Source organism: Georgenia sp. EYE_87, from assembly GCF_023148685.1.
Lineage (GTDB): Bacteria > Actinomycetota > Actinomycetes > Actinomycetales > Actinomycetaceae > Georgenia.
The window spans coordinates 115,343-164,368 of sequence record NZ_JAHXNL010000003.1 but is presented as its reverse complement, the minus strand read 5'-3'; the positions used below and the strand labels follow the sequence as shown (position 1 = coordinate 164,368).

Here is a 49,026-nt window from a genome sequence, read left to right as displayed (position 1 = left end):
GGGGGGGGGGCCGCGCGCCGCGCCCGCCCCCGCCCGCCCGGCGCGGCCGGGCGGGGGGGGGGGGGGGGGGGGGGGGGGGGGGATCCCCGTTCCGGGCCGTGCAGGTGTCACTGGTCGTTGACATGCAAGTCCTGACTTACCTATTGTCGGCTCATGGAGGACGTCTACCGGGCGCTCGCGGACCCCACACGGCGACTGATCCTCGACGAGCTGCTGCTCCGTGACGGGCAGACGCTCTTCGAGATCTGCGGGCGCCTCGCCATGCGGCACGGCAGCACCTCGACGCGGCAGGCGATCTCCCAGCACCTCGCGGTGCTCGAAGAGGCCGGACTGGTGCGCTCGCACCGGGACGGCCGCACCAAGGTCCACCACCTCGACACGGAGCCGCTGCGCGCGATCACCCGGCGCTGGCCCCTCGACCCTCCAGGAGATTGACGTGCCCAGGATCCACGTGACGAGCGTCTTCGTCGACGACCAGCAGAAGGCGCTCGAGTTCTACACCGACAAGCTCGGCTTCGTCGCCAAGACCGACGTCCCCGCCGGCGCCTTCCGCTGGCTCACGGTCGTCGGCGCCGACGAGCCCGACGGCGTCGAGCTGCTCCTCGAGCCCGACGACCACCCGGCGGCCAAGGCGTACAAAAGCGCGCTGATGGCGGACGGGATCCCGGCGGCTTCCTTCGCCGTCGACGACCTGAACGCCACGTACAAGGAGCTGACAGCCAAAGGGGTCGCCTTCACCCAGGAGCCGACCGCGATGGGCCCGGACCTGCTCACCGCGGTCCTCGACGACACCTGCGGCAACCTCATCATGCTCTCGAGCCCCGCGTGAGCCCGGCACGGAAGGGCGCCGACGGCGGGCAGGCGGAGAGCGAGGGCACCGCGCCGCCGGAGAGCCCGAACGCTGTGGACGGGCAGGGCCGCAAGGTCGGTGCGTGGACCGAGCCCGACGCCCACGGCGGCGTGATGGTCGGCGAGTACGTCGACGGTGAGCGGCACGGGACGTGGCGGCACCTCGCCGCGGACGGCCGGCTGCGGTCCGAGGGTGGCTACGCGGCCGGCGAGCTGGACGGGGCGTGGGTCTGGTACCGGGCGTCCGGGGCGCTGATGCAGCGAGGCGGGTTCTCCCGCGGGGAGAAGCACGGCCGGTGGGAGCGGTGGAACGCGGCGGGCGAGCCGCTCGACGCCGGCGACTTCGACCGCGGCCGGAAGGTGGGGGAGTGGACCACCTACAACCCCGACGGAAGCGTCAGGAGGACGACGAACCACCGGCCGCGGGGGTAGCCGGCGCGAGACGCCGGAGGCCGGGGGATCAGCCCTCGGTCGCGCGGCGGACCTGGTCCTGCACCATCTCGGCCATCAGCCGTGACTGGGCGAGCGCGAGGGCGTCGAGGCGACTCTCGGGCGGCAGGCGGCGCAGGAGCAGTCCGACGTCGTCGGCCACGGTCTCCAGATCGCCGGGGGTGCTGCGGCCGCGCGGCGCGGGGGTGTCGTGGGCGGGCGCCCCGGCGGTCGCGGCGGCCCCGACGTGCGGGGCACCGCCCATCGCAGCGGCCATCGAGTGCACACCGGTCTGCATAATGCTGGCGGGATAGGCCGGGTTGCGGAACTGCGTGCCGACCGCCAGCCGTGCACCGGCCGGGGGCGGCGTGCGCGACGCGGGCAGGTCGCCGCCCGCGGCTCGCACGATGTCCTCGACCTGGAGGTGGAGCGCGTCGGCCAGCTTGCGGGCGGAGCTCAGCGACGGCGCCCGGTAGCCGCCCTCGAGCTGCGAGACGTAAGGGTAGGAGAGCTGGGTGCGCGCCACGACGTCCCGGCGCGACAGGCCGAGCTCGGTGCGCCGCCCGCGGAGCAGGCGGGCGAGCCCGGCGTACCGGTCCTTCTCGCTCGCAGAATCTCGACCTATGCCCATGGCATTGACTCTCCTATGCAGTGGCTCTATGCTGACAGCATCATAGGTCGGTCGAACCCGATCCGACCAGGGCACGAAGGAGTTCCCCATGCACCTCACCACCCACCTCGACGTGGACGTCGTCGCCGTCGAGACGGACTCCACCCTTTCCATGCTCCTCGAGATCGACGCACCCGCCCCTGCCGCCGACGCCGAGCGGGCCGACGCCACCCTCGAGGTGGTCCTCGACCGCAGCGGCTCCATGCACGGGGCGCCGCTCGAGGGTGCCAAGCGCGCCCTGCTCGAGCTGGTCGACCGGCTCGACCCCCGCGACCGCTTCGGGCTGGTGGCCTTCGACGACGAGGCCCGCGTCGTCGTCCCGGCGGGTCCGCTCACCGACAAGGCGGCGGTCAAGCAGGCGATCGCGGCCGTCCACACCGGCGGGTCCACGGATCTCGCGGCGGGCTACCTGCGCGGCCTGAAGGAGGCGCGTCGGGCCGCCACCCCGGCCGGGGCCACGCTGGTGCTCATCAGCGACGGGCACGCCAATCACGGCGAGACGCGTCCTGACGTGCTCGGCGGCGTCGCCGCCAAGGCCCGCACCCAGGGCGTGACCACCTCGAGCCTCGGCTACGGCCTCGGCTACGACGAGCGGCTCCTCTCCGCCGTCGCACGATCCGGCGGTGGCAACGAGGCCTTCGCCGAGGACCCCGACGCCGCCGCCCAGGCGATCGCCGCCGAGGTCGACGGGCTGCTCAGCCAGGCCGCGCAGGCCGCCACGCTGCTTGTGGCGATGTCCCCGCAGGTGCGCGGGCTGCGCGTGGTCAACGACCTGCCGGCGAACCTCGTCGAGCAGGGCGTGCAGGTGGAGATCGGCGGCCTGTACGCGGGGGAGACCCGCAAGATCGTGCTGACCCTCGACGTCCCGGGCCTGCCCTCGCTCGGGCTGCTGCAGGTGGCCGAGCTGACCTGAGCTGGATCGAGCTGCCGAGCCTGGAGGAGCACACGGTCACGGTTCCGGTGCACGTCAACGTCGTGCCGGGCGACCAGGCCGCCGGCCGGGTCCCCGACCCGGTGGTCCGCACCGAGCTCGCCTACCTGGAGACGCAGCGCGCCAAGCGCGAGGCGTCCACCCTCCTCAGCGACGGCGACGTCGCCGGCGCGCTGCGGCACCTGCGCACCGCCGGCGGGACCGTCGCGGCGGCGATGGCCTACGCCCCGGCGTCGTTGCGGGCCGACCTGGGTGAGGAGTCGGCGGTGCTGGCCGACATGATCGGCGACGTCGAGAGCGGCGCCCACGCCCGCGCTGCCAAGCTGACGTCCGCGGATGCGACGCTGAAGTCCCGCACGCGCGGCCGCCGCCGGTCCTGACGGCTCGGTGCCGTGGCGGCCCCGATCCTCCCTTTCTCGAACCTGTGCACTTCGCTTGCGGTGCCGCAAGAGAAGTGCACAGGTAGCGGAGACCAGGAGTTGGAGGTGCTGAACGCCCGATCGCCAGCCCACCCCCCGCTGGCTCGCTGGGGGTTGAGTGCTCCTGGGCGGGTTAAGTCGGCCCAGGAGCACTTAACCGGCTCAGATACACTTGTTCATCCAGTCCCGGGGCCGTCCGTCCCGCAGCGGCCCGCCGGTCGCCAACGCCCCGGTGGTCGCCGCAGCGCCCCACCGGTCAGCGCAGGGTGAAACCGGTCCCCACCTCGTCGTCGTCCCGCAGGACGAATCGGTGCTCCCCGGTCATCGAGGCGCGCCCTTTGACCTCGGGGACGACGGCGGCCCGGCCACCGACGTCGAAATGCTCGCGGACGCGGGCCGTGAACCGGGTCCCGACGATCGAGTCGTGGGTGAGGGTCTCGCCGTCGGCGAGCAGGCCGTCCGCGACCAGCAGCGGCAGCCGCGCGGAGGTCCCGGACCCGCACGGCGACCGGTCCACCTCGCCGTCGGCGAAGACCGTGACGTTGCGCTGGTGCGGACCGTCGGCGTCGCGGCCGAGGTCGTCGTAGAGGATCGTCCCGTAGATGCCGGACAGGCGCGGGTCCTCCGGGTGCTGCGCCGCGGGGGAGTCGTTCAGCGCCGACTTCACCGCCCGGCCCGCGGCGATCAGCGCCGGGTAGTGCTCGGGCGTGACCTCGAGCCCGAACGCCGACGCCGGCACCGAGGCGTAGATCGCGCCGCCGTAGCTGACGTCCGCGTCCACCGTGCCCAGCTCCGTCTCGACCCGCAGCGCGCGGGCGACCACGTAGGAGGGCACGTTGACGAACGTGGCACCGGTGACGGCGCCGCCCCGCAGGTGGACCGACGCGCGCACCCGCCCGGACGGGACGTCGATGACCACGTCCGTCACGCCGTCGGGCCCGGACGGCACCACCCCGTGCTCCACCGCCCACACCCCCAGCGCGATGGTGCCGTGCCCGCAGGCGGTGGAGTAACCGTCCTTGTGCCAGAAGAGCACTCCGAAGTGGGCGCCGTCGTCGTCCGGGGGCACCACGAAACCGCCGTACATGTCGGCGTGCCCGCGCGGCTCCTGGACGAGCAGCTGCCGGTAGCGGTCGACCTCGGCGCTGCCCTGGGCGAAGACCCGGCGGTCGGCGACGGTCGCGCCCGGGATCTCCGGCAGGCCGTCGGCGACGATCCGGAACGGTTCGCCGGCGGTGTGGTAGTCGATCGTCGAGACGGTGGCGCCCACGCCGCGCTCCCCTGCTGCGGTGGCCATCAGCGCTCGAGCGTCCCGTCCATGCGGCGCGGGATGCCGAGCGGGTTGTCCTCACGCAGCGCCTCCGGGAGGAACTGCTCCGGCATGTTCTGGTAGGCCACCGGGCGGAGGAACCGGGTGACGGCGGCGGTGCCCACCGAGGTGGTGGTCGGGGCGGTGGTGGCGGGGTAGGGACCGCCGTGCTGCTGCGCGTGGGTGACGGAGACGCCGGTGGGCCACTCGTTCCACAGCACCCGGCCGGCCCGGCCGGCGAGCGTGCCGACCAGGTCGGCGACGTCGTCGCCCTCGGTGCCCTGGACCGTCGCGGTCAGCTGCCCCTCGAGAGAGGCCGCGAGACCGGGGAGGTCGGCGGCGTCGTCGTACTCGACCACCAGGGCGGTGGGGCCGAAGCACTCGCCCGCCAGCTCCGCCGTCGCCGCGCGGAAGTCCTCGGCCGACGTCGCCAGGACGGTCGGGCCCGGACGGTCTCCCAGCGGGTCGTCGCCCTCGGCCAGCACCCGCACGGACGGGTGGGAGCGCAGCTCCCCGAGACGCTCGACGTAGCCCGCGCGCAGGCGCTCGTTGAGCATCTGTCCGCCGGCGGGGAGCTCGGCCGCCGCGAGCCGCTCGGCGAGGCCGGAGCCGCGAGGGACGAACAGGATGCCGGGCTTGGTGCAGAACTGGCCCACGCCCAGGGTGAAGGAGGCGACGAACCCGCCGGCGATCTCCTCGGCGCGCTCGCGGGCGGCGGCGGGGGTGACGAAGGTCGGGTTGACGCTGCCGAGCTCGCCGTAGAACGGGATCGGCTCGGGGCGGGAGGCGGCGATGTCGAAGAGCGCCCGCCCGGCGTGCTGCGAGCCGGTGAACGCGGCGGCCTTCACCGCCGGGTGGCGCAGCGCGGCGGTCCCGGCGTCGACGCCGTGGAGCACCGCGAAGGTGCCGTCCGGGGCGCCGGCGGCGCGCAGCGCCTCGACGACGATCTCGCCGGTGCGCCCCGAGAGGAGGGGGTGGCCCGGGTGGGCCTTGAGCAGCACGGGGCAGCCGGCCGCCAGTGCCGAGGCGGTATCGCCCCCGGCCACCGAGAACGCGAACGGAAAGTTCGACGCCGCGAACACCAGCACCGGGCCGAGCGGCTCGTTGACGCGGCGCAGGTCGGGGCGTGCGGCACCCATGGGCCAGTCCGGGTCGGCGTGGTCGATGCGGGCGTCGAGGTGGGCGCCTTCCGTGACGACGTCGGCGAACAGGCGCAGCTGGAACGTGGTCCGCCGCAGCTCGCCCGTCAGGCGCCCCTCCGGCAGGTGCGTCTCCTCCTGGGCGAGGGGCACCAGCTCGTCCCGGGCGGCGTCGAGCGCGTCGGCGACGGCGGTGAGCGCGGCGGCCCGGGCGGTCGGGGCGAGCGCGGCCCACGCGGGTGCGGCGGCTGCCGCGGCGCGGGCGAGCTCGTCGACCTCGGTCTCGGTGGTGTCGGCGGGTGCGGTCCGGGTGCTCATGCGGTGGGTACCTCCTCGTCGTCGGCCGCGCCGTCGAGCGCGGCGAGGGTGCCGAGCGTGACGGGGGCGGCCAGGGGACGCCGGCCGGTGGCCAGCAGGTCTTCTTCCGTGACGCCGCGGCCGGTGAGCCCGGCCAGGACGCCCGCCGTGGCGTAGCCGCAGACGCGGCCCTGGCACCGACCCATACCGGCGCGGGTGGTGGAGCGGGCCTCGCGCGGATCCTCGGCGGCGAGGTCGTGGCACGCGCGCCGCAGGTCGCCGGCGGTGACCTCCTCGCAGCGGCACACCAGCGTGCGCGGGGTGATCCAGCCGGTCCAGGCGGCGGGCACCGGGTAGACGTCGTGCATCGCGCGGGCGAAGGCGCGGTGGGCGAGCACCTGGCGGCGGTGGCGGGCGGCCGGGCGTGCGCCCGCGGCCGCCGCGCCGGCGACCAGGCCCTCCGCGACGGCCAGGCTCGCCCCGCCCACCCCGGTGGCCTCGCCGGCGACGTACACCCCGGACACCGAGGAGCGCTGCTCGGGGTCCACGCGTACCACCAGGCTCCCGTCGGCGCCAAGCGCGGTCTCGGTCCCGAGCATCAGGGGCAGCTCGAGCTGCGGGGTGAAGCCCCAGCCCAGGGCTACGGCGTCGGCCGGGACCACCGGTCCCTCGCCCACCACCCGGCCGCGGGCGTCCACCGTGGCGAGCCGGGCGGCGGTGACACGGTCCTCGCCGAGGATCTCGGTGACCACCGTCCGGGTGCGGAGCCGCACGCGGTGGCGGGCCAGGCGGGCGGCGTACTCGCCGGCCTGCAGCAGCTTGGCACCCTGGCGGGCCGCGGCCGGGAGGTGACGGGCCCAGCGGGAGGGGTCGGCCGCCTCGCACAGCGCGACCACCCGGGCGCCGGCGTCGGCCAGGCCGGCGGCGACCGGCAGCAGGAACGGGCCCGTCCCGGCGACGACGACGCGGCGGCCGGCGAGCACGCCGTGCCCCTTGAGGAGGGCCTGGGCGCCGCCGGCGGCGAGCACGCCCGGCAGGTCCCAGCCGGGCACGGGGAGCTGGCGGTCGTAGGCGCCCGGGCACAGGACCAGGCGCCGGGCGAGGTGGGTCGCCGGGGCGGCACCGCCGGTCAGCGGGCCCGTGGCGATGACCTCGCGGCCAACGGTCGGCGTGGTGCGCAGCCGGAACCCCTCGCCCGCACGCTCGAGCAGCCACACCGACGTCCACGTCCGGTGCTCGACGAGCCCGGCGTCCGCGGCGGCCCGCAGCCGCGCGCGCAGGTCGGCGAAGACCGCCCAGTCGTGGTGCCCGCGGGGGTCGTCCGCGTGCGCGGCCTCGTCGCGGTGGCGCCAGTACTGCCCGCCGTTCTGGCCCGCGGCGTCGAGCAGCAGCACCCGGCTGCCCGCCTCGGCGGCGGTGACGGCGGCGGCGAGCCCGGCGGGGCCGGCGCCGACCACGGCGACGTCGTGGACCCCGGCGGACCGGCCGTCGCCGGACCCGGCCCGACCGCCCGGTCCGGTGCGCTCAGCCACGGCCGTCCCCCGTCTCCAGGACCATCCCCGGCGCCAGGGGGACGAGGCACGCGCGCTGGTTGGGGACGCCGTCGACCGTGAGGAGGCAGTCGTGGCAGACCCCGATGCCGCAGAAGATCCCGCGCGGGCGGCCGCCCCGGCGGGTGGTGCGCCAGGAAGTGATGCCGGCGGCGACGAGGGCGGCGGCCACCGACTGGCCGGGCTCGCCGGCCAGGGGCGCGCCGTCGAAGGTCGCGGGAAGGGGGCTCATCCGAACCTCTCCGGGGCGAACGGGGCCAGCGGCAGGGCGGTCTCCTGGCCGGTGAGGGCCTGGACCAGCAGCGCGCCGGTGCCGGCGGACAGCCCGATGCCGGCACCCTCGTGCCCGCTGGCGTGCCAGAGGCCTGGGGCGCGCGGGTCCGGCCCGATGACGGGCAGGTGGTCCGGGCAGTAGGGGCGGAAGCCGTGGTAGTGCCGCATCGCCTGCGCGCCCGCCAGCACGGGGAAGAGCCGCACGGCGGCGGCCGCCATCCGGGCGAGCGCGGGGACGGAGACGGTGCGGTCGAACCCGACACGCTCGCGCGTGGCCCCGATGAGCACCGTGCCGCCCGGCGTGCCCTCGACCACGGGGGAGGACTGCAGCGCCGAGTCCGAGCTGGCCACGTCGCTGACGTACTCCGCGGCGTAGACCTTGTGGCGGATCGTCATCGGCGGCAGTGGCTCGGTGACCAGGACGAACCCCCGGCGCGGCGCCACCGGCAGGGAGACCCCGGCGAGGGCGGCGACGTCCGCCGCCCAGGGGCCCGCGGCGTTGAGGACGGCGCCCGCGGGCAGCTCCTCGTCGGCGCTGCGCACGCCGGTGACGCGGTCGCCGTCGCGCAGGATCCCGGTGACCGGCGTGCGGGGGAGCACCCGGGCCCCGAGCTCGCGGGCCAGCCGGAGCAGGTGGGCCACCGCGAGCATGGGCATCAGCTGGGCGTCCTGGGGGTAGAGCACGCCGCCCGCGAGGCCCGGGGCCAGGTGCGGCTCGAGGTCCGCGAGACCCGCTGCGTCGACGGGCTCGGCCGTGATGCCGGCGGAGCGCTGGTGCTCGGCCAGCCGGAGCAGCGCCCGGAGGCTCTCCTCGGTCGAGGCGACGACGACGCCGCCCTTGGGCTCGAGCTCCCACAGGTGCCCGCCCTCGAGGAGCTCGGTGCGCCAGACCGCGTTGGAGTACAGGGCGAGGTCGAGCTCGGGGCCGAGCTCCTTGTCGGAGACGAGGATGTTGCCCTCCCCGTGGGAGGACGTCCCGCCGCCGGGCACCCCGCGGTCGACCACCGTGACGGCCAGCCCGGCGCGGGCGGCGAGGTACGCCGTGGCCGCGCCCACGATGCCTGCGCCGACCACGAGGAGGTCCGGGTGCCGGCTCACCGTGCGCTCCCCTCGCGGGGCAGGCTCCGCCGTCGTCCGCCGGTCACAGGAGGAAACCGGCGGGGAACGGGTCGGTGGGGTCGAGGAAGTACTGCGCGGTGCCGGTCACCCAGGCGCGGCCGGTGATCGTGGGGACGACGGCGCGGCGGCCGCCGACCTGGGTCTCCTCGACGAGGCGGCCGACGAAGCGGGTGCCGATGTAGGACTCGTTGACGAAGTCCTCGCCGAGGCCCAGCTCGCCGCGCGCGTGGAGCTGCGCCATGCGGGCGCTCGTGCCGGTGCCGCAGGGCGAGCGGTCGAACCAGCCCGGGTGGATGGCCATGGCGTGCCGGGAGTGCCGCGCGGTGGAGCCGGGCGCCTTGAGGTAGACGTGGTGGCAGCCGCGGATGTCCTCGCGCTCCGGGTGGACGGGCTCCGCGTCGGCGTTGATGGCGTCCATGATCGACAGGCCGGCGGCGAGCAGCCGGTCCTTGGCGGCGCGCTCGAACGGCAGGCCGAGCGCCTCCAGGTCGACGACGGCGTAGAAGTTGCCGCCGAAGGCCAGGTCGTAGTCCACCGTGCCCAGGCCGGGGACCTCGACCAGCCCGTCGAGGGTGTGCGCGAAGGACGGCACGTTGCGGATCGTGACGGCCTTCGCCGCGCCGTCCCGCACCTCGACGTCGGCGACGATCAGCCCGGCCGGGGTGTCCAGCCGCACCGTGGTCACGGGCTCCGTGACGGGCACCATGCCGGTCTCCACCAGGACGGTGGCGACGCCGATCGTGCCGTGGCCGCACATCGGCAGCAGGCCCGAGACCTCGATGTACAGGACGCCGAAGTCGGCGTCGGGCCGGGTCGGGGGCTGGAGGATCGCGCCGCTCATGGACGCGTGCCCGCGGGGCTCGTACATGAGCAGGGTGCGGATCTCGTCCGCGTTCTCGGCGAACCACACGCGTCGCTCGGCCATCGTGGCGCCCGGCACCACACCCACGCCCCCGGTGATCACCCGGGTGGGCATGCCCTCGGTGTGGGAGTCGACGGCGTGGAAGACCTTGCTCGTGCGCATCGTTGCCTCTCAGCGAGCGTTCCTGCATAAGTCGGGGCGAGAACCTCCCGCCGACGATACAGTGTGACATGTTACAGATCTCGGGCATCGACGCACCGAGCACCCCACCATCCTCGGAGGTCGACATGTCGACGCCGTTCGCCCCGGTCGTCCACGCGGCCAGCCTGCGCAGCCATGTCGAGGACTCGGTCGCGGCCGCGATCGTCTCCGGTCAGCTGCCCCCCGGGGAGCTGGTCTCGGTGCCCGGCCTCGCGCTGAAGTTCGACGTCTCCGCCACCCCGGTGCGGGAGGCGATGATCAACCTCCAGCAGCGCGGCTTCGTCGAGCCCGTCCGCAACAAGGGCTTCCGGGTCACGGACGTCTCCCGCAAGGACCTCGAGGAGCTGGTCCAGCTCCGCCAGCTCATCGAGGTCCCCGTCGTGCGGGACCTGGCCGCCGACTTTCCCGAGGCGCCGCGCGAGCGGCTGCGCGCCCAGGCGCGCGGCATCGTCGAGGCCGCCGGCGAGGGCGACCTTGCCACCTACCTGGCGGCCGACATCGACTTCCACCGCAACCTGCTCGCGCTTACCGGCAACAGCCGCCTCGTGTCCCTGGTGACCGACCTGCGCCGCCAGACCCGCCTCACCGGGCTGTCCGGCATGCTGCACACCGAGATGCTGCGTGAGTCGGCCGAGGAGCACGAGCGGCTGCTCGACCTCCTCGAGGCCGGTGACGCCCCGGGGGTCGAGGCGCTCATGCACCGCCACATCGGCCACGTGCTCGGCTGGTGGTCGGGCAACCCCGAGCCGGCCTCGGAGTGACCTCGCTGCCCGCCGTCGCGACGGCGGGGGACGAGCGAGGGGCGACGTCTGGCGGACGAGGCGAAGGCGGGCGGAGGACGGCGAGGCTCTGGGGGCGGCGACGCCGGGCGGACGAGGGCGGCTGGCGGGTTACGGCGGCGATCAGGGGAGAAGGGCGGGCGGCCGTATTTCGGACGAATGTCGCCCGAGTCACAAGTCTGTCTCGGTCGGAGAAACGGTAGGCGGACCCCACAGCGGTATGTAATGTGTGACACCCCATCGTCCGCCGGTCCAGGCGGTAAGACACAGGCGTCTTCGGAAGGACTCGACATGACCAACCACTCCCGGCGGCGTCGACCGCAGCTTCGCATCCTGGCTCTGGGCGCCGTCTCGGCGCTCGCGCTGAGCGCCTGCTCCGGCGGCGTCACGGGAGGCGGGGACGAGGGCACGGAGGAGGGCCCCATCGTCCTCGGCATGCTCGCCCCGTTCTCCGGCTCGGAGGCCGCCTTCGGCCCGTACATGGAGAACGGCGCCCAGATGGCGATCGACGAGATCAACGAGGCCGGCGGCGTCCTGGGCCGCGACCTCGAGCTCGTCACGGAGGACGACGCGTGCGACGCCACCAGCGCCACCGCCGCCGCCAACAAGCTCATCACCTCCGGCATCGTCGCCTCGGTCGGCGGGTACTGCTCCGGCGCGACGCTGCCGACCCTCCCGATCTTCGTCGACGCCGGCGTCCCGATGGTCATCCCGGCGGCGAACTCCAACCAGCTCGTCGAGGCCGACCAGGAGGGCGTCTTCCTCATCAACGGCACCGGCGACCAGCAGGCCCAGGCCGCCCTGGCCTGGGCGGAGAAGCAGGGCGTGACACGCCTCGCCCTCGTCGACGACAACACCGACTACTCCGCCGACCTCGCCGACGCCGTCGCCGAGCAGGCCGACGGCACGGGCATCGAGATCGTCCTGCAGGAGTCCGTGACCGCCGGGGAGTCGGACTACTCCGCCAACGTCAACTCGATCCTGTCCGCCGACCCCGACATGGTCTACTGGACCGGCTACTACCAGGAGGGCGGCCTGATCGCCTCCCAGCTGGCCGCCGCCGGCTACGACGGCGAGCTGCTCGTGGCCGACGGGACCGTCGACGCGAAGTTCTCCGAGATCGCCGGCGAGGCCGCCCAGGGGGTCGAGGGCACCTTCACGCAGACGCCCGACATGCTCGAGGGCGCCGACGAGTGGATCACCAAGTACGAGGAGGCCTACGGCGAGGGCCCCGGGCCGTACTCGACCCAGGCCTACGACGCCGTCCGCGTCGTCGCCGAGGGGATCGAGCAGGCGGGCAGCACGGACAGCGAGGCGCTCATCGAGGCCATCCAGAACATCAACGGGCTCGAGCTGTTCTCCGGGCCGCTGGAGTTCACCGAGGAGGGCACCCTCGCCGAGGGCGGCTTCGCCATCGTCGAGGTCGGGCCGGAGGGCGAGTTCGTCCTCAAGGACGACCTGCAGGGCTGACCGTCACCGCCCGGGCGGGCCGCCGGCCCGCCCGGGCGCCGTTCCCTCCTCACCCTCCGAGAGGACCACGCGCGTGCTCCAGCTCGTCGTCGACGGACTCTTCGTCGGCTCCTTCTACGCCCTCGTCGCGCTCGGCTACTCCATGGTCTACGGGATCATCAAGCTGCTGAACTTCGCCCACGGCGACGTGTACATGGTCGGCGCCTTCGCCGGCTTCCTGCTCTTCTCCACGGTCACGGGCCTCGTCGCGAGCGGCGGCCTCATGTCGCTGCTGCTCGTCCTGCTCGTCGCCATGGTCCTCACGGGCCTGCTGGGCGTGTTCGTCGAGCGGGTCGCCTACCGCCCGCTGCGCGGCAGCCCCCGCCTCGCGGTGCTCATCACCGCCGTCGGCGTCTCCTTCATCCTCGAGTACGGCGTCCGCCAGATCATGGGCCCCAACCCCCGGGTCTACCCGGTGCGGCTGACCGGGGAGACGTTCAACCTCCTGGGCGCGCGCATCACGCTGCCGCAGCTCATCCTCTTCGCCGTCGCAGGCCTCCTCATGGTGGCGCTGAACTTCCTCGTCATGCGCTCCCGCGACGGCCGCGCCATGCGCGCGATCGCGCTCGACCCGCAGGCCGCGAAGCTCATGGGCGTCAACGTCGACCGCGTCATCTCCCGCACGTTCTTCATCGGCTCCGCGCTCGCGGGCGCCGCGGGCGTGATGGCGGGCGCCTACTACGGGACCGTCGACTTCCTCATGGGGTTCGTCATCGGCCTGAAGGCTTTCACGGCCGCCGTCATCGGCGGCATCGGTAATCTCTACGGCGCCATGCTCGGCGGGATCCTGCTCGGCCTGCTGGAGTCGTTCGGCACCTCCTTCCTCGGCGGCGAGTGGCGCGACGTCTTCTCCTTCGCCTGCCTGATCCTCTTCCTCTCCCTCCGACCCACGGGCATCCTCGGCGCCCGCGTCGTGGAACGGATGTGACCGCCATGACCACCCGAGCTCCAGAGACCCGGTCGGTCCACGGCCTGACCTACCGCATCGAGCCACCCGCCCCCACCCGCGTCCGGCCGGCCCCCGCCCGTGGTCTGCGCGAGCCGCGGCGGTTCATGTCGCTCGTCGGCGGGGTCCTGCTCCTCCTCGCCCTCGCGCTGCCGTTCATCAACGCCTCGCCGTACATCATCTCCATCGGCACCTCGGCGTTCATCTACATCATGCTGGCGATGGGCCTGAACATCGTCGTCGGCTACGCCGGCCTGCTCGACCTGGGCTACTACGCCTTCTTCGCGGTGGGCGCCTACACCTCCGGCGTCCTGGCCACGAACGAGATGCCGCTCGTGCTCACCGTCCCGTTCGTCATCGTCGCCTGCATCGGCGCGGGACTCATCATCGGCGGGCCGACGCTCCGGCTGCGCAGCGACTACCTCGCCATCGTGACCCTCGGCTTCGGCGAGATCATCCGGCTCACGGCCAACAACCTCGACCTCACCGGCGGCCCGTCCGGGATCAGCGGCATCCCCACGTTCGAGTTCCTCGGCTGGTCGTTCCGCGACGGTCTCGACCTGTTCGGTATCCACTTCAACGGCAAGATCCTCCTGTACTACACGGCCGTGCTGGCCGGCGGCGCCTTCACCGTGCTCGCCGTCTCCCGGCTGGGCCGCGGCCGGCTCGGCCGCGCCTGGCGGGCGATCAAGGACGACGAGGACGCCGCCGAGGCGATGGGCATCAACACCTACCTGGCCAAGCTGGCCGCCTACGTCATGGGCGCGATCTTCGGCGGTCTGGCAGGCATCCTCATGGCGGCCCACCAGACCGCGATCAGCCCGACGTCGTTCGTCTTCCTCAACTCGGCGTTGCTGCTCATGGCCGTCGTCCTCGGCGGGATGGGCTCCACGCCGGGCGTGATCATCGGCGCGCTCGTCATCTCGCTGGCGCCCGAGCTGCTGCGCGACTTCTCGAGCTGGCGGTACCTGCTCTTCGGGGTGCTCCTCGTGCTGATGATGCTCTTCCGGCCGCAGGGCCTGTGGCCCTCGACGGCGGTGCTGCCGTTCCTGCGGTTCCGGGCCAGGGGCCGCTCCCCCCGGGAGGGTTTCACCGACCACGGTGAGCCCTCCGAGAACGTCGACAGGTCGGAGGAGCTGGCATGAGCGTAGACGGGCAGGAGAGTGCGGTGGCCGCGGTCGACGCCGTCACGACGGCGCCCGAGCACCGGGCGCAGCGGGACGGTCGGACGCCGCTGCTGTCCGTCCGGGACCTCAGGCTCCGGTTCGGCGGGGTCAAGGCGGTCGACGGGCTGACCTTCGACGCCTACCCCGGCGAGATCATCTCCGTGATCGGGCCCAACGGTGCCGGGAAGACCAGTGCGTTCAACTGCATCACCGGCTTCTACCGACCGACGTCGGGCGACATCCTCTTCGACGGCGAGAGCATCATCCGCCGGCTGCCGTCCTCGATCGTCAAGCTCGGCCTGGGCCGGACCTTCCAGAACGTCCGCATGTTCAGGGAGATGACCGTCGTCGACAACGTCAAGACGGCGATGCACGCGCGGATCTCGCAGAACGTCTTCGACGCCATCCTCCACACCCCGCGCTACCGGCGCGTCGAGCGCCAGTGCCTCGAGGACGCGCGCGGCTGGCTCGACTTCGTCGGCTACTCCCTCGACGAGGACCTGCTCGCCTCGCAGCTGCCCTACGGCGAGCAGCGACGCGTGGAGATCGCCCGGGCGCTGGCGTCGCAGCCGAAGATGCTGCTGCTCGACGAGCCGGCGGCGGGCCTGAACCACAGCGAGAAGCAGGACCTCATCGCCCTGATCCGCCGGATCCGGGACATGGGCATCGGGGTGGTCCTGATCGAGCACGACATGGGGCTGGTCATGAACATCTCCGAACGCATCGTCGTGCTGAACTTCGGTCGCGAGATCGCGGAGGGCACGCCCGACGAGGTCAGGAGAAACCCCCAGGTCATCGAGGCGTACCTCGGTGCGGACGAGGGCGAGGAGTCATGACGACGGCGGAGCTCGAGCTGCGGGACGTGGACCTGTTCTACGGCCGCGTCAAGGCGCTGCGGCAGCTGACCCTGGAGGTCAGGGAGAAGGAGATCGTCGCGCTGCTCGGCAACAACGGGGCCGGGAAGACGTCGACGCTGTCGATGGTCTCCGGCCTGTTCCGGGCGCACAGCGGCACCGTGACCTGGCGCGGGCGGGACATCACCCGCGCCAAGCCGTGGGACCTCGTGCGCGACGGCCTCATCCAGGTGCCCGAGGGGCGCCGGATCTTCTCCACGATGACCGTGCACGAGAACCTCCAGCTGGGCGGCTACCAGACCGGTGACCAGCGCGCCCTCGCCGCCCGGATCGACGACGTCTACCAGCTGCTGCCGCGCCTGGCCGAGCGGCGGTCGCAGCAGGGCGGCACCCTCTCCGGCGGTGAGCAGCAGATGCTCGCGATCGGCCGCGCCTACGTCGGCAAGCCGCAGCTGCTCCTCCTCGACGAGCCGTCGATGGGGCTGGCGCCTCTCGTGGTCAAGCAGGTCATGGAGCTGATCAAGCAGATCAACGACGGCGGCACGACCGTCCTCCTCGTCGAGCAGAACGCCCGGGCCGCGCTGCGGATCGCCGACCGCGCCTACGTCATCGAGACCGGACGCGTGTCCCTCTCCGGCCCGGCGGCCGAGCTGGCGAAAGACAAGGCGATCATCGAGGCCTACATGGGCTGACCCCGCCCGGCGGGGGGTGGGCAACCACCGCAAGTACCGGTACAGTGTCACATATTACTGCTGAGCACCGTGGCTCGGCGGCAGGAGAAAGGTGTTGGCATGGCTCGAGAGCTCAACCTCGGCGGCGTCGTCGTCGCGACCGCGCTGCCGTACAAGGAGAACCCGTCGGCCCCGGCCGGCCTCGAGGTCGACCACGACCGGTTCGCCGCCCACTGCGAGTGGCTCATCGACAACGGCTGCCGCGGCGTCGGGCCCAACGGCTCGCTCGGCGAGTACTCCTCGCTGACGGACGAGGAGCGCCGGCGGGTCGTCCAGACCGCGGTCCAGGCGGTGGGGGACCGGGGCGTCGTCGTCGCCGGCGTCCACGGTCCGGGCTGGCACCAGGCCAAGCACTGGGCGGAGCTCGCGGCCGAGGACGGCGCCGACGGCGTGCTGTGCCTGCCGCCGACGATGTACCGCTCGGACCGGCGCGGGATCGTCGAGCACTTCGAGAAGGTCTCCGAGGCGGGCCTGCCGATGATGATCTACAACAACCCCTTCGACACCAAGGTCGACCTCACGCCCGACCTCGTCGCCGAGCTCGCCGGGATCGAGAACGTCGTCGCGATCAAGGAGTTCAGCGCGGACGTGCGCCGGGCGTTCGAGATCAACGACGCCTGCGAGGCGGCCGGCACGAGCATCGATGTCATCGCCGGCGCGGACGACGTCCTGTTCGAGCTGATGGTCGACGGCGCGGTCGGCTGGTTCGGCGGGTACCCGAACGTCTTCCCGGCGGAGACCGTCGCGGTCTACAACTACATGGCCGAAGGCCGGTACGACGAGGCCCGCGAGATCTACCGCAGCCTCATCGCCGCCTTCCGCTGGGACTCCCGGACCGAGTTCGTCCAGGCCATCAAGCTCGGCATGGACATGGTCGGGCGCTACGGCGGACCCTGCCGCCCGCCTCGCACCCCGCTGAGCCGGGAGATGGAGGCCCAGGTGCGGGCCGACACCCAGCGCGCGCTCGAGGCGCTCGCCCGGCTGAGTCCCACAGCGGTGTAGTCCGGGGCGGCCTTGAGGCCGTCCTGGCGTCACGCCCTCGACCAGCGCGTGGTGGGTCGGCTCGACGTGGGACTGCCGGAGCTCTCCACCCGAACGAGATCGAGGATCTGGTTCGCCAGTAGCGTTCGGCGAACCCGATCCTCGATCTCGTTGCCGCGTAACAGCCGCGCGACGCCGGCCGACGGCCGGAGGTCGCGGTTCGTCGGCGCCGGCCAACGGCCGCGCCTCCAGGTCAGACCCGGCATGGCGCGAGGGCCGGCACCCCGCTCACTCCGGCGGGCCGCCGCGGGCCGCGAGCAGGTCCTGAAGAACCGTCAGCTCCGCCGACTGCGACTGCACGATGGTCGCGGCGAGGTGCGTGACCACGTCTTCCTTCGCGTCGTCGACCGCGTACTCCGCCATGTCCACGCCGGCCTCGTGGTGCTCGATCATCAGGGTGAGGAACAGCCGCTCCGCGTCCTCGCCGCTGGCGGCGGCGAGCTGGTTGAGCTCCGCCTGGGTCGCCATCCCCGGCATCAGACCGCCCTGGGCGACGGCGTCCGCGTGGTCACCGTGGTCCGCCATCCACAGCATCGGCGGCTCCGTCGAGCTCTGCGGCAGCCCCCACTCCTCGAGCCAGGCGAACATCTGCCCCGCCTGGTGCTGCTGGGTGAGGGTGATGTCGAGCGCGATGCTGCGGATCGCCTCGTCGTCCGTGCGGTCCCGCACGAGCGTGGCCATCTGGACCGCCTGACCGTGGTGGTCCTGCATGTCGCGGGCGAAGCCGACGTCCACCGAGCCCTCGGCCGGGTGCTCCGTGGCGTCGACCGCGCCCAGGCGCGAGCCCACGAGCAGGCCGACCACGGCCGCGACCGCCGCGACGAGGACGACGACGGCCGCCGCCAGCGGGCCGCCCAGCCGTGCCGACGGCGCACCGGTCCTCTCAGGACCCTGCGGCTCCTGCGGCGCGGTGTCCGTCGCGGTCAGCGGGGGAGTCTCCTGCGAGGTCTGCCCGGGGTTCGTCATCTGCTCAGACCGGGGTGCCGGTGCCGCCGAAGCACGCCGCGCCGGGCTCCGGGGTCTGCTCGCCCTGCACGTAGCGCTCGAGGAACGCGTCGATGCGCGGGTCGTCGGGGTCGTCGACCTCGAGCTGGAAGCCCCACGCGCTCAGCGTGACCGGTGACTCGGCGCCCTCGTACGGGCTGACGAGCACGTACGGCTCGTTCTCGGCCCTGGCGGTGAGGGCGGCGACGTCGTCGGCGGCGAGGTCGGGCGAGTAGGCGATCCACACGGCACCGTGCTCGAGGGAGTGCACGGCGTGCTCGTCGACCACCGGCTCGGTGTAGACGCCGCAGTTCTGCCAGACGGCGTTGTGGTCCCCGCCGACGGGCGGCGCGCTCGCGTAGTCCACCGTGCCCTCGACGTGGTTGGAGGTCAGGTCGGTGGTCTCCTGGACGCCCTCGATCGGCGCGTTCGCCGCGGCCTCGATCTCTGCCTTCTGCTGCGCCTGGTTGACAAGGGGGATCGCCGCCGCGGTGATCAGCCCGACCGCGAGCACGCCCGTGGTCCCGAAGATCAGGATCTTGTTCTTGCGGTCCCTGCGCTGCTGCTCGGCGCGCATGGCCGCCACCTTCTCGGCTCGCTCCTGGTGGCGCTGCTTGCTCACGGGTCTCCTCATCGGCCGGGCCCACGATGACTGTGGTTGCTGGTTCAACTAGCGCGACAACACTAACGCGACGAACCGGCATTTTCGGCGCACCGTGACAGGAGCCACCATGCCCAGATCGCTCGCGGGGCTCTGGGCGCGGGCAGCGACCGCACCGCCGGGCCCCGCCGCCAGACGGTGGACGACGACGGCGCCGTCAGTTCACGAGACGGCGCCGTCCCGTCCACGGAGAGGGCCCCGGGGCATGAGACGGGCCCTCAGTTCACGAGTCGGATGGTGAGCGGGTAGCGGTAGCGCTCGCCGCGGTTGGCCGCGACGGCGGCCAGGATCATGAAGACCACCGCGGCGATGTAGTAGAGGTACAGGATCGCCCCGATGCCCAGCGTGATCACGGAGATGATCGTGATGACGACGCCGAGGATCACCAGGGTGATGTTGAAGTTGAGCGCCTCCTTGGTCTGGTCCTCCACGAACGCCCCGCGCTCGCGGAGCACGAGCCAGATCACCAGCGGTCCGATCAGCAGGAAGACGAGCCCGCTGAGGTGGGTGAGGGTGGACCACAGCCGCTGGTCGGCGTCACTCATGATGTTCGGGCCCCCGTACTGGGGGCCGCCCTGCCCGTAGCCCTGGTGGCCGTAACCGGGCTGGCCGTACTGGTCCTGCTGCCCGTGCTGGAAGCTGCCGTACTGCGGGGGTGCCGCTCCGGGCTGACCCTGGCCGTATGCGCCGGCCTGTCCGTACTGGTCCTGCTGTCCGTGCTGGCCCTGCTGGAAGCTGCCGTACTGCGGGGGTGCGGCCCCGGGCTGCCCCTGGCCGTATGCGCCGCCCTGCCCGTACGCGCCGCCGTACCCGCCCTGGCCGGCGTCACCCGGCGCGCCGTACCCAGGGTGCGCGCCCTGGCCCGCCTGCGGCTGCCCGTAGCCGGCCCCGTACCCGCCGTGCCCGTGCCCGGCGGAGCTTGCGTCCTGCTGCCAGTCCTGTCCGGCCGACGCGGGCGGCGGGGGAACCGTGCCCTGGCCGTACGGCGCCGCGCCCGTGGCGCTGGCGTCCGCGGGACCCGGCTCGCCGACCGCCGGCTCGCCCGGCTGGTGGTAGCCAGGGCTCTCCGGGTCGCGCGGCGCCGGGGCGGACTGCCCGCCGTCCTCGCCGGAGCGGTCCGGCGTGCGGGCGCTCGATCCTTCGGGGTAGTTGCTGGACATGTCGGCTCACCACTTCTGCGGTCGTGACCGGCGAGCTCGCCGGCGCTCTCAAGGATTCCAGTCCTGGTGGGCAACGTACAGGGACCCCGCCGCAGATCAGTGGCGGCCGCCTCCCAACTCCTTCCGTGCGCCGTCGTTCGCTGCCACGATGGTGGGACGAGCCAGGGAGGTCGGCCATGAGCGTGGAGCTGGAGGTCCCGGCCGGTGCCGTCGTCGTCGGCGTCGACGGTTCCGAGCGGTCGCAGCGCGCGGCGGACTGGGCCGCCGAGGAGGCGAGGCTGTGGGGTGCGCCGCTTCACCTTCTCTACGTCTTCGAGTGGCCGGCGGTGACCGAGGGGTACGACCCCGCCACCGTCACGTCCGGGCTCACCGACGCGGCCGAACGGCTGGTGAACGAGCAGGTCACGAGGATGCGCGAGGCGTACCCCGGCCTCGCCGTCACGGGCGAGGTGATCGTCTCCCAGCCCGCGGTCGCCCTGGTGGGGGCGTCCCGGACGGCGGCGGCGGTCGTCGTCGGGGCGCGTGGGCTCGGCCGGTTCACCGGCCCGCTGCTGGGCTCGGTCTCGCAGAAGGTGGCCGCCCACGCGCACGGCCCCGTGATCGTCGTGCGTGAGCAGGTCGGCGCCCTGCCGGGGCCCGTCGTCGTCGGTGCCGACCCGCTCGACCCTCCGACCGAGGCCCTGCGCTTCGCCTTCGAGGAGGCCCGGCGCCGAGAGGTGGGCGTCACGGTCGTCAAGGGGGCGGGGCGCCGGTTCGCCGGTGGCGCCCAGGCGCCCGACTCGGCTCGCATGAAGGTCGCGCGCCAGCTGGAGGAGGCGCACCAGCGCCTGCGGCAGATCGTCGACGAGACCGCTGCCGAGTTCCCCGGCGTGGACGTCGAGATCTCCGAGAGCACCCTTCACCCCGCCGACGCCATCGTGGAGGAGGCCGGGACGGACAGTCTCGTCGTCGTCGGCAGCCGCGGGCACGGAGGCCTGGCCAGCGTGCTCCTCGGGTCGGTCAGCCGCGGGGTGCTGCACCGGGCGCCGGCCGTGGCGGTCGTGCGGGTGCGGCACCGGGACGCCGAAGCGCCCCAGGGTTAGCCGAGGCGCCACACCGCTGGCCGAGGTGCCCCGTCGCCGGGCCGTGGTGCCCCGCCGCTGGCCGAGGCGCCCCGTCGCCGGGCCGTTGCGGCCCGCCGCTGGCCGAGGCGGTCACCGTTAAGTGCTGCTGGGCAGATCCAGTCGGTCTGAGACGACTTCATCTGCGGAACAGCACTTACTGCTCACGCGGCCCGGGCGGGAGTGCGGGACCAGGGATGGCAAAACGGGGCCAGGGGCGGTGGGGGCCCCCGGGTTGGGCTGCCGGCTCCGAGCCCGGGGCGCTGGGCCTGGGTGGAGGAGTGCGCGGCCCGAGGTGACGCGTGCACGGCCCGAGGTGAGGAGTGGCGAACCCCGAGGTGACGCGTGCACGGCCCGAGGTGAGCAGTGGCGAAGCCCGAGGTAACGCGTGCACGGCCCGAGGTGAGCAGTGCCGACCCCGAGGTGACGCGTGCAGGGCCCGAGGTGAGCAGTGCGGACCCTGAGGTGCGGCGTGCGGGCATGCGTGTTCGCCGGGTCAGTCCGGGCTGCCGGGGGACCCGTTCGCTGGGTCAGTCCGGGCTGCCGGGGGACGACCCGTCCGCCGTCGCCCGCCCGTAGTGCAGCAGCACCACCCCGTTGCCGAAGGTGTGGGTCCCGGCGAGCCGGAGCCGCGTGCGCGCGTCCGTCGTCGGGAAGAAAGGTCGGCCGCGTCCGATCAGGACCGGGTGGACGTAGATGCGGTACTCGTCGATGAGGTCCAGCGCCGCGAACGACGCGGCAAGGTCCGGCCCCCCGACCACGAGGTCGCCCTCGGTGCGCTCCTTGAGCTTCGCGATCTCCTTGGCGTCGACGTCGCGCCACACCACCGTGTTCCAGTCCGCGTCCTCGTCCAGGGTGCGGGAGAAGGCGATCTTCGGCATGTCCACCCAGATCCGCGCGAAGTCCTTCTCGACAGGCGTGGCGGCCGGGTCCTCACCGGCGTGGGGCCAGTAGCCGGCCATGAGCTCGTAGGTGACCCGGCCCTCGAGGAAGGCGCCGGCCTCGCGCAGCCAGTCGTTGAAGTGCTGGTGAACCTCGTCGTCGACGAGGTGCCAGTCGATCTCGCGGTCAGGACCCTCGAAGAAGCCGTCCAGCGAGACGGAGATGGAGAAGACGATCCGGCCCATCGCTGTCCTTCCGTCGGGTCGGGCGGCGGTGCCCCGTGCGCACGACCGTACCGGTGCCGCGGCGCGCCGCCCAGGGGACGTGTCTCGGCGCGCCGCCCGGTGGAGCCGTGGTTCAGGGCGCGTCGGTCCGACGCCAGGCGGAGGCTGTGCCGGCTACGGCGTGTACCCCAGGTTCGGCGCCAGCCACGTCTCGGCCTCCGCCAGCGTCCACCCCTTCCGGGCCGCGTAGTCGGCCACCTGGTCGCGCCCGAGCTTCCCGACGGCGAAGTAGGTCGCCTCGGGGTGGCCCAGGATCAGCCCGGACACCGCCGACGTCGGCGTCATGGCGCACGACTCCGTCAGCTCCAGCCCCGCCTCCTCCGCGCCGAGCAGCGCGAAGAGCGTGCGCTTCTCCGTGTGGTCCGGCTGCGCGGGGTAGCCGGGCGCGGGCCGGATGCCGGCGTAGCGCTCGCGGATGAGCTCGGGCACGGGCAACGCCTCGTCCGGGGCGTAGCCCCAGAGCTCGGTGCGCACGTACCGGTGCGCCCACTCGGCGAACGCCTCGGCCAGCCGGTCCGCGAGGGACTGGGCGAGGATCGCGTTGTAGTCGTCGTGGTCGGCCTTGAACTTCTGCGCCAGCTCGTCGGCGCCGTGGACGGCGACGGCGAAACCGCCCAGGTGGTCGCCCTCCGGCGCCACGAAGTCGGCGAGCGCGGCGTAGCGGTTCGCGCGCTGCTTCTGCTGGCGCAGCGTGTGGAAGGTGGTGGAACCGCCCGAGGTGGCGCCGTCCGGTCCGGCGTCGACCGAGGTCGCCGCGACCACGATGTCGTCCCCCTCGCGGCGGGCCGGCCAGAGGGCGACGACGCCGCGCGCGGCGTATAGCCGCTCGCCGACGATCCGGTCCAGCAGGGCCCGCCCGTCGGCGAGGAGCTGGCGGGCCTGCTCGCCCTGGCGCGGGTCGTCGAGGATGCCGGGGAAGGTTCCGCGCAGCTCCCACGCGGAGAAGAACGGCGTCCAGTCGATGATCTCGACCAGCTCGTCGAGGTCCGGCTCGAGCACCCGGCGGCCCAGCGTGCGCGGGGCGGGCTGGCCCGGGGCGTCGACGGCGCGCGAGTCGGCGCGGGCGGTCTCCAGGTCCACCAGGGTGACCTTCTTGGCGCCGTGCCGCTCGCGCAGTTCGGCGTACTCCCCGCGCACCCGCTCGGCGATCTCGGCCTCGCGCCCGATGACGTCGGCCGCGACGCCGACCGCCCGGCTCGCGTCGACCACGTGCACCACGGTGCCGCGGTAGGCGGGGTCGATCTTCACCGCGGTGTGCGCGGCGGAGGTGGTGGCCCCGCCGATCAGCAGCGGGGTGCTCAGCCCGCGACGGGTCATCTCGCCGGCCACGTTGACCATCTCGTCCAGGCTCGGTGTGATGAGTCCGGAGAGACCGACGATGTCGGCGTCGATCTCCGCGGCGGTGTCGAGGATCTTCTCCGCGGGCACCATCACGCCGAGGTCGGTGATCTCGAAGCCGTTGCAGGCCAGGACCACGCCGACGATGTTCTTGCCGATGTCGTGCACGTCGCCCTTGACGGTCGCGAGCACCACCCGGCCCTTGGAGCGCCCGCCGGTGTCGACTGCCGCGGCCTCGAGGTAGGGGGTCAGGTGCGCGACCGCGCGCTTCATCACGCGGGCGGACTTCACCACCTGGGGCAGGAACATCTTGCCCGCGCCGAAGAGGTCGCCGACCACGTCCATGCCCTCCATGAGCGGGCCCTCGATGACCTCCAGGGCCGAGCCGAGCTCCTGGTAGGCCTCCTCGGCGTCGTCGACCACGTGGTCGGAGATGCCGTGGACCATGGCGTGCCGGATCCGGTCCTGGACGGGGGCCTCGCGCCAGGCGTTCCGGGCGGCCGCGCCGTCGCCGCCCTCGCGCTGCTGGTCCCGGTAGCTCTCGGCCAGGGTGATGAGCCGGTCGGTGGCGTCCTCGCGGCGGGCGAGGATGACGTCCTCGACGGCCTCGCGCAGCACGGGGTCGAGGTCCTCGTAGACCCCGAGCATGCCGGCGTTGACGATGCCCATGTCCAGGCCCGCGCGGATGGCGTGGAGGAGGAAGACGGCGTGCATCGCCTCGCGCACCGGGTTGTTGCCCCGGAAGCTGAAGGAGACGTTGGAGATGCCGCCGCTGACCAGCGCGCCGAGCAGGTTGGCCTTGATCCAGCGGGTGGCCTCGATGAAGTCGAGGGCGTAGCGGTCGTGCTCGCTCATGCCGGTGGCGACGGTGAGCACGTTGGGGTCGAAGATGATGTCCTGCGGGGCCACGCCCGCCTTCTCCGTGAGCAGGCGGTACGCGCGCTCGCACACCTCGATCCGGCGCTGGTAGCTGTCCGCCTGGCCCTGCTCGTCGAAGGCCATGACCACCATGGCGGCGCCGTGGCGGCGGACGACGGCGGCGCGGCGCAGGAACTCCTCCTCGCCGTCCTTGAGCGAGATCGAGTTGACGACGCCGCGGCCCTGCAGGCAACGCAGCCCGGCCTCGATGACCTCCCACCGGGAGGAGTCGACCATCACGGGCACCCGGGAGATGTCCGGCTCCGCGGCGAGCAGGTTGAGGAAGTGGGTCATCGCCTCGACGCCGTCGAGCATGCCCTCGTCGAGGTTGACGTCGATGAGCTGGGCCCCCGCCTCGACCTGCTGGCGGGCGATCTGCACCGCCGCGTTCCAGTCCCCGGCCAGGACGGCCTTGCTGAACCGCGGCGACCCGGTGACGTTGGTGCGCTCGCCGACGTTGACGAAGTTGAGCTCCGGCGTGAGCGTGAACGGCTCGAGGCCGGCGAGGCGCAGCTGGTGCGGCCGCTCGCCGGGGGTGCGCGGGCGGTGGCGCGCGACGGCGTCGGCGATCGCCCGGATGTGCTCGGGGGTGGTGCCGCAGCAGCCGCCGACGATGTTGACCAGGCCCTGCCGGGCGAAGTCGCCGAGGACCTCGGCCATGTCCTCCGGGGTCTCGTCGTAGCCGCCGAAGGCGTTGGGCAGCCCGGCGTTGGGGTGGACGGAGACCAGCCGGTCGGAGGCCCCCGCGATCTCGCGCAGGTGCGGGCGCATCGCCTCGGGACCGAGAGCGCAGTTCAGGCCGACGGAGAGCAGGTCGGCGTGCTCGGTGGAGATGACGAACGCCTCCGGCGTCTGGCCGGAGAGCGTGCGGCCGGAGGCGTCGGTGATCGTGCCCGACAGCATCACCGGGACGGCGCGGCCCAGCTCGGCGCCGACGTCGTCGACCGCGTGCAGCGCCGCCTTGGCGTTGAGGGTGTCGAAGACCGTCTCGACGAGGATCAGGTCCGCCCCGCCGTCGAGCAGGGCGCGGGCCTGCTCGGCGTACGCGGCGCGCAGGTCCTCGTAGGTGACGGCGCGGTACTCGGGGCGGTCGACGTCGGGGGAGAGGGACGCCGTGCGGTTGGTCGGGCCCATCGCGCCGGCCACCCAGCGGGGGCGACCGTCGGCCGCGGTGAGCTCGTCCGCGACCTCGCGGGCCAGGGCGGCGGCCCGGCGGTTGATCTCGCCGACGAGGTGCTCGGTGCCGTAGTCGGCCTGCGCGATGGTCGTGGCGGTGAAGGTGTTCGTGGTGGCGATGTCCGCGCCCGCGGCGAAGTAGGAGCGGTGCACCTCGCGCAGCACGTCGGGGCGGGTCAGCGCCAGGAGGTCGAAGTCGCCCGTGTAGGCGCGGCCGGGGTCGGCGCCCTCGAACCGGAAGTCCGCATCCTCCAGGCCCGCCTGCTGCAGCAACGACCCCCACGCCCCGTCGAGGACGAGGATGCGCTCGCGGGCGATGGTGCGAAGGTCGGGGGTCACGGGACTCGTCTCGGTCGGGGAAGCTGCCGTGCCGAGGGTAGGTCGAACCGGGCCCGACGGCGGAGTCGGGTCCCGCCGTCGTCTCACTTGCTGGCCATCCCGCTTTGGATCGTGAGACGTCGCCTGCTCCTGCGCTGGCCCCGCTGACGCCCGATGTCGTGAGTCGTCACTTCCTCGCCGGGACGACACGGACGGCACGGCGGGTTCTGGGGACGACGCTGGCACGGCGCCGGGGCGACGCCGGGACGACGCCGGGACGAAGGTCGCCCCCACCGCGGCGCCGACCCTGGGACGATGGAGCAGCACCGGTGGGCCGTGACCATGGCCGCGCCTTCCGGCCGGCGGGGGGCGCCTTCGGCCGGTGCGGAGGTGCGAGATGGCTGCAGAGCTGCAGGTGCCGTCGGGAGCCGTGGTCGTCGGCGTGGACGGGTCGGACCGGTCCGTGCGGGCCGTGAGCTGGGCCGCGAAGGAGGCGGCGCGGCGTGGAGCGCCGCTCCACCTGGTCTACGCGTTCGAGTGGCCGGCCCTGGCCGAGGGCTACGATCCGGTCCCCCCGGACGAGCTGCTCCAGCCGGGCGACCGGATGGTCGAGAAGCACGTCTCCCGCGTGCGTGAGGCCCACCCCGACCTGGCGGTGTCCGGGCAGGCGGTGCTGGGCCGCCCCTCGGTCGTGCTCGTCGACGCCTCCCGGCGGGCCTCCGTGGTGGTGGTCGGCGCGCGCGGGCTCGGCCGGTTCACCGGGCCGCTGCTCGGCTCGGTCTCCCAGAAGGTCGCCGCCCACGCCCAGGGCCCGGTGGTCGTCGTGCGCCAGCAGGTCGACGACCTGCCCGGGCCCGTGGTGGTCGGCGCGGATCCGGAGGACCCGCCCCGCGAGGCCCTCACGTACGCCTTCGAGGAGGCACGTCGCCGCGGCTCCGGCGTCACGGTCGTGGCGGTGAGCCGTCAGGTGCCGTTCCGGGTCGAGTACCCGGAGCCGGCGCTGGTGACGATGGCGCGCCAGGTCGAGCGGGCCGAGCAGCACCTCCGGGCGGTCGTCGACGAGATCGCCGCCGAGCACGACGGCGTTCCCGTCGAGGTGCGCCTCTCGGGCGCGCACCCCGTCGACGCGATCGTGGAGGCGGCAGGCACCGAGAGCCTCGTGGTGGTGGGCAGTCGCGGGCACGGCGGGCTCGCCAGCGTCATGCTCGGCTCCGTCAGCCGCGGGGTGATCCACCGCGCGCCGGTGGTCGCCGTCGTGCGGGTCCACCACCAGCCGGTTCTCGAGGAGAGCGCCTGACCTCCCGGCGCGCTGCGTCGGCTCGGGTCAAGCCTTGCCCTCCTGAACCGGCGCCGGGGCTGCCGAGGTGGTCGCCCGTGACGACCCCTCGACAACCCCGGCGCGCGAGGTCAGCTCGGGTCAGGCCCTGCCCTCCTGACCCGGCGCCGTGCCGCCCCTGCCCGGCGGCAGCACCGCGTGGGAGACCTCGACGCTGACCTCGGTCCGCGCCAGCTCGGCCCCGCCGACGACGTCCCGCACCACGACGGTCACCGCGTACGTCCCGGCGGCGGTCCAGCGGTGGGCCGCGGTGAGCGCGGTGCCGGGAAGCGTCGCCGGCTCGGTGCCGTCGCCCCAGTCGACCGTGGTCTTGACGAGCGTGCCGCCCGCCAGAGCCGGCAGCTCGACGGCGCCGTCGAGGGTGACGGTCTCCCCGCGCCGGGCCTGGGTCAGGTCGGTCGACGCCGTGACGCCGACCTCGCCGAACGCCGGGGCCTCGTTCTGTTCGGCCGGGACGCTGCCCGTCATGCTGCCGACCTGGACGAGGGAGACGGCGTCGGGGCCGTGATCGGCCTCCTCCGCCGTCACCGCGATGGCGATCTCGTTGGTCCCGTCCATGTCGAGGAACCCGGACGGGATGGTGAACCGCGTCTGCGGCCCGACGTTGCCGACCCAGGTGCCCACGTTCCAGCCGTTGACGAACATGACGGTCCGCGCGCGGTCGCTCCGTCCGGCGTCGAACCGCTCGGAGGCGACGTCGAGCGCGAACGCGGTGTCCTGCCCGGCGGGCACGTCCAGGTCGAACGACGTGCGGTACCAGTGCACGCCCGGCCCGGGCGCGTGCAGGTCGGCCGCGTCGGCCCAGCCCTCCGACGGGTAGCCGGGCAGGTACCAGCCGGCCCGCTCCCCGTACAGGCCCCCGTTGTTGTACAGGGTGCGGGCGGTGTCGAGCGGGGTGTCGACGTCGCGGGCGCCCTGGATCCTCCAGGTCACCTCCCCGGTGGCGCCGAGATCGGCGTCGTGGAGCCCGCGGTTCTGCTTCGACAGGCCGTCGTCGGACCAGTCGAGGTTCTGGCCCTGGTTGCGCACCAGCACGGAGACGACGACGTCCTCGCCCGGGGCGGTGGCCCCGGCCGGGATCTCGAACGTCTTCGCCCGCCCCTCCGCGGGCGCCGCGCCCGCGTAGTGGCCGTTCACCCAGACGAGCATGTTCGCCGAGTTGCGCCCGTGCCCGGGCCCGCCGGTGCCGCCGTTGCCGGTCAGCGAGATCGTCGCGGCATCGGTGGCGGTGTAGTGCGCGCGGTACCAGACGTCGCCCTCGTAGAAGCGGTAGTGGTTGGAGTCCAGCACCACGCCCTGCACCGGGCCGGGACCCTGCCGCGGGTTCGCCGCGGACGTCGAGCCCGCCACGGTCCACGCGGAGTCGTCGAAGGCCGGGTCGGCCTCCGGGCTCTCCGCCGCCGTGCGCCACGTGAGCTCCGGCGTCGCCACCTCGGCCGGACCGGGAACGGTGCCGGTCACCTCGCCGGCGGGACCGGCGGCGACGTCGGCGAGCGGCTCGCCGTTCCACGTCACCGCGGTGACCCCGGGCGGCAGGTGGACGGCGATCTCGCCGGCCTGCGTCATGGAGCCGGTCAGGTGCGCGGTGGCGCCGTCGAGGGCCACGGTGCGCAGCAGGTGCGCGCCGGTGACCAGCACCTCCGCGTTCGGGCCCTCGGGGGCGCCGTCGGTGGCGCCGCCGTGCGCGCCGGCCACGGACCACAGGCCGGCCATGTCCTCGCGGGTGGTGAGCTTCAGCAGCAGGGGCTCCTCGGTGCCGCCGCCGGAGACCCGGAAGGTCGCCGCGCCGTGCGTGTAGTTCAGGCGCAGCGTCCCGGTCCCGCCGTCCCACACGGTGGCGGGCGCCTCGCCGTCGAGCGTCTCGACCCGCGGCTCGCTGGCGTAGTGCAGCACGGTCTCCCCGGCGTCGCCGGCCGCGCCGGTGACGGTCAGCAGCCGCGCCCCCTCGACCGGCATGTCCTTCACCGGCTGGGAGGTGGAGTAGTACAGCTCGTGCTCGCCCACCCTCAGGTCCGCGGCCAGCATGAGGGCGTCGCGCCCGTGCAGGGTCAGGTAGGTGCCCTCCTGCTGGGGGACGCGGTCGAAGGTCGGGCCGGTCGGTTCCGCCTCGGCCGCGTCGTCGGCCGCGGTGAGCACGTTGAAGGCGTCGATCGAGACGAACGCGCCCGGGTCGGGGCTCGTCTCCGAGCCAACCTCGCCGGTGACCTCGACGCGGATGGTGTGCTCGCCGTCGGGCAGGCCGCGGGTCTCGAAGGCCACGTGCTGCTTGGCCGCGTTCTGCGGCGGGCTGTACGTGGTGAAGGTGCCGGCCTCCTCGCCGTCGATCAGCACCCGCGCGACCCCGTGGTTGGCGGACTGCGGCGCGATCACCTGGATGCCGGTGCCGGTGAAGGTGTACTCGACGGAGTCGCCGGGGTTGTCGGAGAACGTCTCGGTGCCGAGGTAGTTGCCCTGCGTCCAGGCCTGGCCGGACGCGGTCTCCCACGGGTCGGCCGGGTCGGTGGAGTGGTAGGTGACCAGGCCGTCGCCGGCCTCGGCCGAGCGCTGGGAGTCGTCCACCGTGTACAGCGGCGGGGTGGTCTCGAAGGCGTCGACGGCGACGAACGCGCCGGGCTCGACGTTGCCGTCCGGGCAGCCGACCTCGCCGGTGACCTCGATGCGGATGGTGTGCTCGGTGCGAGGGTCCAGGCCGTCGGTCTCGAACGCCACGGCCTGGTGCTCGTTGACGTAGCCGCCCGCGGCCAGGCACGTGCTCGTCCGTCCGACCTCCTCGCCGTCGATCAGCACCCGTCCGATGCCGTGGTTGTTCGCCCTCGGAGCGATCACCTTGACGCCGGTGCCGGTGAACGTCAGCTCGACGGCGTCGCCGGCGACGTCGGAGAAGGACTCGTCGCCGCCGTGGTCGCCGGCCGTCCAGCCCTGCCCGGAGGCGTGCTCCCAGCCGGTGCCGGTGTAGGTCACGGCGGGGTCGGCGTCGTTCACGCGCTCCGCCGTCTGCGGCTCGGCCTCCTCACCCAGGGTGAGGGACGTGGTGAACCGGGTCTCGGTCGTGCTGTTGGAGTCGTTGAGGCGGAAGCCCAGGTAGCGGGTGCCGTTGCCGGTGGCCGAGGTCTCCAGGTCCTCGGTGGCCACGCGCTCGTAGCCGTTGACCGGGGCGCCCTCGAGCTCGGTGACCTCCGGCGACGGCAGCGGCCGCATCGAGGCCAGCTGCGGGACGGTGGCCTGGAAGTAGCCGATCTCCTTCTGGACGGCAAGCTTGGGGGTGAGCTGGCGGTTCTCGTCGATCGCCGCGCCGTAGTCGTAGGAGGTGTAGCCGGACGACGGCGAGCCGGTCCAGCCCCAGTTCGTCCCGCCGAACGCCATGTAGTAGTTGAACGCCGTCACGCCGTTGCCGATGTTGTTCGCGCCCCACTGCCGGGTGAAGTCGGGGTCGACGTACTCGGCGCACCGGTCGAACCCGAAGGACGCGCCCCACGGGCTGAACGCGCCGCCCTGGGCCTCGGAGATGAACTGCGGGAAGTCGGGGGAGAGGGTGCGGTAGGTGGCCTCGGTGTCGGCGATGCGGTTGCGGCCGGCCGAGCAGTTGAAGCCGAGCGGGTAGGAGTCGTACGCGTAGAAGTCCAGGCCGACGTCGCCCGCCGGGCCGTCCTCGCCCGGCACGAAGCGCCCGCCGAGGTTGTAGTCGTTGTGGAACAGGGGCACGGAGATGCCGTCGCCGCGGACCTTCTCGGTCAGCGCCCGCATGAACCGCACGCGCTCTTCGCTCTCGGAGAGCATCTCGTTCTCGATCTGGTACATGATCACCGACCCCTTGCCGGTGGTGACCTCGTGCTCGAGGACGATCCGGTCGAACGCGTCGAGCCAGGCCAGGGAGTCGGCGAGGTTCTCCGGGTCGGCGGTGCGCAGGCCGGGCCCGCGGTTCGCCAGGTACGCCGGCAGGCCGCCCATGGAGATCTCGGCGTTGACGTACGGGCCCGGGCGGGCGATGACGTACAGGCCCTCCTCGGCGGCCATCTCCAGCAGCCGGTCGATGTCCTTGACGCCCGAGAAGTCGAACTCCCCGCCCGAGGTGCTCTGGTGCAGGCCCCAGAAGAAGTACAGCGAGACGGCGTTGAACCCGTTCGCCCGGATCTTCTGCAGCAGGTCGCGCCAGTGGTCCGGGCTCGGCAGGCGCCAGTAGTGGAACTCGCCCGACCAGACGTTGAGGCGCTCGCCGTCGACCAGGAACGACTTCTCGTCGAACGTGACCTCGTGGGGGCGGCCGTCGTTGCCGGGGAAGACCTCGGTGCTTCGCGCGGCCGCCGGCTCGGCGGGTTCCGCGGCCGCCGGCGGCGGGCCGGGGGTGGCGACGACGCCGGTGAACGCCAGCGCCAGGCCGGCCGCGCCGGCGAGGAACCGCCATCGGGGACGACGGCGCACGGGAGCCGTCGGATCGGGATGCGGCATGTGGTCGGACTCCTTCGTCGGGCCGGCCGGGGCTGCCCGGTCGGCGTGCGGCGTCGTCGCCGCGGGGTGTGCGGTGAGGCGGCGCCCAAGGGGGCGTCCAGCCCGGACCCTAGCGACGATCGTGAGTGTTTGGAACGGTTTATGTTCGGAAATGTCCGGCCATGGCACGAAGTTGCCGCTCGTCGCTGAACGATTCTGTGCGGAAGTCGCGGCGGGTTGGCGGCAACCCCGCGGGCTGACCCCCCGACCGGGGCGCGGCTGCGCCGCCGCGGGCGGTCGTCCCTCGATGTCGGCGGTGCCACCTACCCTGGGGAACGTGGCCCGCCGCCCCGCTCTCGCGACGCTCCGCACCTGGACGGACCTGCCGGGTGAGGAGGAGATCCAGCTCGCCGTCGGGGCGCCCGCCTTCGCCCGCGGCCTCGCCTACGCCAAGGGTGGCAAGGTCACCTGGCTGACGTCGGACCCCGAGCGCCGGGTGCTCTACGCCGAGGTGCAGGGCACCGAGCCCACGCCGTACCAGACCCTGGTCCAGGTCGGCGACGCGCGGGGAAAGCGGCTGAGCACCGGCCGCTGCACCTGCCCCGTGGCGGTGGACTGCAAGCACGTCGCGGCCGTGCTGGTGGCCGCCCGCGACGAGCTCACGCCGCTGAGCCGCACGGCGCACGCCTGGGAGCGCCTGCTCGCCGACGTCGTCGAGGACGAGCGCATCGACGGCGGCGAGGTGCCCATCGGGCTGCAGTTCGAGCCCGTCGTCGAGACCGGCTGGCGCGGCCGCGCCGACACCCCGCGCATCAGGATCCGCCCGGTGGTCCCGGGGAAGAAGAGCCCCTGGGTGCGCAGCGGCGTCGGGTGGCGAGACCTGAGCTTCCGGTGGGGCGCCCACGGCCGCGTCGAGGCCCACCGCGAGGCGCTGCACGCGATCTACCTGGCGCACCAGCCCTCGGCCTACGCCTACAACGACACCGCCATCTTCCTCGACGAGTTCGGCCCTGCCCTGTGGCCGCTGCTGCGCGCCGCCGTCGACGCCGGCGTCCCGCTGGTCCACGCCACCCCCTCCGCCGGCGCGGTCGTCCTCGCCGACGCCCCGGCCACCGTCTCCCTCGACCTCGCCCGGGACGACGACGGCACGCTGCGCGCCACGCCCGCCGTCGCCGTCCCCGGCCACGAGACCCTCCCCGACGGCGGCGGCGTCTCCATCGTCGGCCGGCCGGGGCACGGGGTGGTCCTCGACCTCGCGCCTCACCTCTCGCGCGGCGGCCGCGGCGCACCGGGCGGCTCCGCCGCCGCCCTCGTGCTGGCGCCCCTGGCACGGCCGCTGACCACCAAGGCCTCGAACCTCCTCGCCGCCGGCGAGCTGGAGGTGCCGGAGGAGGACGTCGACCGCTTCCTCGCCGAGTACTACCCGACGCTGAGCAGGCTGGTCACCGTGCGCTCCTCCGACGGCTCGGTGGAGCTGCCGACGGTGGCGGCGCCACGGCTCGGCCTGACGCTGACCTACGAGCCGGACCACCACCTCTCCCTGGACTGGGCCTTCCTCTACGACGTCGGCGGCACCACCCGTCGGGTGCCGCTCGACGCCGGCCGCGGGCCGGGGCGCGACCGCTCCGCCGAGCAGCGGCTGCTGCGCGAGGTGGACCTCCCGCCGTCGCTGCAGGCGGGCGGCGGGCTGCCCGGCCCGGCCGGCAGCGTGCGGGTGCGGGGGCTCGACGCCGCGCTCTTCGTCGAGGAGACGCTGCCCGGTCTGCGCGAGCAGGGCGTCGAGGTCGACGTGGTCGGCACGCCCGTGGAGTACCGGCGCACCGACTCGGCCCCCGTCATCCGGGTCTCCGCCACCGACGCCGCGGAGGGGGACTGGTTCGACCTCGGCGTCACGGTGGAGATCGACGGCGAGCACGTGCCCTTCGAGAGCCTCTTCGTCGCGCTCGTGCGGGGCGACAGCCACCTGATCCTGCCCTCGGGCACCTACTTCGGTCTCGACCGGCCCGAGCTCGACCAGCTGCGCCGGCTCATCGAGGAGGCCACGGAGCTCCAGGACCGCCCGCCCGGGAGCCTGCGGCTGACGAGCTACCAGGCCGGGCTGTGGGAGGAGCTGGCGGCGCTCGGCGTCGTCGAGGAGCAGAGCGAGCGCTGGACCCGCTCGGTCGGCCGGCTGCTGGCCGGCGAGGGCGCCGACCCGCCGGCCGTGCCCGCCGGGCTGCGCGCCACGCTGCGCCCGTACCAGGCGGAGGGCTTCCGGTGGCTGAGCTACCTGTGGGACGCCGGGCTCGGCGGGGTCCTGGCCGACGACATGGGCCTGGGCAAGACCGTCCAGACCCTCGCCACCCTCCAGCGGGCCAAGGAGAACGGCACCCTCACCGCCCCGGCCCTCGTCGTCGCGCCCACCTCGGTGGTCGCCGGCTGGGCGGAGGAGGCCGCCCGGTTCGCGCCGGAGCTGCGCGTCGTCGCCGTCACCGAGACGGAGAAGAAGTCCCGCCGCGCCCTGGCCGACGACGTCGCCGGCGCGGACCTGGTGGTCTCCTCCTACGCGCTCTTCCGGATCGACGAGGCCGCGTACCGGGGCCTGGAGTGGAGCGGGCTGATCCTCGACGAGGCCCAGTTCGTCAAGAACCACCAGGCCAAGACGTACCAGTGCGCGCGGCGGCTGCGTGCGCCCTTCAAGCTGGCGATCACCGGCACGCCGCTCGAGAACAGCCTCATGGACCTGTGGTCGCTGCTCTCGATCGTGGCGCCCGGGATGTTCCCCGACCCGAAGGTGTTCGCCGAGCTGTACCGCAAGCCGATCGAGCGCGGCACCCGGCCCGAGCTCCTCGAGACGCTGCGACGGCGGATCCGCCCCTTCATCCGCCGGCGCACCAAGGAGCAGGTGGCCACCGACCTGCCGCCCAAGCAGGAGCAGGTGCTGCACGTCCAGCTCAACGCCCGGCACCGCAAGGTCTACGACACCCACCTCCAGCGCGAGCGGCGCAAGGTGCTCAGCCTGCTCGACGACGTCGAGAAGAACCGCTTCACGATCCTCCGCTCGCTGACCCTGCTCCGGCAGCTCAGCCTCGACGCCGCGCTCGTGGACGAGCAGTACGCCCGGGTGCCCTCCTCCAAGGCCGACGTGTTCATGGAGCAGCTCGAGGAGGTGGTCGCCGGCGGCCACCGGGCGCTGGTCTTCAGCCAGTTCACCGGGTTCCTCGCCACCGTCCAGGACCGGCTCGACGCCGAGGGCATCGACTACTGCTACCTCGACGGCCGCACCCGCAACCGCGCGACGCGCATCGCGGAGTTCAAGTCGGGGTCCGCGCCGGTGTTCCTCATCAGCCTCAAGGCGGGCGGCTTCGGGCTCAACCTCACCGAGGCGGACTACGTCTTCATCCTCGACCCCTGGTGGAACCCGGCCGCGGAGGCGCAGGCCGTGGACCGCACGCACCGCATCGGCCAGGACCGGCACGTCATGGTGTACCGGCTGGTCGCGGAGAACACGATCGAGGAGAAGGTCCTCGCCCTCCAGGCCCGCAAGCGCGACCTGTTCGACAAGGTGATCGACGAGGGCGGGGCGCTGTCCGCGCCGCTGAGCGCGGGGGACATCCGCGAGCTGCTGGGGGTGTAGGGCGCTCCGCCCGAGTGGGCACTATAAAAGTAGTGACACGGCGGGTGCGGGAGGAATAGCGTCGGATCATGCGCACGATCTCCATCGTCGGCGGCGGCATCGCGGGTCTGGCGCTGGCCGCCCGCCTCGACCCCGGCCGCTTCGACGTCACCGTCCACGAGCAGCGGGCCGGGCTGCCGCCCACCGGCACCGTGCTCGGCATGTGGCCGGCCGCGCAGCGCGCGCTCGACGCGATCGGCATCCTCGACGCCGTGCGCGCCGTCAGCCCCGCCATCCCCGGGCTGCCCGTCCAGGACCACCACGGCCACGTCTGGGCCACCCCGAGGGTCGAGGGCATGGTGGGGGTCTCGCGCGGCGACCTCCTGCGGCTCCTCGACGGCGCCGTGCCCGCCACGGTGCGCCGCCTGACCGGCCGGGTCGACGACGTCCGGGACGTCCGCGCCGACCTCGTGGTCGGCGCCGACGGCGTGCACAGCGCCGTGCGCCGCGCCGCCTGGGGCGAGCGTGCCGGGGCGCGGCTCACGCCCTACCTGGCCGTGCGGGGCGTGATCGGTGAGCCGGTCTGGCGGGAGGGCATCGGGGAGTACTGGGGCAGGGGAGACCTCTTCGGGATCGGCCCGTCGCGGACCGGGACCAACTGGTACGCCTCGTTCCGCTCCGACCTCGGCCCGGCGGACGTCGACGTCGCCGTCGCGCTCGCCGTCGCCCGCGAGCGCTACGCCGACGGCGCCCCCGCGGTGCGCCGGGTGCTCGCCGCGGCCACGCCCGAGACCAGCCTCGCCCAACGGATCTGGACCACGCCGCCCCTCCGTCGCTACGTCAGAGGCGCCGTGGTGCTCGTCGGGGACTCCGCCCACGCCATGACACCCAACCTCGGCCGCGGAGCCTGCGAGTCGCTCGTGGACGCGGTGACTCTGGCGGAGCTGCTCAACTCGCGGCCGCCGCGCGCCGCGCTCGCGGCCTACGAGCGCCGGCGCCTGCTGCGCACCCAGGCGCTCCGGGTCGCCTCGGCCGCGGTGATGCGCCTGGCGCTGGCCGAGCGCGGTCAGCCGGCACGCGACCGGGCGCTCGGCCTCGCTGGCCGGCTGCGTCCGGACGCTCCGGTCGGCGCCGCGGTTCCGCACCGGTGAGGTAAGGGTGCTCGCCGGCACTCGTTGACGGCCGACAGAGGTGGCCCGGACGAAACACGTCCGGGACACCCCAGCCCTGCGGTAGGAAGAAGGCATGCCGCGCCTCTTCCCGCCCGATCCCGACTTCCCCGACGGGTTCCACGGCGAGCGCGCCGTGTGGGAGGCGCTGCGCAGTCAGCTTCCCGACGAGGCGGTCCTCTTCCGCTCCATCCCGCTGATCGAGGGGGCGAAGGAGCGCGAGATCGACCTGCTCGTCGCCTGGCCGGGAGCGGGGATCGCCGTCATCGAGGTCAAGGGCGGCAACGTCTGGAAGGACGACGGCGGAGCCTGGCACGTGTCATCGGGCGGCCACGAGCGGCGCATCGAGGACCCGGCCGAGCAGGTGCAGGACGCCCGCCACCTGCTGCAGGACTACCTGCGCCGACGCGGCACCGGCCCCACCGCCGTCGCGAGCTCGCGCACGACGCACCTGGTTGCGCTGCCCTTCACGGAGGTGCCCCAGGGGTGGTCGGCGCCGAACCTGGCCCGGACCATGGTGGTGGACAGGCACGAGCTCGGAGACGTCGCGGCCCGCGTGCTCCAGGCCATCCACGAGCACGGCGCGGGCCACAAGCCGCTGTCCGCCGCCGAGGCGGAGATCCTGATCGACGTTGTCGTGTCCTCCCTGCCGCGTCACGTCGACTCGATCGCCCGGGCCGCCGAGCAGGGCGCCGTCGTCGAGCGGCTCACCCATGACCAGGCGCAGCTCCTCACCCGGTTCCTCGGCAACCAGAGCCGAGCGCGCGTGATCGGTGGCGCCGGCACGGGCAAGACGTGGGTCGCGACCGCGCAGGCCCGCCGGCTCGCCCGCAGCGGCAAGCGGGTCGCGCTGGTCTGCTACAGCCGCGGCCTGGGCCGGTTCTTCGAGCGACTCGTCGCGACCTGGCCGGCCAGGGACCGGCCCGCCTACGTCGGGCTCTTCCACGACCTGCCCCTCCGGTGGGGCGCGGAGCCGGGCGCCGACGACGACTCCGACTACTGGGAGCGTCGCCTCCCGGAGCAGCTCGGCACCCTCGCGGCCAGGCGTCCCGCGGGCGACCTGTTCGACGCCGTCGTCGTGGACGAGGCGCAGGACTTCTCCGACATCTGGTGGCCCAACCTGCTGCAGTGCCTGCGCGACCCGGAGCACGGCGGGCTCTACGTCTTCCTCGACGACGGCCAGCGGGTCTTCCCGCGCGACGGTCACGACCCGATCGATCTTCCCCCGTTCGAGCTCGAGGAGAACCTGCGCAACACCAAGCAGATCGCCCAGCTCATCGGGAGCATGTCCCAGGTCGCCATGCGCCCGCGGGGCGCGCCCGGCGAGCCGGTTCGGGTGGTCGACGTGCCGCCGGAGGACGCCGTAGCGGCTGCGGACGACGCCGTCGAGGCGCTGCTCGGCGAGGGCTGGGACCCCGGGCAGGTCGCGCTGCTCACCACGGGACGGCGGCATCCCGAGCAGCGCCACACCGTCGAGCTCGCCGGGTACCAGGAGTACTGGGACGACTTCCTGGCCGCCGAGGACGTGTTCTACGGCCACGTCCTCGGCTTCAAGGGCCTGGAGCGACCGGTCGTCGTGCTGTGTGTCAACGGCTTCCGGGACCGGGAGCGGGCCCGCGAGATCCTCTACACCGGGCTGTCCCGCGCCGGCTCGCTGCTCGTCGTCGTCGGCCCGCTGGCGTTGGTCGAGGAGGTCGGCGGCGAAGGCGTGCGACGCCGACTGGGTTCGGCGCAGGACTGGTCGCCAGCGACCGCGGAAGTCGGGTGACGGTCAGCGGCGGCCGATCAGGCTGACAGTTCTCATCCGCATCACGACCTGCCCGTTCTGGTTGATCATCTCGCCGCAGGTGTGCACGACACCGCGCCGCGGATCACTCCGAGACTCCCGCACCTCGCCGATGGTGCACCGGGCGCTGAGGGTGTCGCCCGGCCGGACCGGGACGAACCAGCGAAGTTCGTCGCCGCCGGGCGAGCCCAGGCTGCGGCTGGTGCCCAGGAGTCCGTCGACAAAAAGGCGCATGTAGAGGCCGACGGTGTGCCAGCCGGACGCGATCAGGCCACCGAATCCGGCGATTCTGCCGGCCTCCTCGTCGACATGGAAACCCTGCGGGTCGAACTGCTCGGCGAAGATGACGATGTCGTCCGCTGACACCGAGACGCTGCCGAGGTCGTAGATGGTGCCGCTCGCGAAGTCCTCGAAGAAGACTGGACGGCTGTCGACCGGTTCCATGGTGATCAGTCTCCCGTCAGCCGACAGTGAGCACGACTTTGCCGGAGTGGTCGCCGTCGGCAAGCAGCTTCTGGGCGCGGTTCGCCTCGTCCAGCGGGAATGACCGCTCGACCACGGGGAGCGCCTCGGGGTGGCTCGACAGCAGGTCGACGACCGCGGCAAGGTCCCTGCGGTCTCCCAGCCAGGTGCCGTGGATGCTCAGCTGCTTGCCGAAGACGTGGCGCAGGTCCGTCACCGCCTCGTGGCCGGTGGTGACCCCGCAGAAGGCGAGGCGGCCCCGGGTGGCGAGCATCCGGATGCTCTCCATCCACGTCGCTGCACCGACGTGGTCCAGCACGACATCGACGCCGCGCCCACCGGTGACCCCACGGACCTGCCTGGCCGTGGCCTCGTCGCGGACGATGACCGTGCCGGCCCACCCGTTCTCCCGAAGCCACGCCTCCTTCGCGTCGCTGCTGACCACGGCGATCGCCTCGGCGCCGATCGCGGTGGCGATGCGCAGCGCGGCATTTCCGAGCCCGCCCGCCGCGCCCCACACTGCGACCGTCTCCCCGGCGGTCAGACCCGCCTTGACGACCATCGCGTTCCAGGCAGTGATGTAGGAGACGGGTACCGCACCCCACCCGGCGCCGGACGAGGCCGGCACCCGGAAGACGTCATTCTTGCTGACCGTGATGCTTGTTGCGTACCCGCCGTCGAAGCCGTAGCCGAGCACCTCGAACGAGCGGCATGCCGACTCCCGACCGGCCCGGCACTGGCCGCACTGCCCGCAGGACCGCCCGGGATAGACCAGAACCCGGTCGCCGACGCCGACGTGCTCCACCAGCTCACCGACGGCGCCGACCGTTCCGAGGATGTCGCTTCCGGGGACGCGGGGGAGCGAGAGTCGATCGCCCGTGTCACCGCGCTTGAGCCACAGGTCGAGATGGTTGAGCCCGCACACCTCGATGTCGACCCGGACGTCCTCGCCGCCGAGGGCGGCTACGGGCCGCTCCTCGGCCACGAGTTCCTCGCCGTGGGCGGCCTGGACCATCGCCGTCATCGCGCCAGCACTCCCCGCCGGTCCTCGAACCTCTTGAGCTTGGCGCGGTGCCCGTGGCCGGTGAGCTCCCGGAGGGAGTCACGGTCGACGACCTCAACGCCGATCTGCACGCCGATCTTCTGCTTGAGCAGCTTCTCGAGGTCCGCGCCGAGGCGGTCACGGTCGCCGACGCCGTCGGCGGCCTCGACCATGACGGTCATCTCCTCGCGAGCCATCTTGCCGGGCGGGGTGACACGCTCGACGTAGACGAAGTACTCGCCGCTGACGCCGGGGTTGTCCTGGATGATCTTTCCGCAGGCCTCCGGCCAGACGTTGACGCCGCGTAGCTTCACCATGGTGTCGCTGCGGCCCTGGAAGTAGTCCAGCTTCCGGTGCACGCTGCCGCAGGCGCACTCCGTGAGCTCGTGCGTCGCCGAGATGTCCTGGATGTTGTACCGGATCTGGTGCGTGCCGGTCTTGTAGAGGCAGGTCACCACGATGTTGCCCCGGTGACCGGGCGGGAGCACCTCACCGGTCTCGAAGTCCACCACCTCGATGACGAACGCGTCCTCGAAGATGTGCAGGCCGTCCTTCGCCTCGCACTCCGCCGCCACGTACTGCACCTCGTGGAAGGCGTACGAGTCGTAGGCCGGCACGCCGAACGCCTCCTCGACCGCGGCCGTGTCACCGAAGGACAGCAGGGTCTTGAGGTTGAGGTCGTTCTTCGGGTCGATGCCCATACGTCGGGCGGTGTCCGCGATGTGCAGCAGGTAGTCCGAGGTGGCGGTGATGGACGCGGCCCCGTAGAGCTGCGCCATCTCCACCTGCTTCTCGGTGGGTGTGACGTTCCCCGTGCCCGTGGTGATCGGGATGGCGCCGAGCCAGTGCCACAGGCCGTGGTCCATGATCCAGGCGGCGTTGTGGGTCGAGTAGGCCCAGGCGTTGATCACCGCATCCCCCGGCCGAACACCCTGCATGAGGAACGTGCGGGCGCTGAGGATGGCCCCGACCTCGCGGTCCCACTGGGTGTAGATCGTGGGCCGGGGCATCCCCGTTGTTCCCCCGCTGGTGTAGAAGCGCAGCGGCGTGTGGGCGCCGTCGGCGAAGTGGTGACTCTGGTAGTCCCCGAACGGCGGCTCGCGGTCGATGCTGACCCGGATGTCGTCGATCGTGTACTGGGGCACCTTGGACAGGTCGTCGACGCTCTTCACGTCCCCGGGCTGGAACCCGTGGTCCGCCCACAGCCGCTGATAGAACGGAACCTCCGAGGCCCGCTCGAGGGCGCCCTTGAGACGCTCCGTCTGGGCGGCGGCGATCCGGTCCCGGCTCCAGAGCCGTGTGCCGCTCATGAACTCGAACGGCGGCTCGTACTCCTTCACCAACCGGTCCCAGTCGATGGAGTTGTAGTAGTAGGGGGGCTTGACTATCTCGCGCACGGCGACCTGACCCTTCGACGGACTGTGCACTGATCGGAACATGGTGAGTCGGGAGATGCTACGGAGTCCCGAAGACGACGAGGGCGGTGCCCCAGATCAGGCCGACGGCGATCAGGATTGGCAGGTTGTAGCCCATGAAGTCGCGCACCCGGAGCCTGGTGCCCGCGGCGAGGATCGGGAAGTAGAGCAGCGCCCAGAACGGCTGGATGAGGTTGGTCCAGATGTCGCCGTAGGTGACAGCCATGATGGTCATGACGTTGTCGACACCGAGGGCGCCGCCCGCCGGCAGGAAGAAGGGTGCCGTAGCGACGAACTGAGAACCTGCCGAGGGCACGAAGAGGTTGAGGAAGCCGGTGATGACGAAGACGATCGGCAGGAAGGTTGCCTCGTTGGCGATCGCGATGAGCCCGTCGGAGAAGCGGGCGGCGAGCCCCGTCTCGGCGAAGATGGCGGCGATGCCGCCGTAGAGCGGGAACTGCAGCATGATCGAGCTGCTGGCCGAGAGGTTCCTCGTGAAGGAGCGCGCGTAGGACATGGCGTCCTTCTGGACGAGCATCCCCATCACCAGCGCGATGACGGCGACGGTGTTGAGGTTCAGGCCGGCGAGCCCGGTCGTTGCCAGGTAGTAGACGAGGTAGCCCAGGCCCATGAGGCCGACGACCAGCAGGATCGCACGGCTGTGGTTGATCTTGTCGGCCACGCTGTCGTCCCGGTGGTCGTCTGCGTCAGCCGGAGCCTCGTCCTCCGCGTAGCCCTCGATCGCGAGGTCCTGGAACGAGACGATCTCGGTCTTGCGGCGGGCGACGACGGCGTAGATGACGGCGGTGACGATGACGATCAGTCCGGCCGAGACGAGGTTCATCGTCGAGAACGTCGTCCGCTCGAGCGGGATAAGCCCCCCGACGAGCTCCGTCAGCGGTCCCTCGGTGGCGACGAAGAGCGGGATGGTGCCGGAGATGCCGGTCAGGGAGATGACGAACGAGGAGTAGGCGATGGCCGAGATCAGCCGGTAGTCGACGCCGCGGATCTCCTTGGCGAGAGCGCGGGCGAGGATCGCGGTCACGACCGGGCCGATGTACCAGCCGATGAACGAGGTGGCGGCGCCGACCAGCCCGGTGACGAGGTAGGCCGTCTGCGGGGTCTTGATCAGGCCGGCGGCGCGCCTGATGCCGCGCTGCACGGCGGGGGTGTCGACGAGAACCAGGGCGGCGGCGTACGTGAACGCCAGCTGGAAGGCGAACTGGAACAGCATCGGCAGGCCGCCGAACCATGCCTCCAGCACGCCGACCGGCCCCGCATCCGTCATGGCGAGCGCGAGCACGACAGACAGGACGGTGAGTATGAGCGCGAAGATCAGCGCGTCAGGGAAATAACGGCTGTACCAGTTCGCCACGCGCTCGGAGGCGGACATCTTTGTCGAAATCCTCAAGTCGGTCTGCATAGGTCTCAGCTTTCTGGCGTAAATGTACGTCGGGGGCGTATTGCGCTTGCTGGGGGGCGGTCAGAACGGTTTTCACTCGACAGTGAGATGAACGCTGCTGGCGCGATGCTCCGTGGACGCTACCGGGCGCGTCGCACGGGCGGCAATTAGATCGGACGGAAGAGTGTTTCGCTGTGCGGAAAGGGCGTCCATATGCGTGGTAGTCTGGGCAGATGTCGTCCGGCAAACCCGTAGAGGCGCTCGCCCGTGGGATTAGAATTCTCGAAGTACTTTCCCGAGCGTCCGGCCCGATGACCAACGGGCAGATTGCGCGAGCGACGGAGCTGCCGCCGTCGACTGTCTCCCGGCTCACCGACAGCTTGGTCCAGCTCGGCTACCTCCGGTTCACCAGCGACCAGGGAGCGTACCGGCTCACGCCGAAGAACCTCCGTCTCGGATACCCGGTCCTCGCGAACACACCCCTCGCGAGCCGGGCCCAGCGGGTGCTGGACGAGATGAGTGCGGAGACGGGGTGCACCGCTGCGCTGGCGGTCCGGGACGAGCTGCACGTCGCCTTCCTGGCCACCGCCCGTGGGCGAGACCTCCGATCGGTGCCCCTTGCGGTGGGTGGTCGGCTTCCCATCTCGATGTCCGCCGCCGGAATCGCACTGCTTGCGGCGATGGAGGAGCCCCAGAAGACCCGGCTGGTGCGGAGCATCCGGTCCGACCTGACGGCTCGCGGCCACAGCGTCAAGGACTTCGAGGAGAGCCTCGTCGTCGGGCGCGACCTGCTGGTGATCAACCGAGGACGCTGGCGCTCCGAGATCGGCGGGGTCGCCGCCCCCCTCCGCAGCGGCGGGGAGCTCTACGCCCTGACCTTCGCCGTCCGGGTGGAGTACCTGGACGACGACGGTGAGGATCGGCTGCTTTCGTCGATGCGCGCTGCCGTGGACCGGCTGTCCGACTGATCGGCGGCCGGGTCGCGGCATCGCGGCCCGCGCGCTCGTGGTCATCGCCCTCAAGACTGCTCGTGGTCAGCGCCCCTCGAACGCGGGTTGCCGCCGCTCGACGAACGCTGCCATCCCCTCCTCCTTGTCGCGGGAGGCGAACAGGACCTGTAACGCCTTGCGTTCCAGGCCCAGCGCGGCCTCGAGCGGCGCGTCGGCCCCGAGCGTGATGACCTCCTTGATGTGCTCGAGGGCGAGGACCGGCAGCTGGGCGAGGCCGGCGGCCATCTCGACAGACCGAGACTCGACGACGTCGTCGTCGACCACCTCGGAGACCAGGCCCATTCGCTCGGCGTCGGCCGCAGTGATGATCTCGCCGGTCAGGCAAAGGCGCATGGCATGGAACTTCCCGACCGCGCGCAGGAGTCGCTGTGTCCCTCCCGCTCCGGGCATGATGCCCAGCTTCACCTCCGGCTGCCCGAGCTTTGCCGACGTGCCGGCGACGATGATGTCGGCGTTCATCGCCAGCTCGAGCCCGCCGCCGAGGGCGTAGCCGTTGACGGCGGCGATGACGGGGCGCGGGAAGCTGCCCACCGCGGCCCACAGCTTCTCCGTGTGGCGGCGGTACATCTCCACCGGGTCCACGCCCTGCATGCTCCTGACGTCCGCCCCGGCGGCGAACGCCGCGGTGGTGCCGGTCAGCACCACCGCACGCACGCCGTCGTCCTCGGCCAGACGGTCGAACGTCTCGGCCAGACGCTGCCGCAGGGGCATGCTGAGTGCGTTTCGTGCCCCCGGGCGGTCCATCCGGACAAGGGCCACGCCGGCCGCGGGTTCGCTGACCTCGATCCTGAAGTCAGGACCGACGACCGTCCAGGAGCGGCCCGTGCCGCTGTCGATCCCCGCCTGGCCGCGGTGGCCGGCGTGCTGATCGGTCGAGAATGCCACGTGCCTCACCCCTCCGCGGAGGCGCGGGCGCCCTCGAAGGTCGGGCGCCGCTTCTCTACGACCGCCTGCCGGCCCTCGCGCACGTCCGGACCGTTGAACCCGAGGAACTCCAGCGCGAGGGAGGAGTCGAACGTCGGCCCTGCCATGCGCAGCCAGTTGTTCAGGGCGTACTTGGTCCACCGGATCGCGGTGGGTGAGCCGTCCCGGAGCTTCCGGGCCACGTCCAGCGCGGTGTCCTGAACCTGGTCGGCGTCCACCGACAGCGACACCAGGCCCATGCGCTCGGCCTCCTCGCCGAGGACCTTCTCGCAGAGCAGCAGGTGATACTTGGCCTTGGCCATGCCGCACAGCAGCGGCCAGACGATGGCGGCGTGGTCGCCGGCCGCGACCCCGAGGCGCGTGTGACCGTCGATGATCCGCGCGTCCTTGGCGGCGATCGAGATGTCCGCCAGGAGTCCCGCGGCGAGGCCCGCGCCGACGGCGGGGCCCTCCATCGCCGACACGATCGGCTTGGAGCAGTTGATGACGTTGTAGACGAGGTCCTTGGCCTCCTTCCACACGCGGGACAGCACGGCGAAGTCCTCCGACATCTCCTTGACGAGGTCGAGGTCCCCGCCGGCCGAGAAGACGCCGTTGGACCCGGTGAGGATGGCGACGTCAACCTCCGGGTCCTCGTCGATGTCCCGCCAGATGTTCGCCAGCTCCCGGTGCATACCGGCGTGTGCGGCGTTAAGACGGCCGGGGCTGTGCATCGTCACCCGGAGGATCCCGGGCTCGACGAACTCGGTCAGCAGGTGCTCGTACCGGTCGTACATGCTCATGTTGGTGCGCTCCTCAGTCGGTTACGGCGGCCAGGCTCGTGCGAGCGGCCACCACGTCAGGGTGATGGATCGGGAGGTCCGCGGCGGCGCGCCGTCGCAGCCAGTGACTGGCTCGGTACCGAGCATCCTGCGTGGTCCGGTGGATACCGTCCAAGATCTCGGTGAAGACCCGCGGTCCGTGCTCGTCCGCCAGAGCCAGCGGGCCGGCGGGATACCGCAGGCCAAGCCGTACGGCGGTGTCGATGTCGGCCGGGGCGGCGACGCCGCGTTGCGCCATCTCGGAGCCGAGGTTCACGACGGCGGCCAGGATGCGCTGCGCGATGAACCCGGGTGAGTCGTTGATGACCTCGACGGAGCTCGCGCTCTCGATCTGGCCGCGGAGCGTGGAGACGACCGCAGGGTCCGCGCCCGGCGGCACCATGAGCGTCACCACGTCTCGGACGCCGAAGGCGAGGTCGACGGCGACCGCCCGTCTGGGGTCGACGCCCGCACGGCAGGCGGCGCTGGTGCAGTCCTCGCCGAGCGGCGCCAGCAGCACGGGGGAGGTTCCGTCGTCGTCCACCACGGTGAGGCCCGCTCGTGCGCAGAACTCGAGCAGGGAGCGGTCGGCCCCGGTGGTCAGCACGACGGTCGCGGCGTCGGCCGGAGCACCGCTGGTACGTGCAGGGGGAGTGTCGCCGGGGTAGCTGTAGAAGCCCTGCCCCGTCTTCTGCCCGAGGAGTCCCGCCTCGAACAGGTAGCGGTGCTCCCAGGTCGAACGCAGCTTCGGGTCGGCGAAGTTGTGCTCGAAGATGTTCTCGGTGACCGGGTAGTTGACATCGATGCCGGTCAGGTCCATCAGTGCGAAGGGGCCGAGCGGGAAGCCGAAGCCCTCCTTCATCACGCGGTCGACCTGCGCCGGCGACGCGACGCCCTCGTTGACGACGGCCAGGGCTTCCGTGGTGTAGGCGCGGCCGGCGAGGTTGACGATGAAGCCCGGGGTGTCGCGGGCGAGGATTGGTGTCTTCCCCACCCCCTCGGCAAAGGTCACGGCGGTGGCGAGCGTCCGCTGGTCGGTCCGCGGCCCGGGGATCACCTCGACGAGCTTCATGACGTGGGCGGGGTTGAAGAAGTGCATCCCCACGGTCCGTCCGGGGCGCGACGCGTTCCGGAAGACGGCCCCGACACTGAGCGAGGAGGTGTTGGTCGCGAGGATGCAGTCGGGTCCGACCACGCTCTCGAGCTCGGCGAAGAGCGCCTGCTTGACGGCGAGGTCCTCGACGACCGCCTCGACCACCAGGTCGCAGCCGGACAGGTCCTCGACGGAACCAGCGACCGTGAGACGTTCGAGAATTGCTCGCGCGTCCTCGGTGGTCGTGCCGCCCTTGGCGACCTGACGCTCGATGCTCGCGCCGATCCTGCCGATCGCTTCCTGCGCGGCCCCGGGGCGGACGTCGTGGAGCAGCACCGCATGACCTGCCGCTGCGGCGACCCGTCCGATGCCGCTACCCATCGCGCCGGCACCCACGATTCCTACCTGCATCCGCGCAGCCTCCCTGCTGTTCCGGACCTCTTGGACAGTTCTGGGCCTCGCCATGTGCTGGCCCGCTCCAGAAACCTAATTCCAGGTGCGTCGAGGCGACAAGGAGAAACCACGGAACGCTGTTTCGCCAGATGGAAAAGCAATCTGCTCCCGCGGTGCACGGAATGGCTTTGAGGTCAGTAACCTACTGGGAGCAAAGAAGTGCGTGGATTGTGGGGCCGGCCAGCTCCGGGACTGAATTCGAAACACTTGAACGCCCGCGATTCGCCAGAAATTTGCCGAGAAAAGGAGACAGATGTGACCGAGGCATTTCTTGTCGGAGGAGCACGGACGCCGGTGGGGCGTTACGGAGGGGCGCTGGCGGGCGTCAGGCCGGACGACCTCGCCGCGCTGACGCTGACCGCGACGATCGAGCGTGCGGGTCTCGACGCCGGCGCGGTGGACGAGGTGATTCTCGGTAACGCCAACGGCGCTGGGGAGGAGAACCGCAACGTCGCGCGGCTCGCGGCCCTCCTCGCCGGCTTCCCCGACCACGTCCCCGGGATCACGGTGAACCGGCTGTGTGCCTCGGGCCTGAGCGCCATCGCCCAGGCCTCGCAGATGATCAAGGCAGGCGAGGCGGACGTCGTGGTGGCCGGTGGCGTGGAGTCCATGAGTCGCGCCCCGTGGGTGCTGGCAAAGCCGGAGAAGGCGTACGCCAAGCCGGGGGAGATGTTCGACAGCTCGCTGGGCTGGCGCTTCGTGAACGAGCGCTTCACCTCGGGCGGGGACCTCTCCCGGGAGGGGCGGATGACGTTCTCCATGCCCGAAACCGCAGAAGAGGTTGCCGAGCGGTACGGGATCAGCCGTGAGGATGCCGACGCCTTTGCCGCCCGTTCCCACGCCCGCGCCCTCGAGGCGATCGCTGCGGGCCGCTTCTCTGACGAGATCGCCCCCGTGACGGTCAAGGGCCGCAAGGGTGCGACCGTCGTCGAGGTCGACGAAGGTCCGCGACCCGGCACCAGTCCGGAGGTGCTCGCCGGCCTACGGCCAATCATCAAGAAGGACGGCGTCGTCACCGCCGGCAACTCGAGCTCCCTCAACGACGGAGCCTCCGCCGTCATCGTCGCCTCCGAGTCCGCCGTGGAGCGGTACGGGCTCACGCCGCGGGCGCGCGTAGTCGGCGGAGCCTCCGCCGGCGTCGCCCCCGAGATCATGGGCATGGGCCCGGTGCCGGCGACACGGAAGCTGCTGGACCGGATCGGCTGGGCCCTCGACGACCTGCAGGCGGTGGAGCTCAACGAGGCGTTCGCCAGTCAGTCCCTCGCCGTCATGCGCGAGCTCGGTCTCGACGAGGAGATCACCAACCGTGACGGCGGCGCCATCGCGCTGGGGCACCCCCTCGGCTCGAGCGGATGCCGGATCGTCGTCACGCTGCTGGGCCGTATGGAGCGCGAGAACGCCTCACGGGGTCTGGCCACCATGTGCGTCGGCGTCGGCCAGGGTGCGTCGCTGGCGCTGGAGGCAGTCTGATGCTCGGCGAGTCGTTCGAGACCCTCCTCGTCGAGGAGTCTGCCGCCAGAGAGGGCCAGGCGCCGCGCGTCCACGTCAGCCTGAACCGGCCAGAGGTGCGTAACGCGATCGATCAGCAGATGGTGGACGAGCTGCACGAGGTGTGCGACGCGCTCGAGCGAGAACCCCGAGTCCTCATCATCTCCGGCTGCGACTCCCCGTCAGGTCCGGTCTTCGCGTCCGGTGCGGACATCGCCCAGCTGCGGGAGCGTGGGCGGGCCGACGCCCTTCGCGGCATCAACTCCAACGTCTTCGTCCGTGTCGCGGCCCTGCCGATGCCGGTCATCGCCGCCCTGGACGGATACGTCCTTGGCGGGGGTGCCGAGCTGGCATATGCCGCCGACTTCCGGCTGGCGACCCCCGCGGTCAAGATCGGCAACCCGGAGACCGGCCTGGGCATCATGGCGGCCGCCGGAGCGACATGGCGCCTGCGCGAGCTCGTGGGCGAGGCCGTGGCCAAGGAGATGCTGCTCGCAGGCAGGGTCCTCGGGGCCGAGGAGGCGAGAGCGCTGCACCTCGTTACCGAGGTGCACGAGAGCGCGGATCTGATCGCGGCGGCGCACGCGCTCGCCGACCGGATCGGGAAGCAGGACCCGCTGGCGGTGCGGATCACCAAGAGCGTTTTCCACTCGCCGCCCGAGGCCCACCCGGTGATTGATCAGATCGCCCAGGCTGTGCTGTTCGAGTCCGAGGCGAAGTTCGAGCGGATG

The 49,026-nt window shown here is 72.5% G+C and carries 40 protein-coding genes (1 of these 40 running past the window's edge); 20 read left to right on the top strand and 20 right to left on the bottom strand.

Features of this window, described 5'->3' with window-relative positions; all coding sequences use genetic code 11:
* The first annotated feature begins 153 nt into the window (after positions 1 to 153).
* The 3 genes from KZX45_RS06480 to KZX45_RS06470 are packed head-to-tail and all read left to right on the top strand — an operon-like array spanning position 154 to position 1,281.
* The gene (locus tag KZX45_RS06480; RefSeq protein ID WP_248256906.1) at positions 154 to 435 is read left to right on the top strand and encodes a helix-turn-helix transcriptional regulator; all 282 of its coding nucleotides are present in this window, start codon (positions 154 to 156) and stop codon (positions 433 to 435) included.
* 1 nt (position 436) lies between these two features.
* On the top strand, positions 437 to 829 hold the full coding sequence (locus KZX45_RS06475; RefSeq protein WP_248256905.1) for a VOC family protein: 393 nt from the start codon (positions 437 to 439) through the stop codon (positions 827 to 829).
* A complete protein-coding gene (locus KZX45_RS06470; RefSeq protein ID WP_248256904.1) occupies positions 826 to 1,281 on the top strand; it encodes a toxin-antitoxin system YwqK family antitoxin in 456 nt (151 codons plus the stop codon). The genes KZX45_RS06475 and KZX45_RS06470 overlap by 4 nt, the downstream gene beginning before the upstream one ends.
* Positions 1,282 to 1,309: 28 nt before the next feature.
* Here the strand turns inward: KZX45_RS06470 and KZX45_RS06465 are convergent, their stop codons facing one another.
* Entirely contained in the window at positions 1,310 to 1,909 is a 600-nt protein-coding gene (locus KZX45_RS06465; protein WP_248256903.1) for a helix-turn-helix domain-containing protein, read from the bottom strand.
* A gap of 88 nt (positions 1,910 to 1,997) precedes the next feature.
* Here KZX45_RS06465 and KZX45_RS06460 point away from each other — a divergent pair, with 88 nt between their 5' ends.
* Positions 1,998 to 2,861, top strand: coding sequence for a VWA domain-containing protein (locus tag KZX45_RS06460; protein ID WP_248256902.1), 864 nt, complete (start codon positions 1,998 to 2,000; stop codon positions 2,859 to 2,861).
* Between the two features lie 47 nt (positions 2,862 to 2,908).
* Positions 2,909 to 3,259: a hypothetical protein gene (locus KZX45_RS06455; protein WP_248256901.1), complete on the top strand. Its 351-nt coding sequence runs from the start codon at positions 2,909 to 2,911 to the stop codon at positions 3,257 to 3,259.
* Positions 3,260 to 3,554: 295 nt separating this feature from the next.
* Here the strand turns inward: KZX45_RS06455 and KZX45_RS06450 are convergent, their stop codons facing one another.
* Genes KZX45_RS06450 through KZX45_RS06425 form a run of 6 tightly spaced genes read right to left on the bottom strand, consistent with a single transcriptional unit; the run spans position 3,555 to position 10,009 of the window.
* A complete protein-coding gene (locus KZX45_RS06450) occupies positions 3,555 to 4,595 on the bottom strand; it encodes a proline racemase family protein (RefSeq protein ID WP_248256900.1) in 1,041 nt (346 codons plus the stop codon).
* A complete protein-coding gene (locus KZX45_RS06445; protein WP_248256899.1) occupies positions 4,595 to 6,064 on the bottom strand; it encodes an aldehyde dehydrogenase (NADP(+)) in 1,470 nt (489 codons plus the stop codon). Before KZX45_RS06445 ends, KZX45_RS06450 begins: the two co-directional genes overlap by 1 nt.
* The gene (locus KZX45_RS20210) at positions 6,061 to 7,575 is read right to left on the bottom strand and encodes an NAD(P)/FAD-dependent oxidoreductase (protein WP_248256898.1); all 1,515 of its coding nucleotides are present in this window, start codon (positions 7,573 to 7,575) and stop codon (positions 6,061 to 6,063) included. Before KZX45_RS20210 ends, KZX45_RS06445 begins: the two co-directional genes overlap by 4 nt.
* Positions 7,568 to 7,825 carry a (2Fe-2S)-binding protein gene (locus tag KZX45_RS06435; RefSeq protein WP_248256897.1) on the bottom strand — a complete coding sequence of 86 codons (258 nt, stop codon included), beginning with the start codon at positions 7,823 to 7,825 and terminating at the stop codon, positions 7,568 to 7,570. Before KZX45_RS06435 ends, KZX45_RS20210 begins: the two co-directional genes overlap by 8 nt.
* On the bottom strand, positions 7,822 to 8,964 hold the full coding sequence (locus KZX45_RS06430; RefSeq protein ID WP_248256896.1) for an FAD-dependent oxidoreductase: 1,143 nt from the start codon (positions 8,962 to 8,964) through the stop codon (positions 7,822 to 7,824). Before KZX45_RS06430 ends, KZX45_RS06435 begins: the two co-directional genes overlap by 4 nt.
* A 43-nt stretch (positions 8,965 to 9,007) precedes the next feature.
* Positions 9,008 to 10,009: a proline racemase family protein gene (locus tag KZX45_RS06425; RefSeq protein ID WP_248256895.1), complete on the bottom strand. Its 1,002-nt coding sequence runs from the start codon at positions 10,007 to 10,009 to the stop codon at positions 9,008 to 9,010.
* 68 nt (positions 10,010 to 10,077) lie between these two features.
* Here KZX45_RS06425 and KZX45_RS06420 point away from each other — a divergent pair, with 68 nt between their 5' ends.
* The 7 genes from KZX45_RS06420 to KZX45_RS06390 all read left to right on the top strand — a co-directional run bounded on the left by KZX45_RS06420 (position 10,078) and on the right by KZX45_RS06390 (position 17,035).
* Positions 10,078 to 10,809 (top strand): GntR family transcriptional regulator, encoded by a 732-nt coding sequence (locus KZX45_RS06420; protein WP_248256894.1) that lies wholly within the window; start codon positions 10,078 to 10,080, stop codon positions 10,807 to 10,809.
* Positions 10,810 to 11,118: 309 nt separating this feature from the next.
* Positions 11,119 to 12,297 carry a branched-chain amino acid ABC transporter substrate-binding protein gene (locus tag KZX45_RS06415; RefSeq protein WP_248256893.1) on the top strand — a complete coding sequence of 393 codons (1,179 nt, stop codon included), beginning with the start codon at positions 11,119 to 11,121 and terminating at the stop codon, positions 12,295 to 12,297.
* 73 nt (positions 12,298 to 12,370) lie between these two features.
* Complete coding sequence (locus KZX45_RS06410; protein ID WP_248256892.1) at positions 12,371 to 13,264, top strand: branched-chain amino acid ABC transporter permease; 894 nt, start codon at positions 12,371 to 12,373, stop codon at positions 13,262 to 13,264.
* 5 nt (positions 13,265 to 13,269) lie between these two features.
* Complete coding sequence (locus tag KZX45_RS06405; RefSeq protein WP_248256891.1) at positions 13,270 to 14,427, top strand: branched-chain amino acid ABC transporter permease; 1,158 nt, start codon at positions 13,270 to 13,272, stop codon at positions 14,425 to 14,427.
* A complete protein-coding gene (locus KZX45_RS06400; protein ID WP_248256890.1) occupies positions 14,424 to 15,284 on the top strand; it encodes an ABC transporter ATP-binding protein in 861 nt (286 codons plus the stop codon). Before KZX45_RS06405 ends, KZX45_RS06400 begins: the two co-directional genes overlap by 4 nt.
* Positions 15,281 to 15,994 (top strand): ABC transporter ATP-binding protein, encoded by a 714-nt coding sequence (locus KZX45_RS06395; RefSeq protein WP_248256889.1) that lies wholly within the window; start codon positions 15,281 to 15,283, stop codon positions 15,992 to 15,994. The genes KZX45_RS06400 and KZX45_RS06395 overlap by 4 nt, the downstream gene beginning before the upstream one ends.
* 99 nt (positions 15,995 to 16,093) lie before the next feature.
* Positions 16,094 to 17,035 (top strand): dihydrodipicolinate synthase family protein, encoded by a 942-nt coding sequence (locus tag KZX45_RS06390; RefSeq protein ID WP_248256888.1) that lies wholly within the window; start codon positions 16,094 to 16,096, stop codon positions 17,033 to 17,035.
* Positions 17,036 to 17,302: 267 nt separating this feature from the next.
* Here KZX45_RS06390 and KZX45_RS06385 read toward each other — a convergent pair whose 3' ends face one another.
* The 3 genes from KZX45_RS06385 to KZX45_RS06375 form a co-directional block, all read right to left on the bottom strand.
* A complete protein-coding gene (locus tag KZX45_RS06385) occupies positions 17,303 to 18,040 on the bottom strand; it encodes a DUF305 domain-containing protein (RefSeq protein ID WP_248256887.1) in 738 nt (245 codons plus the stop codon).
* Between the two features lie 4 nt (positions 18,041 to 18,044).
* Positions 18,045 to 18,680, bottom strand: coding sequence for a DUF3105 domain-containing protein (locus tag KZX45_RS06380; RefSeq protein WP_248256886.1), 636 nt, complete (start codon positions 18,678 to 18,680; stop codon positions 18,045 to 18,047).
* Positions 18,681 to 18,937: 257 nt separating this feature from the next.
* Complete coding sequence (locus tag KZX45_RS06375; protein ID WP_248256885.1) at positions 18,938 to 19,879, bottom strand: DUF4870 domain-containing protein; 942 nt, start codon at positions 19,877 to 19,879, stop codon at positions 18,938 to 18,940.
* A gap of 176 nt (positions 19,880 to 20,055) precedes the next feature.
* Here KZX45_RS06375 and KZX45_RS06370 point away from each other — a divergent pair, with 176 nt between their 5' ends.
* The gene (locus KZX45_RS06370; protein ID WP_248256884.1) at positions 20,056 to 20,961 is read left to right on the top strand and encodes a universal stress protein; all 906 of its coding nucleotides are present in this window, start codon (positions 20,056 to 20,058) and stop codon (positions 20,959 to 20,961) included.
* Between the two features lie 548 nt (positions 20,962 to 21,509).
* On the opposite strand, the gene KZX45_RS06365 is transcribed toward KZX45_RS06370, so the two are convergent.
* Both KZX45_RS06365 and metH read right to left on the bottom strand, forming a co-directional pair.
* The gene (locus KZX45_RS06365) at positions 21,510 to 22,106 is read right to left on the bottom strand and encodes a dihydrofolate reductase family protein (RefSeq protein ID WP_248256883.1); all 597 of its coding nucleotides are present in this window, start codon (positions 22,104 to 22,106) and stop codon (positions 21,510 to 21,512) included.
* 153 nt (positions 22,107 to 22,259) lie between these two features.
* The gene (metH, locus tag KZX45_RS06360; protein WP_248256882.1) at positions 22,260 to 25,916 is read right to left on the bottom strand and encodes a methionine synthase; all 3,657 of its coding nucleotides are present in this window, start codon (positions 25,914 to 25,916) and stop codon (positions 22,260 to 22,262) included.
* 376 nt (positions 25,917 to 26,292) lie between these two features.
* Between metH and KZX45_RS06355 the strand changes: the two genes are divergently transcribed.
* Entirely contained in the window at positions 26,293 to 27,192 is a 900-nt protein-coding gene (locus tag KZX45_RS06355) for a universal stress protein (protein WP_248256881.1), read from the top strand.
* A 120-nt stretch (positions 27,193 to 27,312) separates the two neighbouring features.
* On the opposite strand, the gene KZX45_RS06350 is transcribed toward KZX45_RS06355, so the two are convergent.
* Positions 27,313 to 31,677, bottom strand: coding sequence for a beta-galactosidase (locus KZX45_RS06350; RefSeq protein ID WP_248256880.1), 4,365 nt, complete (start codon positions 31,675 to 31,677; stop codon positions 27,313 to 27,315).
* Between the two features lie 316 nt (positions 31,678 to 31,993).
* On the opposite strand from KZX45_RS06350, the gene KZX45_RS06345 reads away from it, so the two are divergent.
* The 3 genes from KZX45_RS06345 (at position 31,994) to KZX45_RS06335 (ending at position 38,188) form a co-directional block, all read left to right on the top strand.
* Positions 31,994 to 35,272 (top strand): DEAD/DEAH box helicase, encoded by a 3,279-nt coding sequence (locus KZX45_RS06345; RefSeq protein ID WP_248256879.1) that lies wholly within the window; start codon positions 31,994 to 31,996, stop codon positions 35,270 to 35,272.
* Positions 35,273 to 35,340: 68 nt separating this feature from the next.
* Positions 35,341 to 36,402: an FAD-dependent monooxygenase gene (locus KZX45_RS06340; protein WP_248256878.1), complete on the top strand. Its 1,062-nt coding sequence runs from the start codon at positions 35,341 to 35,343 to the stop codon at positions 36,400 to 36,402.
* 94 nt (positions 36,403 to 36,496) lie between these two features.
* On the top strand, positions 36,497 to 38,188 hold the full coding sequence (locus KZX45_RS06335) for a nuclease-related domain-containing DEAD/DEAH box helicase (RefSeq protein ID WP_248256877.1): 1,692 nt from the start codon (positions 36,497 to 36,499) through the stop codon (positions 38,186 to 38,188).
* Positions 38,189 to 38,191: 3 nt separating this feature from the next.
* Here KZX45_RS06335 and KZX45_RS06330 read toward each other — a convergent pair whose 3' ends face one another.
* Genes KZX45_RS06330 through KZX45_RS06315 form a run of 4 tightly spaced genes read right to left on the bottom strand, consistent with a single transcriptional unit; the run spans position 38,192 to position 42,518 of the window.
* Entirely contained in the window at positions 38,192 to 38,650 is a 459-nt protein-coding gene (locus KZX45_RS06330) for a MaoC family dehydratase (RefSeq protein ID WP_248256876.1), read from the bottom strand.
* Positions 38,651 to 38,666: 16 nt separating this feature from the next.
* Positions 38,667 to 39,692: a zinc-binding dehydrogenase gene (locus KZX45_RS06325; RefSeq protein ID WP_248256875.1), complete on the bottom strand. Its 1,026-nt coding sequence runs from the start codon at positions 39,690 to 39,692 to the stop codon at positions 38,667 to 38,669.
* Positions 39,689 to 41,107 carry a hypothetical protein gene (locus KZX45_RS20205; RefSeq protein ID WP_248256874.1) on the bottom strand — a complete coding sequence of 473 codons (1,419 nt, stop codon included), beginning with the start codon at positions 41,105 to 41,107 and terminating at the stop codon, positions 39,689 to 39,691. The genes KZX45_RS06325 and KZX45_RS20205 overlap by 4 nt, the downstream gene beginning before the upstream one ends.
* Before the next feature lie 58 nt (positions 41,108 to 41,165).
* Positions 41,166 to 42,518, bottom strand: a complete 1,353-nt coding sequence (locus tag KZX45_RS06315) for a TIGR00366 family protein (RefSeq protein ID WP_248256873.1) — start codon at positions 42,516 to 42,518, stop codon at positions 41,166 to 41,168.
* Between the two features lie 242 nt (positions 42,519 to 42,760).
* Between KZX45_RS06315 and KZX45_RS06310 the strand changes: the two genes are divergently transcribed.
* Entirely contained in the window at positions 42,761 to 43,495 is a 735-nt protein-coding gene (locus KZX45_RS06310; protein ID WP_282453365.1) for an IclR family transcriptional regulator, read from the top strand.
* Positions 43,496 to 43,561: 66 nt separating this feature from the next.
* Here KZX45_RS06310 and KZX45_RS06305 read toward each other — a convergent pair whose 3' ends face one another.
* The 3 genes from KZX45_RS06305 to KZX45_RS06295 are packed head-to-tail and all read right to left on the bottom strand — an operon-like array spanning position 43,562 to position 46,765.
* Positions 43,562 to 44,422 (bottom strand): enoyl-CoA hydratase-related protein, encoded by an 861-nt coding sequence (locus KZX45_RS06305; RefSeq protein WP_248256871.1) that lies wholly within the window; start codon positions 44,420 to 44,422, stop codon positions 43,562 to 43,564.
* Between the two features lie 5 nt (positions 44,423 to 44,427).
* Positions 44,428 to 45,243: an enoyl-CoA hydratase/isomerase family protein gene (locus tag KZX45_RS06300; protein ID WP_248256870.1), complete on the bottom strand. Its 816-nt coding sequence runs from the start codon at positions 45,241 to 45,243 to the stop codon at positions 44,428 to 44,430.
* A 13-nt stretch (positions 45,244 to 45,256) separates the two neighbouring features.
* Positions 45,257 to 46,765, bottom strand: coding sequence for a 3-hydroxyacyl-CoA dehydrogenase (locus tag KZX45_RS06295; protein ID WP_248256869.1), 1,509 nt, complete (start codon positions 46,763 to 46,765; stop codon positions 45,257 to 45,259).
* A 297-nt stretch (positions 46,766 to 47,062) separates the two neighbouring features.
* Between KZX45_RS06295 and KZX45_RS06290 the strand changes: the two genes are divergently transcribed.
* Positions 47,063 to 48,277 carry an acetyl-CoA C-acyltransferase gene (locus KZX45_RS06290; RefSeq protein ID WP_248256868.1) on the top strand — a complete coding sequence of 405 codons (1,215 nt, stop codon included), beginning with the start codon at positions 47,063 to 47,065 and terminating at the stop codon, positions 48,275 to 48,277.
* A protein-coding gene (locus tag KZX45_RS06285) for an enoyl-CoA hydratase/isomerase family protein (RefSeq protein ID WP_248256867.1) crosses the window boundary here: on the top strand, positions 48,277 to 49,026 show its 5' portion. The gene runs 36 nt beyond the window's last position; 750 of the gene's 786 nt are visible here — the first part of the coding sequence; it begins with the start codon at positions 48,277 to 48,279; its stop codon lies beyond the right edge, outside the window. Before KZX45_RS06290 ends, KZX45_RS06285 begins: the two co-directional genes overlap by 1 nt.

Coding starts and splice junctions, on each gene's coding strand:
- KZX45_RS06425 (WP_248256895.1), bottom strand. CDS start 10,009: ATGCGCACGAGCAAGGTCTTCCACGCCGTCGACTCCCACACCGAGGGC.
- KZX45_RS06365 (WP_248256883.1), bottom strand. CDS start 22,106: ATGGGCCGGATCGTCTTCTCCATCTCCGTCTCGCTGGACGGCTTCTTC.
- KZX45_RS06325 (WP_248256875.1), bottom strand. CDS start 39,692: ATGACGGCGATGGTCCAGGCCGCCCACGGCGAGGAACTCGTGGCCGAG.
- KZX45_RS06400 (WP_248256890.1), top strand. CDS start 14,424: ATGAGCGTAGACGGGCAGGAGAGTGCGGTGGCCGCGGTCGACGCCGTC.
- KZX45_RS06335 (WP_248256877.1), top strand. CDS start 36,497: ATGCCGCGCCTCTTCCCGCCCGATCCCGACTTCCCCGACGGGTTCCAC.
- KZX45_RS06300 (WP_248256870.1), bottom strand. CDS start 45,243: ATGAGCATGTACGACCGGTACGAGCACCTGCTGACCGAGTTCGTCGAG.
- KZX45_RS06375 (WP_248256885.1), bottom strand. CDS start 19,879: ATGTCCAGCAACTACCCCGAAGGATCGAGCGCCCGCACGCCGGACCGC.
- KZX45_RS06310 (WP_282453365.1), top strand. CDS start 42,761: ATGTCGTCCGGCAAACCCGTAGAGGCGCTCGCCCGTGGGATTAGAATT.
- KZX45_RS06405 (WP_248256891.1), top strand. CDS start 13,270: ATGACCACCCGAGCTCCAGAGACCCGGTCGGTCCACGGCCTGACCTAC.
- KZX45_RS06390 (WP_248256888.1), top strand. CDS start 16,094: ATGGCTCGAGAGCTCAACCTCGGCGGCGTCGTCGTCGCGACCGCGCTG.
- KZX45_RS06480 (WP_248256906.1), top strand. CDS start 154: ATGGAGGACGTCTACCGGGCGCTCGCGGACCCCACACGGCGACTGATC.
- KZX45_RS06445 (WP_248256899.1), bottom strand. CDS start 6,064: ATGAGCACCCGGACCGCACCCGCCGACACCACCGAGACCGAGGTCGAC.
- KZX45_RS06450 (WP_248256900.1), bottom strand. CDS start 4,595: ATGGCCACCGCAGCAGGGGAGCGCGGCGTGGGCGCCACCGTCTCGACG.
- KZX45_RS06465 (WP_248256903.1), bottom strand. CDS start 1,909: ATGGGCATAGGTCGAGATTCTGCGAGCGAGAAGGACCGGTACGCCGGG.
- KZX45_RS06435 (WP_248256897.1), bottom strand. CDS start 7,825: ATGAGCCCCCTTCCCGCGACCTTCGACGGCGCGCCCCTGGCCGGCGAG.
- KZX45_RS06385 (WP_248256887.1), bottom strand. CDS start 18,040: ATGACGAACCCCGGGCAGACCTCGCAGGAGACTCCCCCGCTGACCGCG.
- KZX45_RS06460 (WP_248256902.1), top strand. CDS start 1,998: ATGCACCTCACCACCCACCTCGACGTGGACGTCGTCGCCGTCGAGACG.
- KZX45_RS06330 (WP_248256876.1), bottom strand. CDS start 38,650: ATGGAACCGGTCGACAGCCGTCCAGTCTTCTTCGAGGACTTCGCGAGC.
- KZX45_RS06415 (WP_248256893.1), top strand. CDS start 11,119: ATGACCAACCACTCCCGGCGGCGTCGACCGCAGCTTCGCATCCTGGCT.
- KZX45_RS06340 (WP_248256878.1), top strand. CDS start 35,341: ATGCGCACGATCTCCATCGTCGGCGGCGGCATCGCGGGTCTGGCGCTG.
- KZX45_RS06295 (WP_248256869.1), bottom strand. CDS start 46,765: ATGCAGGTAGGAATCGTGGGTGCCGGCGCGATGGGTAGCGGCATCGGA.
- KZX45_RS06350 (WP_248256880.1), bottom strand. CDS start 31,677: ATGCCGCATCCCGATCCGACGGCTCCCGTGCGCCGTCGTCCCCGATGG.
- KZX45_RS06420 (WP_248256894.1), top strand. CDS start 10,078: ATGTTACAGATCTCGGGCATCGACGCACCGAGCACCCCACCATCCTCG.
- KZX45_RS06395 (WP_248256889.1), top strand. CDS start 15,281: ATGACGACGGCGGAGCTCGAGCTGCGGGACGTGGACCTGTTCTACGGC.
- KZX45_RS06315 (WP_248256873.1), bottom strand. CDS start 42,518: ATGTCCGCCTCCGAGCGCGTGGCGAACTGGTACAGCCGTTATTTCCCT.
- KZX45_RS06355 (WP_248256881.1), top strand. CDS start 26,293: ATGGCTGCAGAGCTGCAGGTGCCGTCGGGAGCCGTGGTCGTCGGCGTG.
- KZX45_RS06370 (WP_248256884.1), top strand. CDS start 20,056: ATGAGCGTGGAGCTGGAGGTCCCGGCCGGTGCCGTCGTCGTCGGCGTC.